Source organism: Variovorax sp. 770b2 (assembly GCF_900115685.1).
Classification (GTDB): Bacteria; Pseudomonadota; Gammaproteobacteria; order Burkholderiales; family Burkholderiaceae_C; genus Variovorax.
In genome coordinates this window covers 1,366,918-1,421,803 of the sequence record NZ_FOXJ01000001.1, presented here as the reverse complement: position 1 = coordinate 1,421,803, position 54,886 = coordinate 1,366,918, and the positions used below count along the sequence as shown (strand labels likewise).

55 protein-coding genes (2 of these 55 running past the window's edge) are annotated in these 54,886 nt (G+C 66.9%); 12 read left to right on the top strand and 43 right to left on the bottom strand.

Annotation, left to right across the window (positions count from 1 at the left end):
* The 8 genes from BM133_RS06560 to BM133_RS06525 all read right to left on the bottom strand — a co-directional run.
* Positions 1-771, bottom strand: partial view of an LD-carboxypeptidase gene (locus tag BM133_RS06560; protein ID WP_093432459.1) — the 5' portion only. It extends 183 nt beyond the left edge of the window; 771 of the gene's 954 nt are visible here — the first part of the coding sequence; it begins with the start codon at positions 769-771; the stop codon falls past the left edge of the window.
* Complete coding sequence (gene tadA / locus BM133_RS06555) at positions 768-1,871, bottom strand: tRNA adenosine(34) deaminase TadA (RefSeq protein WP_371286307.1); 1,104 nt, start codon at positions 1,869-1,871, stop codon at positions 768-770. The genes BM133_RS06560 and tadA overlap by 4 nt, the downstream gene beginning before the upstream one ends.
* A 1-nt stretch (position 1,872) precedes the next feature.
* The gene (locus BM133_RS06550) at positions 1,873-2,106 is read right to left on the bottom strand and encodes a hypothetical protein (protein WP_093432456.1); all 234 of its coding nucleotides are present in this window, start codon (positions 2,104-2,106) and stop codon (positions 1,873-1,875) included.
* Between the two features lies 1 nt (position 2,107).
* Entirely contained in the window at positions 2,108-2,752 is a 645-nt protein-coding gene (locus BM133_RS06545) for an FMN-binding negative transcriptional regulator (RefSeq protein WP_093432454.1), read from the bottom strand.
* Positions 2,753-2,796: 44 nt separating this feature from the next.
* The gene (locus tag BM133_RS06540; protein ID WP_093432453.1) at positions 2,797-3,495 is read right to left on the bottom strand and encodes an ankyrin repeat domain-containing protein; all 699 of its coding nucleotides are present in this window, start codon (positions 3,493-3,495) and stop codon (positions 2,797-2,799) included.
* Positions 3,495-3,989, bottom strand: a complete 495-nt coding sequence (locus tag BM133_RS06535) for a GlcG/HbpS family heme-binding protein (protein WP_093432451.1) — start codon at positions 3,987-3,989, stop codon at positions 3,495-3,497. The genes BM133_RS06540 and BM133_RS06535 overlap by 1 nt, the downstream gene beginning before the upstream one ends.
* 144 nt (positions 3,990-4,133) lie before the next feature.
* A complete protein-coding gene (locus BM133_RS06530; protein WP_093432450.1) occupies positions 4,134-4,772 on the bottom strand; it encodes a response regulator transcription factor in 639 nt (212 codons plus the stop codon).
* Positions 4,769-6,247 (bottom strand): sensor histidine kinase, encoded by a 1,479-nt coding sequence (locus BM133_RS06525; protein ID WP_093432448.1) that lies wholly within the window; start codon positions 6,245-6,247, stop codon positions 4,769-4,771. The genes BM133_RS06530 and BM133_RS06525 overlap by 4 nt, the downstream gene beginning before the upstream one ends.
* A 61-nt stretch (positions 6,248-6,308) precedes the next feature.
* Here BM133_RS06525 and BM133_RS06520 point away from each other — a divergent pair, with 61 nt between their 5' ends.
* Complete coding sequence (locus BM133_RS06520; RefSeq protein WP_093432447.1) at positions 6,309-7,388, top strand: DUF72 domain-containing protein; 1,080 nt, start codon at positions 6,309-6,311, stop codon at positions 7,386-7,388.
* A 54-nt stretch (positions 7,389-7,442) separates the two neighbouring features.
* The gene (locus tag BM133_RS06515) at positions 7,443-7,967 is read left to right on the top strand and encodes a DinB family protein (protein WP_093432445.1); all 525 of its coding nucleotides are present in this window, start codon (positions 7,443-7,445) and stop codon (positions 7,965-7,967) included.
* A gap of 3 nt (positions 7,968-7,970) precedes the next feature.
* Here BM133_RS06515 and BM133_RS06510 read toward each other — a convergent pair whose 3' ends face one another.
* The 7 genes from BM133_RS06510 to BM133_RS06480 form a co-directional block, all read right to left on the bottom strand.
* Positions 7,971-8,465 (bottom strand): RidA family protein, encoded by a 495-nt coding sequence (locus BM133_RS06510; RefSeq protein WP_093432444.1) that lies wholly within the window; start codon positions 8,463-8,465, stop codon positions 7,971-7,973.
* A 93-nt stretch (positions 8,466-8,558) separates the two neighbouring features.
* Positions 8,559-8,879: a non-heme iron oxygenase ferredoxin subunit gene (locus BM133_RS06505; protein ID WP_093432442.1), complete on the bottom strand. Its 321-nt coding sequence runs from the start codon at positions 8,877-8,879 to the stop codon at positions 8,559-8,561.
* Between the two features lie 19 nt (positions 8,880-8,898).
* On the bottom strand, positions 8,899-9,858 hold the full coding sequence (locus BM133_RS06500; RefSeq protein WP_093432441.1) for a Bug family tripartite tricarboxylate transporter substrate binding protein: 960 nt from the start codon (positions 9,856-9,858) through the stop codon (positions 8,899-8,901).
* The gene (locus BM133_RS06495; RefSeq protein WP_093432439.1) at positions 9,855-10,223 is read right to left on the bottom strand and encodes a chorismate mutase; all 369 of its coding nucleotides are present in this window, start codon (positions 10,221-10,223) and stop codon (positions 9,855-9,857) included. The genes BM133_RS06500 and BM133_RS06495 overlap by 4 nt, the downstream gene beginning before the upstream one ends.
* 3 nt (positions 10,224-10,226) lie before the next feature.
* On the bottom strand, positions 10,227-10,712 hold the full coding sequence (locus BM133_RS06490) for an aromatic-ring-hydroxylating dioxygenase subunit beta (RefSeq protein ID WP_093432438.1): 486 nt from the start codon (positions 10,710-10,712) through the stop codon (positions 10,227-10,229).
* Positions 10,709-11,968, bottom strand: coding sequence for an aromatic ring-hydroxylating dioxygenase subunit alpha (locus BM133_RS06485; protein ID WP_093432436.1), 1,260 nt, complete (start codon positions 11,966-11,968; stop codon positions 10,709-10,711). The genes BM133_RS06490 and BM133_RS06485 overlap by 4 nt, the downstream gene beginning before the upstream one ends.
* 27 nt (positions 11,969-11,995) lie before the next feature.
* The gene (locus tag BM133_RS06480) at positions 11,996-12,985 is read right to left on the bottom strand and encodes a 2Fe-2S iron-sulfur cluster-binding protein (protein WP_093432435.1); all 990 of its coding nucleotides are present in this window, start codon (positions 12,983-12,985) and stop codon (positions 11,996-11,998) included.
* A 128-nt stretch (positions 12,986-13,113) separates the two neighbouring features.
* On the opposite strand from BM133_RS06480, the gene BM133_RS06475 reads away from it, so the two are divergent.
* Positions 13,114-14,028, top strand: coding sequence for a LysR family transcriptional regulator (locus BM133_RS06475; protein WP_093432433.1), 915 nt, complete (start codon positions 13,114-13,116; stop codon positions 14,026-14,028).
* Positions 14,029-14,047: 19 nt separating this feature from the next.
* On the opposite strand, the gene BM133_RS06470 is transcribed toward BM133_RS06475, so the two are convergent.
* From BM133_RS06470 to BM133_RS06435, 8 genes are all read right to left on the bottom strand, one after another.
* Positions 14,048-14,581, bottom strand: coding sequence for a hypothetical protein (locus BM133_RS06470; protein WP_143100085.1), 534 nt, complete (start codon positions 14,579-14,581; stop codon positions 14,048-14,050).
* Between the two features lie 29 nt (positions 14,582-14,610).
* The gene (locus BM133_RS06465; protein WP_093432430.1) at positions 14,611-15,111 is read right to left on the bottom strand and encodes a pentapeptide repeat-containing protein; all 501 of its coding nucleotides are present in this window, start codon (positions 15,109-15,111) and stop codon (positions 14,611-14,613) included.
* Positions 15,112-15,192: 81 nt separating this feature from the next.
* Positions 15,193-15,693, bottom strand: a complete 501-nt coding sequence (locus BM133_RS06460) for a hypothetical protein (RefSeq protein WP_143100084.1) — start codon at positions 15,691-15,693, stop codon at positions 15,193-15,195.
* A gap of 2 nt (positions 15,694-15,695) precedes the next feature.
* Complete coding sequence (locus tag BM133_RS06455; RefSeq protein WP_093432427.1) at positions 15,696-20,645, bottom strand: RHS repeat-associated core domain-containing protein; 4,950 nt, start codon at positions 20,643-20,645, stop codon at positions 15,696-15,698.
* Between the two features lie 53 nt (positions 20,646-20,698).
* On the bottom strand, positions 20,699-23,788 hold the full coding sequence (locus tag BM133_RS06450) for a type VI secretion system Vgr family protein (RefSeq protein ID WP_093432425.1): 3,090 nt from the start codon (positions 23,786-23,788) through the stop codon (positions 20,699-20,701).
* A 192-nt stretch (positions 23,789-23,980) separates the two neighbouring features.
* Positions 23,981-24,514, bottom strand: a complete 534-nt coding sequence (locus BM133_RS06445) for an endonuclease V (RefSeq protein ID WP_218158346.1) — start codon at positions 24,512-24,514, stop codon at positions 23,981-23,983.
* Positions 24,511-25,116, bottom strand: coding sequence for a 2'-5' RNA ligase family protein (locus BM133_RS06440; protein ID WP_093432424.1), 606 nt, complete (start codon positions 25,114-25,116; stop codon positions 24,511-24,513). The genes BM133_RS06445 and BM133_RS06440 overlap by 4 nt, the downstream gene beginning before the upstream one ends.
* Positions 25,117-25,226: 110 nt before the next feature.
* Positions 25,227-25,523 carry a hypothetical protein gene (locus BM133_RS06435; protein ID WP_256219068.1) on the bottom strand — a complete coding sequence of 99 codons (297 nt, stop codon included), beginning with the start codon at positions 25,521-25,523 and terminating at the stop codon, positions 25,227-25,229.
* A 291-nt stretch (positions 25,524-25,814) separates the two neighbouring features.
* Here BM133_RS06435 and BM133_RS06430 point away from each other — a divergent pair, with 291 nt between their 5' ends.
* Both BM133_RS06430 and BM133_RS06425 read left to right on the top strand, forming a co-directional pair.
* Positions 25,815-26,423 (top strand): TetR/AcrR family transcriptional regulator, encoded by a 609-nt coding sequence (locus tag BM133_RS06430; protein ID WP_093432422.1) that lies wholly within the window; start codon positions 25,815-25,817, stop codon positions 26,421-26,423.
* A gap of 73 nt (positions 26,424-26,496) precedes the next feature.
* Positions 26,497-27,534 (top strand): MBL fold metallo-hydrolase, encoded by a 1,038-nt coding sequence (locus BM133_RS06425; RefSeq protein ID WP_093435092.1) that lies wholly within the window; start codon positions 26,497-26,499, stop codon positions 27,532-27,534.
* Between the two features lie 50 nt (positions 27,535-27,584).
* Here BM133_RS06425 and BM133_RS06420 read toward each other — a convergent pair whose 3' ends face one another.
* The 6 genes from BM133_RS06420 to guaB all read right to left on the bottom strand — a co-directional run bounded on the left by BM133_RS06420 (position 27,585) and on the right by guaB (position 33,123).
* Positions 27,585-28,430, bottom strand: a complete 846-nt coding sequence (locus BM133_RS06420) for a nucleotidyl transferase AbiEii/AbiGii toxin family protein (protein ID WP_093432420.1) — start codon at positions 28,428-28,430, stop codon at positions 27,585-27,587.
* Entirely contained in the window at positions 28,427-29,050 is a 624-nt protein-coding gene (locus BM133_RS06415) for a type IV toxin-antitoxin system AbiEi family antitoxin domain-containing protein (RefSeq protein ID WP_093432419.1), read from the bottom strand. The genes BM133_RS06420 and BM133_RS06415 overlap by 4 nt, the downstream gene beginning before the upstream one ends.
* Before the next feature lie 127 nt (positions 29,051-29,177).
* The gene (gene guaA / locus BM133_RS06410; RefSeq protein ID WP_093432417.1) at positions 29,178-30,794 is read right to left on the bottom strand and encodes a glutamine-hydrolyzing GMP synthase; all 1,617 of its coding nucleotides are present in this window, start codon (positions 30,792-30,794) and stop codon (positions 29,178-29,180) included.
* Positions 30,795-30,805: 11 nt separating this feature from the next.
* Positions 30,806-31,225, bottom strand: coding sequence for a type II toxin-antitoxin system VapC family toxin (locus tag BM133_RS06405; RefSeq protein WP_093432416.1), 420 nt, complete (start codon positions 31,223-31,225; stop codon positions 30,806-30,808).
* 11 nt (positions 31,226-31,236) lie between these two features.
* Positions 31,237-31,485, bottom strand: coding sequence for a type II toxin-antitoxin system Phd/YefM family antitoxin (locus BM133_RS06400; RefSeq protein WP_093432414.1), 249 nt, complete (start codon positions 31,483-31,485; stop codon positions 31,237-31,239).
* 168 nt (positions 31,486-31,653) lie between these two features.
* Entirely contained in the window at positions 31,654-33,123 is a 1,470-nt protein-coding gene (guaB, locus tag BM133_RS06395; protein ID WP_093432413.1) for an IMP dehydrogenase, read from the bottom strand.
* Positions 33,124-33,251: 128 nt separating this feature from the next.
* Between guaB and BM133_RS06390 the strand changes: the two genes are divergently transcribed.
* Positions 33,252-33,782 (top strand): DUF4124 domain-containing protein, encoded by a 531-nt coding sequence (locus tag BM133_RS06390; protein ID WP_093432411.1) that lies wholly within the window; start codon positions 33,252-33,254, stop codon positions 33,780-33,782.
* Positions 33,783-33,792: 10 nt separating this feature from the next.
* Here BM133_RS06390 and BM133_RS06385 read toward each other — a convergent pair whose 3' ends face one another.
* Entirely contained in the window at positions 33,793-34,128 is a 336-nt protein-coding gene (locus BM133_RS06385) for an RnfH family protein (RefSeq protein ID WP_093432410.1), read from the bottom strand.
* Positions 34,129-34,575 carry a type II toxin-antitoxin system RatA family toxin gene (locus BM133_RS06380; protein WP_093432408.1) on the bottom strand — a complete coding sequence of 149 codons (447 nt, stop codon included), beginning with the start codon at positions 34,573-34,575 and terminating at the stop codon, positions 34,129-34,131.
* 62 nt (positions 34,576-34,637) lie between these two features.
* Between BM133_RS06380 and smpB the strand changes: the two genes are divergently transcribed.
* From smpB to BM133_RS06350, 6 genes are all read left to right on the top strand, one after another.
* Entirely contained in the window at positions 34,638-35,114 is a 477-nt protein-coding gene (gene smpB / locus BM133_RS06375) for an SsrA-binding protein SmpB (RefSeq protein WP_093432407.1), read from the top strand.
* Between the two features lie 93 nt (positions 35,115-35,207).
* Positions 35,208-35,606 carry a COG4315 family predicted lipoprotein gene (locus BM133_RS06370; RefSeq protein WP_093432405.1) on the top strand — a complete coding sequence of 133 codons (399 nt, stop codon included), beginning with the start codon at positions 35,208-35,210 and terminating at the stop codon, positions 35,604-35,606.
* Between the two features lie 30 nt (positions 35,607-35,636).
* Positions 35,637-36,152, top strand: a complete 516-nt coding sequence (locus tag BM133_RS06365) for an RNA polymerase sigma factor (protein WP_093432404.1) — start codon at positions 35,637-35,639, stop codon at positions 36,150-36,152.
* Between the two features lie 16 nt (positions 36,153-36,168).
* A complete protein-coding gene (locus tag BM133_RS06360) occupies positions 36,169-36,999 on the top strand; it encodes an anti-sigma factor family protein (RefSeq protein WP_093432403.1) in 831 nt (276 codons plus the stop codon).
* A 73-nt stretch (positions 37,000-37,072) separates the two neighbouring features.
* On the top strand, positions 37,073-37,465 hold the full coding sequence (locus BM133_RS06355; protein ID WP_093432402.1) for a COG4315 family predicted lipoprotein: 393 nt from the start codon (positions 37,073-37,075) through the stop codon (positions 37,463-37,465).
* Between the two features lie 86 nt (positions 37,466-37,551).
* Positions 37,552-38,994 (top strand): hypothetical protein, encoded by a 1,443-nt coding sequence (locus BM133_RS06350; protein ID WP_093432401.1) that lies wholly within the window; start codon positions 37,552-37,554, stop codon positions 38,992-38,994.
* Between the two features lie 12 nt (positions 38,995-39,006).
* Here BM133_RS06350 and BM133_RS06345 read toward each other — a convergent pair whose 3' ends face one another.
* The 12 genes from BM133_RS06345 to BM133_RS06290 form a co-directional block, all read right to left on the bottom strand.
* Entirely contained in the window at positions 39,007-39,936 is a 930-nt protein-coding gene (locus BM133_RS06345) for a DMT family transporter (protein ID WP_093432399.1), read from the bottom strand.
* Positions 39,937-39,951: 15 nt separating this feature from the next.
* The gene (typA, locus tag BM133_RS06340) at positions 39,952-41,790 is read right to left on the bottom strand and encodes a translational GTPase TypA (protein WP_093432398.1); all 1,839 of its coding nucleotides are present in this window, start codon (positions 41,788-41,790) and stop codon (positions 39,952-39,954) included.
* Entirely contained in the window at positions 41,787-42,755 is a 969-nt protein-coding gene (truB, locus tag BM133_RS06335; protein ID WP_093432396.1) for a tRNA pseudouridine(55) synthase TruB, read from the bottom strand. Before truB ends, typA begins: the two co-directional genes overlap by 4 nt.
* A gap of 2 nt (positions 42,756-42,757) precedes the next feature.
* Positions 42,758-43,129, bottom strand: a complete 372-nt coding sequence (gene rbfA / locus BM133_RS06330; protein ID WP_012747853.1) for a 30S ribosome-binding factor RbfA — start codon at positions 43,127-43,129, stop codon at positions 42,758-42,760.
* Positions 43,130-43,150: 21 nt separating this feature from the next.
* Entirely contained in the window at positions 43,151-46,111 is a 2,961-nt protein-coding gene (gene infB / locus BM133_RS06325) for a translation initiation factor IF-2 (protein WP_093432395.1), read from the bottom strand.
* A gap of 24 nt (positions 46,112-46,135) precedes the next feature.
* Positions 46,136-47,629 carry a transcription termination factor NusA gene (gene nusA, locus BM133_RS06320; protein ID WP_042576810.1) on the bottom strand — a complete coding sequence of 498 codons (1,494 nt, stop codon included), beginning with the start codon at positions 47,627-47,629 and terminating at the stop codon, positions 46,136-46,138.
* Positions 47,630-47,645: 16 nt separating this feature from the next.
* Positions 47,646-48,284 (bottom strand): ribosome maturation factor RimP, encoded by a 639-nt coding sequence (gene rimP / locus BM133_RS06315; protein ID WP_093432393.1) that lies wholly within the window; start codon positions 48,282-48,284, stop codon positions 47,646-47,648.
* A 187-nt stretch (positions 48,285-48,471) separates the two neighbouring features.
* A complete protein-coding gene (locus BM133_RS06310; RefSeq protein WP_093432392.1) occupies positions 48,472-49,668 on the bottom strand; it encodes a YbfB/YjiJ family MFS transporter in 1,197 nt (398 codons plus the stop codon).
* 19 nt (positions 49,669-49,687) lie between these two features.
* Positions 49,688-51,319 (bottom strand): ABC transporter ATP-binding protein, encoded by a 1,632-nt coding sequence (locus tag BM133_RS06305; RefSeq protein ID WP_093432390.1) that lies wholly within the window; start codon positions 51,317-51,319, stop codon positions 49,688-49,690.
* Between the two features lie 5 nt (positions 51,320-51,324).
* Positions 51,325-52,374: an ABC transporter permease gene (locus tag BM133_RS06300; protein WP_177224733.1), complete on the bottom strand. Its 1,050-nt coding sequence runs from the start codon at positions 52,372-52,374 to the stop codon at positions 51,325-51,327.
* Entirely contained in the window at positions 52,358-53,398 is a 1,041-nt protein-coding gene (locus BM133_RS06295) for a microcin C ABC transporter permease YejB (RefSeq protein WP_093432387.1), read from the bottom strand. The genes BM133_RS06300 and BM133_RS06295 overlap by 17 nt, the downstream gene beginning before the upstream one ends.
* A gap of 18 nt (positions 53,399-53,416) precedes the next feature.
* Positions 53,417-54,886: the 3' portion of an extracellular solute-binding protein gene (locus tag BM133_RS06290; protein WP_093432386.1), read on the bottom strand. It continues 342 nt past the right edge of the window; the window shows 1,470 of its 1,812 coding nt (coding positions 343-1,812); its start codon lies off the right edge, out of view; it ends in the stop codon at positions 53,417-53,419.

Here is a 54,886-nt window from a genome sequence, read left to right as displayed (position 1 = left end):
GACCACCGTGTCCAGGCCGAAACCGCGGTCGTAGCCCGGCACCTTGCGAATGCCCGTGAACTGGCCGAACACGATCGCCTTCTGCCTGGCAAGCACGCCGGCCATCTTCAGCTGGTCGAGCATGCGTTCGATGCGGTAGGGATGCTCGTTGGTGTCCTCGATGAAGAGGATGCCCTTGTCGACCGCCGGAAAGTACGGCGTGCCGAGCAGGCTGGCGAGCACGCAGAGGTTGCCGCCCCAGAGCACGGCGTCCTCCACGGGCTTGACCTTCAGTTCGGCATCGCGCGCCGGCATGCGCCAGCCGGTGCCTTCGCCCTGCCCGCTCAACAGGTCGTCGAAGCAGGCTTCCATGATGTCGTCGGCGCCGGCTTCGGCACCGAAGTCCTCGCCGACCGCGGGGCCCGACCAGGTGACGCCGCCGGTCTTGGCGAGCAGTGCGTTCTGCAGCGCGGTGAAGTCGCTGCAGCCCACGAACTCGGTGCCGTGATGAATCGCCTTGGCCACGGCCTTGTACGGAATCTGATCGAGGATGCGCGTGAGCCCGTAGCCGCCGCGCGCGATGAGCGCGATGTTGGCGCCGCTCGCAGCGGCCCGCGAAATGGCGGCCAGCCGCGTGGCATCGTCGCCCGCGAAACGCTGGTGCACGGAGAGTGCATCGGCGTCGATCTCGACTTCGTGGCCCAGGGCCTGGAGCCTTTTCACGCCGCGCCGGAAGGCGGCCTTGTCGCGGATCGCGCTGGAGGGAGAGTAGATGTAGATGTGTTTGGTCACGAGGCCGAGTATCCCATTGCGTTGCGCGCCGACCGGGCAAGCGCCGTGGCCTGCGCTGGCGTCGGACCCGATGACCAAGCGAGGGGTCCGAGCGCGCGCAGTGCGGCTTCATACCCGCGGTCGGGGTAAGGCGCACGCCATGCGTCCTTGATGCGCTCGCCGCCATCGGGGGTCACGATCGCGGCTGCGAATCGACCGGCAGCCGCGGCCTGCAGCAACGATGCAAGCTCCGTGGCCGCGGCACTGTGCACCAGCACCACAGGCTGCGGCTGCACGCGGTCCAGCCATTCGAGCAGCACGTCGCGGTGCCATTCGAGCCGGTGCGCGGCTTCGCGCTTGGGCTTGTCGCTCTTGCCGAAGCCGATGAGGTCGGGCACCAGCGTGCGCACCCCCTGCGCACCGACGAGATGACGGAAGAAGTAGCCCCATTCGCCGGGGCCGTGCAGGCAGAGGCAGGAGGCCAGATGGCCGTCTTCGCCCGGTGCGCCCTCTTCGTCCACGTAATGCAGACGCCAGCCGTGCAGGCCCGGCAGGTCCTGCACGTGGTGCGGCGCAAAGGCATAGTCGCCGAGCGCGGCGAAGCGCTCGAGCGGCGTGCGCAGCGCGTCGTCGCGCAACGGCTCGGCCTGCTCGCGCGCCACGCTGCGCCGCTGCTGGAAGAAGCCTTGCAGCACACCAGCGCATTCCTCTGCGAGCACCCCGCCCTGCACCTGCGTGCGGTGGTTCAGCCGCGGCTCTGCGAAGAGATCGAGCACCGAGCCCGCCGCCCCGGTCTTCGGATCGGCCGCCCCGAACACCACCCGCGCCAGCCGCGAATGCAGCATCGCACCGGCACACATCGCACAGGGTTCGAGCGTGACGAACAGCTCGCAGCCATCGAGCCGGTAGTTGCCCAGCGCGGCGGCACCGGCGCGCAGCGCGTTGATCTCGGCATGCGCGCTCGGGTCGTGCTGCGCCACGGGCGTGTTGCGGCCGGTCGCGATGAGCTGGCCGTCCTTCACCAGCACCGCACCCACCGGCACTTCGCCCGCCTCGGCCGCGAGGCGCGCTTCGGCCAGCGCAAGGGCCATCCAGTGCGCGTCGTCCGTCTGCGAGGGCAACTCAGTTCTCATCCGGCATCTTGCGCGCCTGCGCCGCGGCGTCGAGCGCGTCCTTCACCTGCTGCTGGACCTGCTGGCTCTGCGTGCGCACATCGGCGGGTGCTTCGCCCGGTGCAGGCGCAGCGGCGCCGGGCACCGAAGGCAGCGGCGCCGCGGCCGTCGTCAGCTGCTTCTTCGCGATCAGCCCGACGATCACGAGCGCCAGCACGAGGCCGAGCAATCCGAACACGCGCATCTCAGTTTCCTTCTGCCACCGGCACTTCGGCGTTCATGCCAAGCCGGTCCATCCACACGGCCAGCGCCTGCTCGTCCGGCGTGCCGGCGCCGTACATGGCGCGCATGGCCGCATGCGATTCCTTGCGGTGCTGGTTGATCTTGACCTTGCATTGCAGCGCCGTCACGCGCAACTCGAAGCCGACGATGCCGTTCAGCATCTTGAGCTGAAACTCCTCGCCCAGATCGCGCCACTGCTGCGCATAGGCGGGCTCGTGCTCGCCGATGAGCTTCTTGAGCAGCACGTCCTTCTCGGTGGGCTCCTCGATGAGCCGGGCCTCGACCGTGCAATGCACCGCGAGGTAGTTCCACGTCGGCACGCGCGCGAGATCGGGATAGACCTGGGGCGACAGGTACGAGTGCGGCCCGAGAAAGGTCGCGACCGCCTGCGGCCGCGCCTGCAGGTAGCGCCAGTGCGGATTCGGCTTGGCGCAATGCCCCCACAACACCAGCTGATCGCCCTCGCCCGCTTCCGCCACCAGCGGCAGGTGCGTGACGAACGGCAGGCCGTCGTTGTCGTTCGAGATCAGGCTCGCGAACGGGTGCGAGCGCATCAACTCCAGCGCGATGGCCGGGTCCTTGGCATTGAACTGCGGGGGCATGTACATGGGGTGTTTTCCTCGTGGCGAACCCCGATTGTCCCCGAGCCGGCCTATCTTGCGCGCGGCGCTTCCAGGAGCCTGGCCATCGCGCCGTAGCCGCGCGCCTTCGCCAGCTGCAGCGGCGTGTGGCCCTGCCGGTCGGTGAGCTTCACGCTCGCACCCGCATCGAGCAGCGCGGCCAGCGTGCGCTGGTGGCGCGGTCCGCCGTCGCCGAGCACGATCGACTCGATCACCGCCGTCCAGTGCAGGTTGTTCACGTGGTCGAGCGGCGCGCCGGCCGAGATCAGGCGCCGCACCACTTCGTCGTGGCCCAGGTGCGCGGCGGCAATGAGCGCGGTGCCGTCGTAGCGGCTCGTCGTCTGCCCGGCCTTGGCGCCCAGCGAGAGCAGCAGCGTGAGCGTGGTCACGTCGTCGGCGACCGAGGCGATGGTCACCGCGTCATAGCGGTCGTCTTCGAGCAGGTCGAGGTTCGCGCCCGCCTTGGCGAGCAGCTTGATGGCCTCGCGCTGCCGCGCGTAGGTGGCCACATGGAGCGGCGTGCGGCCCTTCGCATCGCGCGCATCCAGGTTCGCGTCCGAGGCGACCAGCGCCTTCAGCTTCGGCAGATCGCCATGCCATGCCGCCTTGTGCAGCCCTTCATAGGCCAGCACCTCGGCCGCGAGCGGCGGCACCTGGGCCGACACGCCGGCCGATGCGCCCAAGCCGAGCGCACCTGCCAAGACGAAGGACCGGATCCCGCGCTTCATCATCAACCCAGCAGGCCCTTGACCTTCTCGATCGCCGCGTTCGCGCACTGGTCGTCCAGGTGACCGCCGGGCGCACCGCCCACGCCCACCGCACCGATCACTTCGTTGCCCGACTTCACCGGCACGCCGCCGCCCAGCAGCAGGAAGCCCGGCAGGTACACGAGGTTCGCGGCGCCGGGGTTCTTCTGGGCACCTTCCATCATGGCCTGCGTCGCGCTCTTGGCCGATGCCGAGGTCCAGGCCTTGCGTTCGCTCGATGCCAGCGTGTGCGGGCCGGCATTGTCGGCGCGCTGCACGGCGCGCACGGTGCCGGCTCGATCGACCACGGTCGCGGCCACGTTGTAGCCGTTGGCAGCGCAGGCGGCCACGGCTTCGGCCGCGATCTGGTTGGCGAGCGCGAGCGAGATGTTTTTTTCGGTGCGCACGGCGGAAGCCGGCGACTGGGCTTGAACGGCCGATGCGGCGAGCAGGACGGCGAGGCAAAGGGTGGAACGCATTTGTTGTTTCTCCAGTGGATGCAGGGTGACTGCGCCGGCCACTGTCTCTTGTTGCCGGCGGCTGCGCCACTGTAGAAAAAGCCGCGCGCCGCGACCATTCGTACGGCTACGCCCAACGCTCCGTAGAACTACGGAGCGCGCCCCTCACGCGTGCGGAGTCACCAGCACCGCATACCGCCGGATCAGCTGCGCGAGCGAATCGCAATCGAGCTTGGCGAACAGGTTGGCGCGATGCGTCTCCACGGTGCGCGGCGACAGTGCCAGCGTGCGCGCGATCTCCTTGTTGGTGAGCCCCTGCACGATGAACGCCAGCACCTCGCGCTCGCGCTCCGACAACTGCACCACCCGCTCGCGCGCGGCGTTGTCGGCCTGCGAGCGCTCGCGCGAACGCACGTGCTGGCGCACCGCCTGCTGCAGCGCTTCGAGCAGTTGCTCGTCGTCCACGGGCTTCTCCAGGAACTCGGCCGCGCCGGCCTTGAAGGCGCGGCGGCACATCTCGACCGTGCCGTGGCCGGTCAGCATGATCACCGGCTGGTCCACGCCCTGCGCCATCAGTCGGTCGAGCACCGTGAGCCCGCTGATGCCGGGCATGCGCACGTCCAGCACGATGGCGCCGACGCTCGCGCGGTCGAAGCCGTCGATGAAGGCCTGCGGATCGGCCCAGCCCTGCACGCGCAGGCCGACCGTGCCGATCAACAGCGAGAGGCTGTCGCGCACCGCCTGGTCGTCGTCGATCAGGTGGATCAGCGGGGACTGCGGTGGATGCGTGACGGGGGTGTTCATGCCGATGGCGCCACCAGCGGCAGCAGCAAGGTGAAGCGCGCGCCGCGCGGCGCCGCATGGGCCGCGCTCAGGCTGCCGCCCATGCCGCTCGCGAGCGTCTCGCTGAGGCTTAGGCCCAAGCCGAGGCCGCCTTCGCGCGTGCTGAAGAACGGTTCGAAGAGCCGCGGCATCGCCTCGGGCGAGATGCCGCGGCCGTTGTCGGTCACGGTCAGCACGCCCTCCTGGCCATTGCGCCCGACCGATATCACGAGGCGGCGCTCGGCGGCGGGCACGAGGTCCAGCGCCTGCAAGGCGTTCATCAGCAGGTTGTGCACGATCTGCTCCAGCGCCACCGCCTCGGCCTGCACGCGCACCGGCGCCTGCGCGCCCGCGTCGAACTGCGCCGCGACGCCGCGCTGCGCGAACTCGGGCGCCAGCAGGTGCATCGCGCTGCGCACCACCTCCTGCAGCACCAGCGGCTTCACATCGCCGCCGGCCTCGGGCCGCTCGATCACGCGGCGCAAACGGCCGACCACGCCGGCCGCGCGGCGGGCCTGTTCCACGGCCTGCCCCATCGCATCGCGCGCGGTGGCGAGATCGGGCGGATCGTCGTCGAGCAACCGGCGCGCGGCCTGTGCGTTGGCCAGCACGGCAGTGAGCGGCTGATTGAGTTCATGCGCCAGGCCTGCCGACAGCTCGCCCAATGCGTTGAGGCGCGCGACCTGGCCGAGCCGCAGCAATTCTTCGGCTCGCCGGCGTGCGATGCGCTGGCGCTGTGCCATCCAGAGGCCGGCCAGCAGCAGCGCCATCGCCACGGCCCATCCGGCGATGCTGCGCCATGGCAATTCACCCCAGCCGACCTGGCGCTCGGCCACCAGATCGAATGGCTGGCTCGGCGAAGCGAGTGCCTTGGTGAGACCGAAGCGCCAGCCGCCCTCGCCCAGCTGGCCGGGTTGCAGCACCAACTGCTGCCCATCGCGCTGCAGGCTCACGCGCACCGGGCTGCGCTGCGGATTCATCGGCCAGTCGCGCCACGGCACGGAGCCGGCCAGGTCGATTTCGAGCGCGTAGCTGAAGGGGGTGGCGCCCATCACGAGCTGGTAGCGGCCGTGCGCGAGGTCGAGCGATGCGAGTTCGGCGCGCTGCTGGCTGCGCGAGCGCGCCTCGGCGGCGACCAATGCGCCCGCCTGCTTTTCGTCGGGCCAGGGCTCGTCGCGCGCGCGGCGCTGCACCTTCAGGATCGACGAGTACACGGATGGCAAGCGCTGCTCCGGCTGCCCCGCATCGGCACCGGGCTCCAGCAGCGCGAGCGTGGCCAGCACCGCGTCGTACTGCACCACCTGCTGGCTCATGAGCCGGTGCGCGATGCGCGCGTCGGTCTCGAAGTCCTGGTGCAACTGTTCGAGCTCCGCGCGCGCCAGCCACACCGCGCCCGCCGCCGTGAGGACCAGCCATGCCAGCCACCAACCACCCTGCGAGCGCAACCACTGTTTCATGGCGCGGATTGTGCCCGCCGCTGTGGGGCGCCCCGATGTTGGCCGAGAATGCGGCCCCAGCATGAGCGAAGTACAGGACTCCCTTTTCCCCGATCTTCCGCGCCCGCAGGAGGCGCCAGCGGCCCCGCCGCCTCTCGAGGTTGAACCGCCCGCGAAGAAGAAGCCGCGCGGCGCCACCGTGGCCCCGATGCCCGCCGATCCGGCGCTCGTCGAGCTGGCCTCGGCGCTCTCGCCGAACCTGCGCCTGGGCACGTCGTCATGGAGCTACCCCGGGTGGGCCAACCTCGTGTGGGACGGCGAATACGCCGAGACCGTGCTCTCGAAGAACGGCCTCTCGGCCCTCGCACAGCACCCGCTCTTTCGCACCGTGAGCCTGGACCGCAACTTCTACCGCGCGCTCACCGCGAGCCAGTACGCGCGCTACGCGGCCATGGTGCCCGCCGACTTCCGCTTCGTGGTGAAGGCGCCCAGCCTCGTGGCCGATGCCACCGTGCGCGACGAAAGCGGCCGCGGCACGCAGGTCAACCCCGTGTTCCTCAACAGCGAGATCGCGATCCAGGAATTCGTGCAGCCCGCGCTCGACGGCCTGGGCGACCGCATCGGCGCGCTGGTGTTCCAGCTCAGCCCGATCCCTTCGCAACTGCTCGCCGACCAGCCCGCCCTGCTCACGCGCATCGGCGAAATGCTCGAAGCGCTGCCCGGCCTGAAGCAGACCGCGCCCGACGCCGTCATCGCCGTCGAGGTGCGCGACCCGCAACTGCTGTGCCCCGGCTTCGCCGACATGCTGCGCAGCGTGGGCGCGACCTTCTGCATGGGCCTGCACGCGAAGATGCCGCCGATCGAAGACCAGCTGCCGATGCTGCGCGCGCTCTGGCCCGGCCCGCTCGTGTGCCGCTGGAACCTGCACCGCCGGCACGGCCGCTTCGGCTACGAGGATGCCGAAAAACTCTACGGCCCGTTCGACAAGATCGTCGATCCCGACCCGGAGACGCGCGCGGCCCTGGCCAAGGTGATCGCCGGCACCACGCGCGCGGGCCAGAACGCCTTCGTCACCGTGAGCAACAACGCCGAGGGCTGCGCACCGCTGACGATCGCCTCGCTCGCGCGGGACATCGTCGAACTGCAACTGCGTTCGGGGTAGACAGGAAATCCTATTCACGTAGCATGACCGCGACGCCCCACAGGAACACCGGTCATGAGCTCCCTCTCATTGCTTCGCACCCTCTTCGGCTACCGCGCCTGGGCCAACGACGAGCTGCTCGAAAAGCTGGAAGGCTTCGATCCGGAACGCCACCAGGACGCGCGGCACGACGCCATCCGCCTGATGAATCAATGCCACGTGGTGGACCAGATCTTTGCGGCGCACCTCACCGGCAGGCCGCACGGTTTCGCAGCCGACAACACGCCCGACACGCCCACGCTGCAAGCGCTTCGCAGCTCGGTTGCCGCACTCGACCGCTGGTACCTCGGCTATGTGGAAACCGTGACACCGGAACAGCTTTCCGAATCCGTGCCCTTCTCCTTCACCGACGGCGACAAGGGCTTCATGACGCGCGAGGAAATGCTGGCCCACGTCGTCACCCATGGCGGCTACCACCGCGGCGAGATCGGTCGGCTCATGCGTCAGCATGCCGTCGGCCTGCCGTGGGACACCTTTGCGGTGTACCTGCACAGCACGGACCCGTCCCGCCGGCAACAAGGCCAGCTGCAGGCCGCTTAAGGCTCAGGCCTTGTCGCCCTTGGCCGCGACCGTCATCTCCAGCTCGACGCTCGCGTTCTTCGGCAGCTGATACACACCGACCGCCGTGCGCACATGCACGCCGGCCTCGCCGAAGACACGGTGCAGCAGATCGGACGCCGCATCGGCCACTTCGCTCTGCTGCGTGAAATCCGCTGTGCACTGGATGAAGACGCCCACGCGCAGCACCTTCTCCACGCCGTCGAGCGAACCGAGCTCGCGGCGCAGCAGCGTGAGGCAGCGCAGCGCGCAGATCTGCGCGGCCTCGCGCGCCTTCTCCAGCGACACCGCGTCGCCCACGCGGCCGGTGACCACCACCGTGCTGCCCACGCGCGGCACCTGCCCGCTGGTGTAGAGCGTGCGGCCGTCGCGCACGATGGGCACGTAGTGCCCGCCCGCAAGCATCTCGCCCGCGAAGCTGTGGCCCAGCTCGGTGGCAATCTGGTCGGCAATCTGGTCTCGGCTTTGCGCTGTCGTCATATGTGTTCCATGAAACGGAGGGCCATTGTCGCCAACCGCGCGCGGGGAAAACAGATACAGATCGCGTGGACCGGCGGCGGAACAGATCGCGGACTAAGCCTCGAACGCCAGAAACACCCGCCCGCCCTCGATCTTCACCGGATAGCTGCGCAGGTCTTCCGTGAGCGGCGCGCACATCGCCTTGCCCGTGCGCACGTCGAAGCGCCCCTGGTGCAGCGGGCATTCGATCTCGTGGCCTTCGAGAAACCCGTCGCACAGCCGCGCATGCCCGTGCGTGCAGATGTTGTCGGTCGCGTGGATGCCGTCCTCGGTGCCGTACAGGGCAATGTCCCGGCCCTGCACCTCGATGCCCACCACGTCGTCGGCGGGAACGTCATCGACTGCCGCGGCGTCGATCCATGTCATCGTGCTCATGTCTTTTTTCCTTCGCTTGTCAGTTGTCGGGCTTGAGGCCGGCGCGCTGGATCACCGGCTTCCAGCGGACCAGTTCCTCGCCCATGAACTTCGCCAGCGCCTCGGGCGTGCTGCCCACGGGGTCGAAGTACGCGGTCTGCAGGCGCTTGACCGTCTCGGGGTCTTTCAGCACCGCGGCAATCTCGCGGCTCATGCGCTGCACCACCTCGGGCGGCGTGCCCTTGGGCGCCATGTAGGCGAACCACGGCACGGCCTGGATGTCGGGCAGGCCCGATTCGCGCAGCGTGGGCAGCTCGGGCAGCAGGGCCGAGCGTTCGGCCGACGTCACGGCCAGCGCCTTCAGGCGGCCGGCCTTGGCCTGCGGCATCACGGTAACGGGCGGCAGGCACGCGTACTGCACATCGCCCTGGATGATCGCGGTGACCGCCTGCCCCGACGACGCATACGGAATGTGCACCGCGAACGAATTCGTCTTGAGCTTGATGAGCTCCACGCCCAGGTGCGAGATCGATCCGTTGCCCGTCGAGGCGAAGTTGAACTTGCCCGGGTTCTGCTTCATGGCCGCGAGCCAGCCCTTCACCGAATCGACGTTCATCGCATTGGAGACCGCGCACACGTTAGGCGTGGTCGCCGCGAGCGACACCGGCACGAGGTCCTTGAACGGGTCGTACGGCAGGTTCCTGTAGAGCACCGTGTTGTAGACCAGCGGCGCATTCACCGAAAGCAGGAAGGTGTAGCCATCGGGCGGCGACTTGCTCGCCTGGTCGGTGCCGGTGTTGCCGCCCGCGCCGGGCTTGTTGTCGACGATGAGCGGCTGGCCGATGCGTGCAGCAAGCTTGTCGTTGACGATGCGCGCGAGGATGTCGGGCGACGAGCCGGCCGCGAACGGCACGACGATGCGCACGGGGCGCTGCGGCCAGTCCTGTGCATGCGCGCCAGCCGCCAATGCCACCAGGGCGAAAGCGATGGCGCGCTTCACGGCTTCGCCTCCACATCGACCATGCCTTGGTGGTCCTTCTGCTCGCGCGCGATGAAGCCCGCGATGAGCGCGCGGTACGCTGCCTCGACCACCTCGGGATACGCGCCCTCCTTCTCGGCCAGCGCCCTCACCTTGTCGATCACCTCCTGCTGGCGCTGCGGCGCCGACACCTGGAAGGCATCGCGCTTGAAGCGCGCCGCGTCCTTCACATAGCGGCCGCGCTCGGCCAGCAGCGCGACGATCTGGCGGTCGAGCCGGTCGATGTTCTCGCGCACCTCGGCGAGGTTGCCGCACAGCGGCTGGTAGGCCGGATCGATGAAGCGGCGCAACGGCGCGCCGTGTGTCTCGGGTTCTTTTTCTTGCATGGCTCAGAGGGGGTAGATGATGGAGTTCGGGATCATTTCGCTGTCGAACACGCACAGGCGCGAGGCGAATTTCAGGCCTTCGGGCGTGGGCACGACCTTGTCGATGTAGCGGCCGACGTTGAAGACGGTCGAAGGGCCGTCGAGCTTCGTGCGAAACACCGCGTAGTTGGCTTCGCTGTGGATCGCGCCGTCGTCATCGACCTTGTGCACCACCGGCAACCCGACCACATGGCGCTGGTAATACGGGTCATGGAACAGCGTCTCCTGGATGCCGTACACGCGGTCTTCCAGCATGCCCCGGCTCTCGAACGACAGCGTCGCGAGCGGCAGGTTGCGCTCGTGGTTCTCGCGCGGCTGCAGACGGTAGCTGCACTCCTCGATGAAGAACGCGGGCCACAAATCCCATTGGCCCGAATCGACTGCATGCGCATAGGCCGCATAGAGGCCTGCCAGTTCGAGATAAGCGTCGGCATCGAGCTTCTTGGTCATGCCGCCTCCATCACTTCGCGCCAGTAGCGGTACATGCCGCGGATCAGCGTCTCGGTCACCATGTGGTCGGTGTTTTCCACCTCGCGCCCGCCCAGCTCGGCGAGCGTGCGGTGATAAGGCTTCTGCTCGAAGCCCTGCTGCGAGAACTCGATCACCTCGCCGTCGTCGGCCGAGACGAAGCCGGCCGGGCCGAACAGGTTGGCCTGCCGCAGACGCCGCTGCGTCATCTCCCCGGTGTCATCCTCGAAGCCGAAATGCGTCCACACGAAATCGAAGGCATCGTGCCCCACCGGCTGGATGTGCCGCGTCGACACGCTGTTGACCTGCTGCTGCAGGATGAGGCTCGGAAAGAGCGTCATCATCACGGCCGTCGGGCCGCCCCACCAGGGCTCGGGCACGATATCGAGGAAGCGCGGGTCCTTCAGCTGCATGCGCTCCTTGAAGCTGGAGACCTGCGTCACCTGCGCGGCCTTGCCTGCGTTGCCGCGCGTGGAAATCATCGCGGCGTGGCGGCTGCGGGCGTCCATCTTAAGCTCCGACTTGTTGTCCGCGCGCCAGAGCCCGAAGGTCACGAACCAGGTGTGCAGGAGGCCCGGGTGGTACGGGTCCTTGATGTTCTCCTGCATCAGCTTCCAGTTGCCCGGAATGCGCTGGCGGCTGTAGCCGAGGATGGTGAGCTTGCGCCCGTCGAACAGGCGATCGAAGTAGTGAAGGATGTCGGGGCCGAGAAACTCCTCGAACGATTCGACCTCATGGTCGAACGACGCGAACACCACACCGCCGCGTGAGGCCACCTTGAGCTTGTTCAGGCCGTTGTCCTCGGTCTTGAAATCGGCGGGCATGCCGCCGTGGACCTTGCCGTCCTGCTTCACGCCGCGTCGAAACGGCACGCCCTGCAGGTCGCCCTTGAGGGTGTAGTTCCACTGGTGGTAGGGGCAGACGAACTCCTTCTTGTTGCCATGGCGCTCGCGGCAGAACTGCATGCCGCGGTGCGCGCAGACGTTCTCGAACACGTGGATCGCGCCCTCCTCGTCGCGCGACATCACGACCGAGCGCTCGCCGATCGCTGTGCGCTTGAAGTCGCCCGAATTCGGGATCTCGGCCTCGAGGCCGACGTAGCACCAGTGCTTCTCGTAGAAGAAGCGCTGCAGCTCCTTCTTGTGCAGCGCCTCGTCGGTGTAGGCCATGAAGGGAATGCGGCTGGTCTTCTCGCTCTCCCAATGCAGTTCGATGGGGAACACGGGTTGCGTGGTCATCGCGGGTCTCCTTTTTCTGTCGGTTCTTCAGGTGCCTTGAAGGTAGAAGGCATCGGCATGCGTCTGCTCGGGCGCCAGGCCGCGTGCGCGCACCAGTTGCGTCACCGCCTCGACCATCGGCGGCGAGCCGCAGAGGTAAGCGCGCCAGCCGTCCAGGCTGCCGGGCCAGTCGGCGCGGATGGCATCGGTGATGAGGCCCAGGCGCTGGCCCTCGCGCGCCGGGCCGGTGACGACGACCACGTGCACCTTCAGGCCCGGGTGCTGCGCCTGCAGTTCGCGCAATTCGGCGAGGCCATACACGTCCGCATCGGAACGCACGCCCAGGTAGAGATGGATCGGCTGCATCAGCCCGCCCGCGATGGCGCCGCGCACGATCGAAAGAATCGGGGCGAGGCCGGTACCGCCCGCCGCGCAGAGCATCGGTCCGCGATGCTTCGTGCGCAGATAGGCCGTGCCGAGCGGCCCGCTCACGCGCACCGGATCGCCGACGCGCAACTGCTCGAAGATGTGCGCCGTCACGCGACCGCCCGGCACGCGGCGCACATGGAATTCGAGCTCCGCATCGCGGCTCAACCCGGCCATCGAATAGGGCCGCGCGAGATCGGGCGCGAACTGCAGTTGCGCATATTGCCCCGGCGAAAACTCCAGCGGCTTGTTCGGCCTGAGCCGCAGGCGCCGGATGTCGTGCGTGAGCACGTCGATGCCCGTGACCGTCGCCTTCAGGATGCGCGCCGGATGCACCACCACCTCGTCGGGCTCGGGGATCTCGATGGCGCAGCTTTCGGTCAGCGTGCTCTGGCAGGCCAGCACGTAGCGCTCGCCCTGGCCGTCGGGACGGATCGCGTCCTGTCCGCCATCGAGCACTTGCCCCGACACCACCTTGCAGCGGCAGGTGCCGCAGCGCCCCGACATGCAGCTGTACGACACCGGCACATGGTGCTCGCGCAGCACCTCCAGAAGGTTCGCGCCGGGGCGGACCTCGAGAGTGCGGGCAAGGGGGTGAATGTGCAGGTCCATCGGGGGGCTCTCTTTGCGCCAGCGTCGTGGCTGGCTTGTCTCTGGGAGCGGATGATGCGCGGCCGCTGCAGATTGACCAATAGAATCTCGTGAATCAACCCCATCACGGATATGAATAAAGGTCCGGCATGCACCTGAAGGACATCGACCTCAACCTGCTCCTGGTGTTCGACCGCATGCTGGCCGAGAAGCGCGTCTCGGCAGTGGCCGAATCGCTCGGGCTCTCGCAGCCCGCCATCAGCAACGCGCTGGCCCGGTTGCGCAAGCTCCTGGGCGACGAGCTGTTCCTGCGCACCGCGCGGGGCATGGAGCCCACGCCCTTCGCGCTGCAGCTGGCCGAACCGGTCGCCTACGCGATGGGCGCGCTGCACACCGCGCTCAACCAGCAGGTGGTGTTCGACCCCGCCACCAGCACGCGCAGCTTCACGCTCGCGATGACCGACATCGGCGAGATCTACTTCACGCCCCGCCTGATGGAGGCGCTGTCGGTCGCCGCGCCGGGCGTGACGATCAGCACGCTGCGCAACAACACCGCGACCCACCTGCGCGACGAGCTGGAGGCCGGGCATGTGGACATCGCCATCGGCCTCCTGCCGCAGCTGAAGGCAGGCGTGTTCCAGCGCCGGCTCTTTTTGCAGCGCTACGTGTGCCTGTTCTCGGGCACGCATCCGCTCGCGCGCAAGCGCAGCGTGTCGCTGAAAGACTTCAGCGCCGCCGACCACGTGCTGGTGCAGGCCGCCGGCACGGGCCACGGCAAGGCCGACGACGTGATGGCCGCGCAGGGCATTCACCGGCGCATTCGCCTGAAGGTGCCGCACTTCGTGGCGATCGGCCACATCCTGCGTTCGAGCGGAATGATCGCGACCGTGCCCGAGCGGCTCGCCCAGAGCATCGCCGAGCCCTTCGGCCTCGTGTGGCGCCCTCACCCGGTGGCGCTGCCGCAGATCGCGATCAACCTGTTCTGGCACGCGAAGGTGCACCGCGATCCGGGCAACCAGTGGCTGCGCGGGTTGCTGTTCGACAGCTTCGCGGACAAGGACTGACGACGGTCGCCCCGACCTGTCAGGCCGCAGCGCGCGCGCTCATCCGCGCACTCATCCGCGCCACGGCCACGCCGGACATGCCGGCCACGGCGTCCGCTCCCTCCGCCCCATCCGCCGGGTGCCGCGAGGCGTACCCCGTCATCTGCGCCAGCTGCTTTTGCCGCTCGGCGATGGCGAGCTCTTTCGCGCGCGGTCCGTAGCGGCCGACCGAGAAGGCCTTGCTCACGCTCTTCTCGGGACTCACGCGCGTCATCGCGATCCACATCGCGTTCTTGCCGCCCGTGCCTTCGCGGAAATACACGCCCGCCACGCCGCTCTTGTTGTCGCGCCGCACGCGCACGGCGATCTCGCGCTTGAGCGCCGGCGGGTGCGCCTGCACCAGCCGGTCGCGCCAGGCCTGGGCCTGCGCCAACGCGCCGCCGCGACCGCCGCAGGGGTTGAAGTAGAAGGCCTTGACCATGCGCACCTTGTCGCGGCGGATGTCGACGCTCCAGTGGTCGCCATAGCCGTAGATGCCGTACATCGGGTTCGGGTTGGGAATGCCTCTTGGCATGGCGGTTCGCTCCGGAAACTGCTCGGCCGTCACACCGTATTGATCTGCGCGTTGCGCAGTTCCATCTGCTCGAAATGGCTGCCCGTGAAATCGACCATTTCGCCGCGCAGCCCGTCGGCCCGGATCCGGTTGCCGTCGCAGTTCAGGATGTCGACCCGCGTCCAGCGTCCATCGTCGAAACCCAGGTCGTTCCAGGTGCACCGGTTGAAGGTGCAACCGCTCAGTTGCGCGGCGCTGAACTGCGAGTTGCCGAAGGTGCAGCCGGTGAAAGTGCAGCCCGTGATGGCAATGCCCTGGAAGTCGCACGCGGTGAAGGTGCAGGCGCTGAACTGGCAGGCCGTCCAGCCCGCGTTCTGGAACGTCGTGGCGGTGAAGCTGGTGCCTGTGAAAGCGGTGGCGGCGAACTGGGCGAGATTCAGGTCGAGGCCGGCGTAGGCGAAGGTGTCCGCCTGGCCGACGAGACCGGCGGGGGCGCCGCCCGCGCCTTTGCGCCAGAGGTTGTGGCTGAGGATGATGAGTTGGGAGGTCACGGGGTGGCTCGTCGATAACTCGAATTCATTGGATGGAAATACCGGAGATGCCCCGACCCATCCGGTCAATAAAAATATCCGTCACTCATTGGAGAAAACAACCAATTTCCCGGAAGGAAGATTTCCATTCCAGCCGCACGGAAATCCGTCGAGAAAATAGGTAGCCTGTATTTTTTTCCAGATCTCCGGGAAATGATCGTTCGCATAACAATGGAGCAGAATTCGCATATCCCTGTGCATGAGTTCCACGAGGAGGCACGCGCCTTCATCGGTCCATTTCGAATCGGCTCCGTGGAAATTTTTCTCGCTCAGACCGAAGTAATAGTTTTTCTGCAGGTTGTAGTCGATCCATCGTTTCCATTCGAATTCCTCCGGAAAAACAGAAGCCGAATCGCTGACGGTTTGCCATTCATCGAATTTGTCGAATGAATCATCCGTCGCGTACTCGATTCCCAGGGACGCATCGGCAACCACTAGGTTTTCATTTCTATCGCCTGAATATGCGCGATTGAAATAATCCTCGCGTTCGAGAAAAGCAATCAATGGCTGGGCTTTGGCCAGCAATTCATTCCAGTTATCCATGGTCATTGTCCCCTTAGGTAATCCTTGATGCTGTTCTTCCAGTCGGCCGTGACGCCTGGAACCTTGCCGGGATGCTGGTTTCCGTACATCGTCAGGCCGCCGGTTGCGAGCTGCGCCTTGAGGGCAGTCTGAACGATCTTCAATTTCATGCACCCGGGCTCTCCCTTTCCTTTGAAACGGACCGCCCCGGCCATGGCCACTTCGGCTGCAGCACTGTACCCGGCGTGATATCCCTTGTGCGTTGTTTTTCCGAATCCTGGGGAATTGATTTGACTTATCGATGAATTCTCAGGAAGTGCAATGAGATTGCTGGCGTCATTCACATCGAAATTCGGGCAGAGTTTTTTTGCTGCTTTCACGGACGATGCGCTTTTCGGAATGATGTGATGCACCTGGTAGCCTGCAGGCAGAGGGCGACCGTATTTTTCTTCCCAATTCGTCTGCCATATCGACTTCAATCCTATCGCATCCGTCCATTGAATTGGATTGGGCGCGTAGACATGGAGATTATTGCCGCCATATAGCGCAATGGGGTCCTTGCTCACGAACCGCCCGCTGTGCGGATCGTAATACCGGTGCCGGTTGTAATGCAGCCCGGTTTCCTCGTCGAAATACTGCCCCTGGAACCGGATCGGATTCCTGACGCCGGCGCCCTCGGCGCCCCCCGCTGCCTTGGCGATCACCTCCCGCGCCTCGCCCCACGCCCGGTACTGCGCGGACCACGCGATGCGGCCTTCGTCGTCCGTCAGTTCCTGCGGCGTTCCGAGGTGGTCGCATTGGTAGAAGCACAGGTCTTCCTTGGCGAAGGGCTGCGCCACCGGTTCGCTCGTCCAGAGCGGATCGCGCGCGACGTCGTAGTCGCCCTCCTCGGCCACCAGCGCCGCGTAGTCGGGCGTGGCGTGCAGCGCGATGGCCTCGCGTTTGCGGGCCTGCGCGAGCGGCCTGAAGCTGCCGGGCTCGTAGAGGTAGTGCACGGTGCGGGTCTGCGGCAATTGCTGCGGCTTCGCGGCGTCGGGCGCGTCGACCACGCTCTCGAAGGCGAGCACGTCGCCGTCCCAGCCGTACACGGTGTGGCCCCTGGGGCCGTGCTTGGCCACGCGGCGGCCGAGCGCGTCGTAGCGGAAGGTGGTGGTGCCCTGGTGGCTTTTGGCTGCGGTCATGCGGCCGAAGCCGTCCCACTCGAAGCTGCTGCGCTCGCCGTTGCGCACGCGCTCGACGAGGTTGCCCAGCGCGTCGTAGCGGTAACTGGTGCCCGCGTAGTCCTTGAGCAGGTTGTCCAGCAGCTTGTGCGTGGCGACGTGGCTCGCGCGCGATTCGAAAGGCTCATCGTGCAGGCCCGTGCCGCGCGTTGCCGTGGCCGGCTGGCCGGGCGCATCGGGTGAGCCGGGCGTGGCGATGTTGCCCGCGGGATCGAAGGCGAAGACTTCCCTGCCCAGTGCGCCGTTGGCCTGCAGCAGGCGCCCCACCGGGTCGTAGCGGTAGTCGATGCGGCCGCGCCGGCTGTCGCCGATGCCGGTGAGCTGGCCGGCCTTGTCGTAGGCGTAGGTGCGGCGGATCAGCGCGCCGCCGATGCCGGTGCCGCCGGCGGCAGCGGCCGTCGGCGTCGCCTGGGAAATCCGCTGCTCCAGCAGCCGCCCCATGGGGTCGTAGCTCTGGCTCTGCGCCAGCCCATTGGCCTGCTCGCGCGCGACTTCGCGGTGCAGGTCGTCGCGCTCGAAGGAAAGGATGTCCTGCCCGTCCAGCATCAGCCCGTGGACATGGCCCGAGCCGTAGGTCAAGAGGCGCACCTCGTGGCCGTCGGGCCGCGTGCTCACGGTGCGGTTGCCCAGTTCGTCGTACTGGTGGCGCCACACGGCGGTCATCGGCTTGCCCGACGCGCTCGCCTCGTAGTGAAGGTGTTCGCGCACCGCGTTGCCCACCGCGTCGTAGAACCACTGCAGCCGCGCATCGCGGTTGTTCGCCTGCACCATGCGCCCCGAGGCGTCGTAGCCGAAGGTCTCGCTCAGCGTGCCCGCGCTGCGCTCCAGGAGGCGGCCCATTGCATCGAAGCGCATGTCGATGGACTGCAGCGGCTGCTCGATCTTCTCCAGCACGCCGTTGAATTCGGCATACGCGTAGCCGGTCTTCTGGCCGTCGAAGGCGACCTCGGCGAGCAGGCGGCCGACGGGGTCGTAGGCGAAGGTGTAGCTGCTGCGGTTTTCGTTGTCCAGCTGCACCAGGCGCCCGAGCTTGTCCCAGCGGTAGCCGAGCTGGTGGCCCGCGGCGTCGGTGCGCCGCGCGATCAGGCCGGCGTCGCTGTAGCCGTAGCGGGTCGTGCGGCCGAGCACGTCGGTGTGGGCCAGGAGGCGCCCCTCGGCATCGTGGGCGAAGCGTTCGGTGCTCTGGTCGGGGTTGACGATGCTGTCGAGTTGCCCATGCGCATAGCGATAGTGCGTGGCCTGGCCGGCGGCATCGGTGCTTTGAATCAACCGGCCGCGCGCGTCGTAGGCCCAGGTGGTGGTCTTGCCCGAGCAGTCGGTGCGCGAGAGCAGCTGGCCCACGGCGTCGTAGGCCATGCGGGTGGTGCCGCCCTTGGCATCGGTGATGCGCACTGGCAGTCCGGCCTTGTCGTAGTCGTACGTGGTCTTGTGGCCCAGCGGATCGGTCTCCTCGACGAGGTTGCCCTGCACGTCGCAGGTCCGCAGCCAGAGCTGGCCCTCGGGGTCGCGGATCTTCACGAGATTGCCGCTGTCGTCCCAGTCCAGGTGGATCTCGCTGCCGTCGGGACGCGCCTGGCTCACGAGCCGGCCCTCGGCGTCGTAGCTGAAGTGCTCGACGCCGCCGCTGGGCTGGATGTGGCGCACGATGTTGCGCGCCTCGTCGCGAAAGAACCATTCCTCGCGCAGGTCGGGGTGGACCATGCGGTAGGTGTAGCCCAGCTCGTCGTAGTAGTAGCGCGTCTCGTGGCCCAGCGCATCGGTCACGGTCGCAAGGCGGATGTGCTCGGCCCAGCGCACGCGGGTGTCGAAGCTGCCGTCGTCCATCCACTCGCGCACGGCGCGGGCATCGAGGCCGGTGCCGTCGTAGGCGAGGTTCACGCCGCGGCCGGTGCGGTCTTCGTAGCGGGTCAGGAGGTGCCGGTCGTACCTGTAGTGCCAGGCGGTGGAGGTGCGCTGCGGCGCCTCGTCGACGAGCTCGTTCACCGCGGTGAGCGCAGTGAGCGCGATCGGCGCGGTGGGCGCGATCGGTGCGATCGGCCCGTTCTCGTCCTGCGCCTCGACAAGGTCGCCGTGCGCGTCGTAGGCATAGGCCGCCAGTTGCCGCACGAGCCGCCCTTCCTTGATCTCCCAGACGCCAGCAAAGCGCCCCTGCGCATCGATGCGCGTGCCCGCATGCGCGATGACCTTGTCGCCCTGCTTGACCATGACGTCGCTGAGCACCGTGTGATCGGGCCGCAGCGGATGCGCATGGTCGTAGCGCAATGCCACGCTCGCGCCGGCGCGCATCTGCATGAGCGCGAGCCGGAAGAACCCGCGCTCGCCGCCGAGCGCCGGAATGCGCTCGTAGGTCTGCATCCAGTCGCGGCCCTGGTTGAGGGTCAGCAGGTCGGGCGAGAGGCGCACGAGCGCGAGGTCTTCGATGGCGTCGTGGTGCGTCTGCCCCACGGCGAGCGCGGGGTAGCGCTTCGTGCGGCCGTCTTCCGCGTGATGAAGCAGCGCGCCCTCGCTGCCGTCGTCCAGCAGCTCGATGTCCAGCTGCGTCGTGTAGGGCGTGATCCACCGCGCGCCGAGCACGCCCTGGTCGTAGGCACCCAGGTCCGAGCGGTAGGTGCGGCTCCAGGTGATCGGCAGGGCACCGGGCAATTCGAAGTCGGTGTGCGTGAGCGTCTCGGCGCCCAGGCTCAGGGAGATGGAGCGCGCCGTCGCGGAGCCCGGGCACTTGCAGGGACGGCCATCGGCGGCGCCGCGCTTCTGGCGCCTGCGCGGCTCCAGCGTGCCGGGGCCGCGCTTGTCCTTGACGTTGTTGACCTTGCGCGGATGCACCGTGCCGCCGCGCTTGCGCTTGAGCTTGGGCGCAACCTCCAGGATCTTCACCAGCAGCCAGCCGATGCTGAACATGGTGCCGGGGTCCACGAGATCGAGCATCTTCCTGGCGGCCAGCTTGCCCAGGTCGCGCATGGCCTTGGCGAGCGACTGGATGTGCGTCCTGAATTCCGGCGAGATGTAGGTGGCCACGCTGGAGGCGCCGCCCACCGCGAGGTTGGCGGCCTCCTTGTTGCCCGCCACGAAGATGTTCTTGGCCGCGCGCAGCAGGTGGACCGATTTCCTCGGGTCCCACCACGAGGTCTTCTCCGCGGCCGCGAGCGCGACGTTGGCCGAGCGCACGCTGGTGTTGGGGTTGAACAGGTGCCCGTCGAGCGCCGAGAGCAGCGCATCGGCCAGCGCGTTGGCCAGCGTCTCGGCGAACTTGCCGCACTCCACCAGCATGTCGTGCAGCTTGGCCTGCGCGCTCTTGATGAACTCGTCCAGCTCGCCCGTGATGGAGGCCGCCAGGTGCCCCGCGATGAGGATGAGGAAATCTTCCGCAAGGTTCTTCACGCCCTGCTTGAGCTTCTGCTTGGCCAGCTGCAAGGGCGCGCGCAAGGCCACGCGCGCGGGCCCCGTGCCGGGCATCGGGACGACGCCGATGGCGTCGACGCCCAGGTTCACCCACGAGATGATCGACACCTCCTTGCCGGCCTGCTTCAGGTCGTTGATCTCGATGATGTCGTAGACCACATCGGAGAACGCGATGAGGTTGGAGACACCCGGAATGGCGTTGCCCACGGTCTTCAGGCGGTCGAGGGTAACGATGTCGTTGGTGTTGTCGCGCAGCCATTTGTCGAAGGCGTTGAAGCCCTCGGCGACCTCGGCGGCGTTGATCTGCTCGAGGGGTTCGATCGCGTATTCGTCTGATTCGGCGGATTCGGCCATGTCGTGGGGGTCCCTGGATATCGGTTGTCGTTGTCAGGAGGCTCGCGACGCGCTCAGCCCACGAAGCCGGGGATCTTCAGACCCGCGATCCGGGGCAGTGCCGTGGTGGTCGTCGCTGCAGTCGTTGCAGCGCGCGGCAGCAGATTGGCTGCGGCATCGGCCAGCTTGGGAGGCAGCAGGGAAGCCGCGGCCTGCGTCGCCGCACCCGTGAGCGAACTCACCGGGTTGCCCAGCAAGCTCGCGGCCCCGCCCGCCATGCCCACCACATCGCCCTTGCCCACCGCCTGCAGGGTGCGCGCGGCCTGGAGGCCCGACTGCACGGTCTGCGCGAGGCTGGCGAGGCCGCCTGCGTCCGCTGCGACGCCGCTTTTTCCGAGCACGCCGGCGACCTGTCCCATCGCGGCCTGGGCCGTCCCGGCGAGACCTGCTGCACCTTCGCCCGCGCCACCCGCCGCATCGCTCCTGGGCTTGCCGAAGAAGCTGCCCTCTTCCCACGTCTGGCTCGGGTCGTTCCCGAACGTGACGCTCGCAGGCCCCGGGAACAGTCCCGCGACGCTGGCGAATCCGTTCGCATCGAGCTTGCCGGTCTTCACGGTGCCCAGCGCATCGACGACCTCGTAGTCGCCGCCCTTCACGCCGCGCTGGGTGGCCACGTACTTGTTGAAGAGTTCGAGCGTGCCGTTGCCCGGCGCGGGCGGCGCGGGGAACGAGGCGGGCTGCGTATCGGGACCGATCAGCGAATGCGATGCCGCATGCGCGACCCACGCGCCGCTGGTGCCGCTGCGGATGCCCTCGGCCGTCCAGTGCGTGTAGCTGCCCGCGCCGACGATGGTGACCTTCTGCCTGGCGGTGATCACGATCTCGTCGGCGGTCTGCGTGATCTTCAGTTTCGCGAGCAGGTTGAGGTTGTCCTTGAGCGCCTGGATGTCGATGTCGCCGTTGGCCGCGACCAGCTTCATGCCCAGCTTGTAGGCGAACACGCGCACCGACTCGATGGCACTCGCGAGCAGCCGCTTGCCCACCGAGAAGCTCATGTGCTGTGCGCTGGTCAGCGCCACGTGCTCTTCGCTGTGCAGGTGCGTCGACTTGACCGAGGTCGCCGCGATGCCGGCCGGGCTCGCGAGCACCAGGTGCGGCTCCGTCAACTCGGGGAATTCGCCCTGCTGCGGATTGCCGCCCGAGCCCTTGACCGCATCGCTCTGGGCCTTCAGGGCCTTGCCGACTTCGTCCTGGTCGCCGCCCTTGTCCTGCGCCTGGTGCTGCTGCGCGAGGTCGGCCAGGCTCTCCTGCTGGTCGCCGGCGTTCTCCAGCCGCGCCACGGTCTCGCCCATGTCGGTGATGTGCGCCTGCGCATTGGGGCGCGGCTCGGTGCTGATGAGCAGGCCGCTCTTGGCGCGGACCGCGCCGTGGCCGTCGGTGCGCAGCTCGAAGCCGTGGCCGCGCTCGTCCTTGCGGCCCGCGTTGTCCTCGATGCGCGCAATGTGGCCGAGGCTCAGCTGGCTCGCGTCGTAGTCGCTTCGGAGCTGCGCCTGGATCTTGCCCTGCGTGTCGTCCAGCAGCAGGTGGTTGCTCTTGCCGCCGGGCTCGTTGCCCGAGCCCTCGGCGAGCTCGCGGCTGCGCAGGCCCATGAGCGCCTTCTGCCCGGGCAGCGCCCACGGCGGCATGCGCCGCGCGTTGTAGACCACGCCCATCACCACCGGATGGTCGGGGTTGCCGTCCAGGCACTGCACCACCACTTCGGAGCCCACGCGGGGGAACGACACCATGCCGGTCTCGCCGCCGGCCCAGGTGCTCAGCACGCGCACCCAGGCCGAGCTCTTCTCGTCGTTCCGGCCTTCGCGGTCCCAGTGGAACTGGACCCGGATGCGGCCGTACTCGTCGGTGTGGATGCTGCCCTCGCTGGCCGGCCCGACCACGGTGGCGGTCTGCGGCGCGAGCACGCGCTGCTCGACGCTGTGAAAGCCCCGGCCGGGCATCCACGCGACGAAGCGGCGGCTGCAGGTGAAGCTGTTGCGGTACTCGGCGCGCGAGCCCTTCGGCTTGCCTTCCGCCGTCGCGGGCTCCTGCAGGTAGTTGTTGGTCGCGCGGTGCTCGACCGAGAGGATGAGGAATTCGCTTTCGGAGCCATCGCCCTCGGTGCGCCCGAAGTGATCGACCAGCCGGAACCAGCGCCCGGGCAGCGCGAAGCGGTTGTTGCCCTCCGCCTCGAAGCGCTTGGCCTTGGCCTCGATCTCGCCGATGCGCCGCCGCGCCACGGCCTCGCCTTCGAGCGAGGTCTTGAAGTGGCGTGCGCCGCCGTACTCGTGCACCTCCAGCTGCGGCACCTCGCCCTGCAGGTTGTTGCTGGGCATCTCGGCGTGCTGCGGGCGCGGGCTCTTGAAGTCGTAGGCGCTGACGGCCGTTTGCGCCGAAACCAGTTCGCGCACCGCGCTCCACTGGCCGATGGCGTCTTCTTCCTGTGCGCCGCCTTCGTCCTGGAAGCGGATGCCGGGAGACGACCCATCCACCGCCTTGGCGAGCGTGCTGTCGTCGCACACATGCAGCGTGTGGCCCTCGGCCGAATGCTCGTACCAGTAGCTGTAGCCCGCGGCCTCCCAGCGGCGGTGCAGGTAGTTGTGGTCGGTTTCGCCGCCGGCCCCGCCGCCCTGCACGGCCATCGTGTGGGGCTGCTCCTCGGTGCGAACGAACCACTCCCACTTGGGCAGCACGCCGTAGTCGTTGAAGATGGCCTCGGTCTGCGCGCGCAGCGTCTGGCGATGGAAGAGACGGTTGTTCGCGCGCAGCCGCAGGTACTGGAGCCACGGGCCGAGCCGGGCTTCGTAGAAGGCCAGGTTGCCGTCGGTGCGCACGAGCCTGAACCCGAAGACGATGCCGGTGAAATGGCGCAGCGTGCCGTCGGGCCGCACGAGCTCGACGCAGAGCATCTTGCCCTGCAGGTCCTTCAGCGCCAGCCCCGCATTGCTGCTGAGAATCCCGACCGCGAAATCGAAATCGCGCGACAGGCCTTCCGATGCATGCAGGGTGTTGACCACGAGGTCGGCCGCGGCCGGCTCTCCGCCTTGCGGAAACGAAAGCCGCAGCAGCCGGTCGTGCTGGCGGTCTGCGACAAGCGCCGCGAGATGGCGGCCGGGCGGGCTGCTCATCGGATGCCGCGCCCGTGCAGGAACGATCTCGCCACGATGTGGTTCACGCTGACTCTCCCTCCGGCTGCTTTGAAAAATGCTGGCCTGCGGAGCTTCGGCGTTGAATGTGTCGTCCGCTTGACAACAGCTCGGCGATTGCGGGGAAGACAGCCTGCGTGAGGGAAGCAATCGCACGCGCGGCGCGGAGTTTTTCTATTCGCCCTGTCCGGTGCGACCGGGCATTTCCGAACGGCGCGCGAGCTGGTCGACCGCGCGCAGCAAGGTCGGCACGCGGTGCTCGCCGTGCATTCGCCTCACTTCGGCCGCCGCGGCGGCGAGGTCGATGCCGATGGCCGTCACGAAGAGCGGCGACGAACTCTGGCCGCGCAGCACCTCGACCACATCGCTTGCGCTGCGGTAGGCGGTCTTGGCGACGCCGACCACGGGCACCTTGCGATCCAGCGCGTCGTGCAGGTGCGCGCCCAGGCCCGGGTGCCCCGGCTCCAGCGACACGTAGCCATCGACGACGACAATGTCCGCCAGCGGCCCTTCGCGCAGCACGCCGAGCAGGCACGGCAACTCGCGGCGATAGAACGCGCCGGGCTCGTACCCGGCCACCTCGCGAAAGCCCGCGATGGCCTGCGTCTCTTCATGCGCTGCCGTCCATCCGCGAAACCAGAGGCCCGCGGCCACGGCGGTGTCGGCGCGGTAGTCGACGTCCAGGCAGGCGATCAGCGGCTCGCTCATGCGGGCCACCGCCCGAGCACTTCGTGCACGCCCTCCCCGACGCGGCTGTCGATGAGCGCGAAGGAGCCCGCGGTCCAGCGGACCGGATCGATCGTGTGCTTCTCGATCTTGCGCCGCGTGTACGCAAGGGTCATGTGCGGCGTGAAGCTGCGCTCGGGCCTGAGGCCCGCGTCGGCCAGCGCTTCGCCCAGGCGCTGCCTGAAGTCCGCGAGCGCACCGGTGCCCTCTTCACCGCACAGCACGAAGGCCTTGCTGTTCGCGTAGGTCATGGCGTGGTCGAAGACGACGTCGAACGCGGGTGGCGCGACGGCGGCGGCCGCCTCCAGCGCGGCCTGCACCTTCTTGAGCGGTACCGTGCCGTAGCCACCGAGATCGTGCAGCGTGACGTGAAGGCGATGCGGCTCGCTCAGCGTTGCCTTGAGCGAATGGTGCTCGTCCAGTTGCGCACCGAGCGCCGCAATCGATGCGGCGTCCCGGGCGTTCGGAAAGATCGCAAGGAAGAGCGTGTGCGGCAGCGGCTCCTTGCGGCGCGCCTTGGCTCGGGGTCGCGGCAGGGGCCGCGGCGGGGGATCGATTCCGGGGAGAAGAAGCTGTTCTGACATGCGTCGATCATCGCGCATGGTTCCGCCTCTTCGCGAGGCCGCCAGCGAGCACCTCGCCCGTGCATCGCGCGCGGTTCGACCGGCGCGATGGCGGGGTTGCGCGCGAACTTCTAGGCTTCGAGCCGCGAGGCCACAGCGTCCAGGTTCACCGAGATGTTGTCCTGGTTCACGGTGATGTTGACCAGCGCGACATTGCCATACACCTCCACCTTGATGGAGAGGTGCGTGGGGATGGTGGTCTTGAAGACGGTCAGGTCCCATATCCCTTCGGGCACGTTCTGCGCACTGCCCAGGGGCGCGGTGCCGTTGTTGCCCCACCGGACGGTGCCGATGGTCACGGCGGTCGTGTTGTCTTTGTCGGCTCCGCCGACGATATGGACGGTCACGCTGGTCATGTCGTTCTCCATGGTGTTGGGTCGTGGTGTGAATCCCTGCGTCGACCTGCCAGGTCGCCGGGGAGAAATCACTGTAGGGACGCACCTGCCGGAAATCCATTACGCGCCATTACAGCGCCTCGCCGGTCGCTCCCGGTGAGTTCCGCCTGCGACGGCATCGACATGACTGACTTGACAAATTAGATCGAACTTGTAAAGTAAGGTTTTTCGTCCTCACTAATCGGCATCCGGCATTCGCGTCGGTCTCACCGGAAAAAGCACCATGAACATCCGCCCTCCCCATCCCGCCGGAGCCATCCGCTGATGGCTGCCGCCGCACCAGCCGCCGCCCCCGACCGGCGCGTGGCCATCATGGAAGCCGCGCTCGGCGTCTTCCTGCGCTACGGCTTCAGGAAGACGTCGATGGACGACCTCGCGCGCGCCGCCGGCATTTCCCGCCAGGGCCTCTACCTGCACTTCGCGTCCAAGGACGAACTCTTCAAGGAAGCCGTCACCTGGTTCGCGCAGCAGGGCATCGCGGCCATGCGGGCCGCGCTGGCGCGCAAGGACCTGCCGATCGAGGAGCGGCTGGTCGGCGCCTTCGCGGCGCTGCATGCGCAGAACGACGGCTCGCAGATGTCGCTGGAACACATGAACGAAATCGTCGCAACCGCACGCGAACTCGTCGGACCGGTGCTGGAGGAGTTCGACAAGGTCGTCCCCAAGGAGCTCGCGCGGGCCATCCAGTCGAGCGAGCCCGCCGTCCCGTGGCGCGCTGCGGGCCTGACGGCCAAGTCGCTTGCACAGCACCTGTACGCGGCCTCGCACGGCCTCAAGCACTACGCCCGCACGCCGGCCGAGTACCAGGCCGGCATACGCACCGCGGTGCGCCTGGTGTGCGGCAGTCCATCGGCCGCCGCGCCTCGCGCGTGAGCTTCTTCGGATGAAGCGCACGCCCCGCACCTCCCGCACCGCCTTTCACGTTTTCATGATCGGAGTCATCGCCATGTCCACCTTCTCCTTGTGTGCCTGCAGCCCGCGTCTCGCGGCCAACCCCCAGTCGCCGCAACAACGCGACGGCCTCTACCGCAACGTCGTGCCGCGCGTGCCGCTGGGGTTCCTCAAGACGGTCGCGATCGGCTGGCAGTTCCTCACCGGCAAGAGCGACACGACCGTGCCGCACGTGCCGATCCCGGTGCGGCCCTTGACGGCCGCGGCGCTCCTCGCGGCGCCGGACGGCAGCCTGTACCGCCTGGGCCACTCGACCTTGCTGCTCAAGCTGGACGGCGAGTTCTGGCTCACCGACCCGGTCTTCTCCGAGCGCGCGTCACCGGTGCAGTGGGCCGGTCCGAAGCGATTCCATGCGCCACCGATCGACATCGACGACCTGCCGCCGATCAAGGGCGTGATCCTCTCGCACGACCACTTCGATCACCTGGACCGCGCCGCCATCGCCCGGCTTGCGCCGAAGGTCGAGGTGTTCATCACGCCGCTGGGCGTGGGCGAACGGTTGATCGCGTGGGGCGTCGATCCGGCGCGCGTGCGGCAGCTCGACTGGTGGGGCGAAACGAACGTCGGCAACGTCCGGTTGGCGGCGGTGCCCGCGCAGCACTTCTCGGGCCGGACCCTGCTCGACGAGGATCGCACGCTGTGGGCGTCGTGGGTGATCGTGGCGGGCGAACTGCGGATCTTTTTCAGCGGCGACACCGGCTACCACGCGGACTTCAAGACCATCGGCGAGCGCTACGGCCCCTTCGACATGACGATGATCGAGACCGGCGCCTACGACAAGCAATGGGTCGACGTCCACATGCAGCCGGAAGAGACGCTGCAGGCCCACCTCGACCTGCGGGGGCGCTGGCTGCTGCCGGTGCACAACGGCACGTTCGACCTGGCGCTGCACGCCTGGGACGAGCCCTTCGAACGCATTCAGGCGCTGGCGCAGGCACGTGATGTGAAGCTTGCGACACCGGTGATGGGCGAGCGCCTTTCACTGACCGCGCCGCATGCGGGCGACGCGTGGTGGGTGCGCGCCAAGGACTGAGCCTGCTTTCACTCGATCGTTGCGGGCGCTTGCTCGAGCGCACGATGCCTCTACAAGCTGTTCGTTCGATGCAGTCGATCACTCAGGAAGTGGACGATCTCTTGGAGCGGCAACGGAGCCAGCTGATTTTTCTTCAAGAACGCTGTCCACTGTTTTTGCTTGCCTGCGTCTTCTGCGAAGGAGCTTCCCAATCCGATCGGCAAAGACGTTGGCAAGGGCGTTTTCCTTCTGGCGAAGGTGGCCTCGATGGCGCGTCGCAGTTCCGCGCCGTCGAGTTCGTCTTCTCGAAGAAGAATCCACAGGTCGAAGTAGTCCTTCATCCGGCTGTTGGTCATGCCGAGCACGCACAGTGCATGGAATTTCTCGGCCACCACCGTGTACTTCGGATAGGCACGCAACGCTGGCGCCGGCAGGTCACTCAACAGGACCGGGTAGCTCACCGACACCGGCGCCGGTGTCACGACATCGCCGAAGCCCACGTCGATCTGAAGCGAAATGCGTGCACCGTCGAGTACCGCTCGCAGATCCACCCTGACGCCGCCATAGCCCGCCTCCTTGCGGATCTCCGTGCCCTTGATGGTGGAAAGATCGAACGCCATACCGTCCTCCACCTGGATTGCCGAGATCTCGCGAAAGGCTGTGACCACGGAATCGACGTCGTCGGGTCCGAATCCAAGAAGGTCCATGTCCCGCGTCGCGCGATGCGGCACTTCGTACCAGAGCGAGAAGAGCAAAGCGCCCTTCAGCAGAAAACTGCCCGCATGCCGCGAGAGCGACAGGCGATAGAGAAGCCGCTCCAGACCATAGTGCGTCAGGGTCAGGTTGAAATCTTGCCGGGTGGCATCGGCCTTCTGCTTCAGCCGTGCACGAATCGACGCTGCCACGTTGCGGCTCATGCAGTGAGGCTTTCCATGTAGGGGCGCATGATGTTCGCAACACGGTCAACGGTTGCGTAGTGCCAGAGCTTGTCCATGGACAACTTGTTCTGGCGCCAGCCGTCCTGCAACGCCTCGAGGGCCACGTCGAGGCCGATCTTGTTGCGAAACTTGAAGCAATCAGCCACCGTCTTTTCGGCATCGAACACAGGCACCGCAACACCATCGAACTGCACCTGCCGGACGCCCTCGGTCAGGGCCGCGCCAGACATCCGCACGATGCGCAATGCGGGCTGATCCAAGCGCGGGCTGGGCATGTTCGGCGGAATGGCCAGCCACACTTCAAACGGGGCCTGGGTTCCGATCTCGTGCACCCGCAATGCGGAGAGCAGGCAGACGACGCCTCGACCGACCCGCAACGACACCTCCGCCAGTGACCGGTGTTCGCTGGCGGAGCGGCCTGGCAGGCAGTAAATGCCTCGGGCCACCCGCTCCAGCCGGCCTGCGGCGACCAGTCGGCTCAGTATTACTGTTGGCAGTTGCTGATCGGCGACGTCGCGTGCGCGCAGCAGGGGGCGTGACTTGGCAAGTGCAAGAACAGCCTGCTCCTGAGTCGTGATTTGGGTGAGCGACGCCTTCATTGTCGAGTTGCAATATAAATGAAAAAGCGAAAAACCTCATCACTATTGCAACAGACTCTGTACTTGCTGATCGAGGCGCGTCGCAGCCGCTCCCTACCCCTTCATTTCACAGGGGCGAAGCTCCGGATCACTCCCACTCGATCGTCGCCGGCGGCTTGCTCGACACGTCGTAGGTCACGCGGTTGATGCCGCGCACTTCGTTGATGATGCGGCCCGACACTTTCTTCAGCAGCGCATACGGCAGTTCGGCCCAGTCGGCGGTCATGAAGTCGCTGGTCTGCACGGCGCGCAGCGCGACCACGTAGTCGTAGGTGCGGCCGTCGCCCATCACGCCCACGCTCTTGACGGGCAGGAACACAGTGAAGGCCTGGCTCGTGAGGTCGTACCAGCTCTTGCCGGTCTCGTCCTTGAAGTTGCGCAGCTCCTCGATGAAGATCGCGTCGGCGCGGCGCAGCAGGTCGGCGTATTCCTTCTTCACTTCGCCCAGGATGCGCACGCCCAGGCCCGGGCCGGGGAACGGATGGCGGTACACCATCTCGGGCGGCAGGCCGAGCGCCACGCCGAGTTCGCGCACTTCGTCCTTGAACAAGTCGCGCAGCGGCTCCAGCAGCTTGAGGCCCAGCTGCTCGGGCAGGCCGCCCACGTTGTGGTGGCTCTTGATGGTGACGGCCTTCTTGCTCTTGGCGCCGCCCGACTCGATGACGTCCGGATAGATGGTGCCTTGCGCGAGGAAGGTCGCGCCCTTGTGCCCACCGTCACCGGCCTTGAGCTTGGCGGCTTCCTGCTTGAACACGGTGACGAACTCGCCGCCGATGATCTTGCGCTTGGCTTCGGGCTCGCTCACGCCCGCGAGCTTGCCCAGGAACAGGTCGCTGGCATCGACGCGAATCACCTTCGCGTGCAGCTTGCCTTCGAACATCTCCATGACCATGTCGCCTTCGTTCAGGCGCAAGAGGCCGTGGTCGACGAACACGCAGGTCAGCTGGTCGCCGATGGCGCGGTGGATGAGCGCGGCCGCCACGCTCGAATCGACGCCGCCCGAGAGGCCGAGGATGACTTCTTCATCGCCCACCTGCTCGCGGATCTTCTGCACGGCTTCGGCGATGTGGTCGCGCATGACCCAGTCGGGCCTGGCCTCGCAGATGCCGAGCACGAAGCGCTCGATGATCGCCTTGCCCTGTACCGTGTGCGTGACTTCGGGGTGGAACTGCAGGCCGTAGTAGCGGCGCGCCTCGTCGGCCATGCCGGCGATGGGGCAGCTGTCGGTGCTGGCCATGAGCTTGAAGCCCGGGGGCAGCTCGGTGACCTTGTCGCCGTGGCTCATCCACACATTGAGCATGCCGTGGCCTTCGGGCGTGGTGAAGTCCGAGATGTCCTTCAGGAGCGCCGTGTGGCCATGCGCGCGCACGGCCGCGAAACCGAACTCGCGCTTGTGGCCGCCTTCGACCTTGCCGCCCAGCTGGTGCGCCATGGTCTGCATGCCGTAGCAGATGCCCAGCACGGGCACGCCGAGGTCGAACACGGCCTGCGGGGCCTTGTCGGTGGTCTCTTCGTACACGCTCGCATGGCTGCCCGAAAGGATCACGCCCTTCAGGTGGCCGTCGGCCGCGTATTCGCGCACCCATTCGTCGGTGACGTCGCAGGGATGCACTTCGCTCAGCACATGCGCCTCGCGCACGCGGCGTGCGATGAGTTGCGTGACTTGCGAGCCGAAGTCGAGGATGAGGATCTTGTCGTGTTGCATGGCGAGAGGACTCAGAGCGTTGAAATGTCGAACAGCTTCACGCCCGCCTTGGGCGCTGCCTGGATGAGGTGCTCGTCGAAGGTGGCGAGCGGGAGATCGAGCGATTTGGCGAGCCAGAGATAGCCCGCGTCGTAGATCGAGATGCCGGCGTCGATGGCCACCGCGAGCACGGCCTTGTGCTGGGCGGGCGCGAGTTCGTGCAGTTCGACGCGGTGGCGGATGGCATCGAGCACGCTCCACAGCCCTTCGACCGCGGAGGTCGGGATGCGGCCGCTGCGAACCCCATTGGCCAGGATGTTGGCGCACTCCCATTGCCAGGCGTTGGGCGCCTGCGGCTCGACCTCGTCGCGGCGGATGGCGGCGTAGAGCTTGCGGGTGTGTTCGCTGGCCTGGTCGGGCAAAAGCCAGGCGGCGGTGATGGAGGCGTCCATGACGAAGGCTGTCACGATCGGCGCCCTTCGTCGAGCAAGGCTCGAAGTGACAGGCCGGGCTGGATGGTGGCGTGCAGCGCGTCGATCTGGCCGAGTTCGCGCGCGATCTGCTCGTCGGTGATGACCGGCTTGCGCCGCACCGGCAGCATGCGCACGACTTCCTTGCCGTGGCGGGTGATGCGAACCTCCTCGCCCTTTTCGACCAGGTCGATCAGGGCAGAGAAGTTGTTCTTGGCTTCAGCGATGCCGATGGATTGCATTTGGGCCAGAAAAATTGAATCTGGCCCGAATTTTAAACCGAGTCTGGCCTGATTTTCAAGGTCTGGCCAGATTGTGCTTCAGGCCGGCGCCGGGCCGCCCCAAGGCGGCCTGCGGCCCCCTTGGGGGGGCAGCGCTCCCACACGCAGTGGGGGCGCGTGGGGGCCACATTACTCAGCCCGGTAGTTCGGCGCTTCCTTGGTGATCTGCACGTCGTGCACGTGGCTCTCGCGGATGCCGGCCGTGGTGATCTCGACGAACTCGGCCTTGTTCTGCATGTCCGCGATGGTGGCGCAGCCGCAGTAGCCCATGCTGGCGCGCACGCCGCCGGCCATCTGGTAGACGATGGAGACGATCGAGCCCTTGTAGGGCACGCGGCCTTCGATGCCTTCGGGCACGAGCTTGTCGGTGTTGGGGTTGCCGGTGGTCGATTCCTGGAAGTACCGGTCGGCACTGCCCTGCTGCATCGCGCCAATGGAACCCATGCCGCGGTAGCTCTTGTAGCTGCGGCCCTGGTACAGCACGATTTCGCCGGGTGCCTCTTCGGTGCCGGCGAACATGCTGCCCATCATCACGGTGCTGGCGCCTGCGGCGATGGCCTTGGCGATGTCGCCCGAATAGCGCACGCCGCCGTCGGAGATCAGCGGAACGCCCGAGCCCTGCAGCGCGGTGGCGACGCTGTCGACCGCCATGATCTGCGGCACGCCCACGCCCGCCACGATGCGGGTGGTGCAGATGGAGCCCGGGCCGATGCCGACCTTGACCGCATCGGCGCCCACATCGGCCAGCGCGCGTGCGGCGTCGCCGGTGGCGATGTTGCCGCCGATGACATCGACCTGCGGATAGTTGCGCTTGACCCAGCGCACGCGCTCGATCACGCCGGCGCTGTGGCCGTGCGCGGTGTCGACCACGATGGCGTCGACACCGGCCTTCACCAGCGCTTCGACGCGCTCCTCGGTGCCGTCGCCCACGCCGACCGCGGCGCCCACGCGCAGGCGCCCGCTCGCGTCGCGTGCGGCGTTGGGGAAGCTGGTCTGCTTGGTGATGTCCTTGACGGTGATCAGGCCCTTGAGCTCCCAGTCGCTGTTGATGACCAGGAGGCGCTCGAGCTTGTACTTGTTGAGCAGCGCCTTGGCATCGGCGAGCGTCGTGCCATCGGGCACGGTGATGAGCTTGTCGCGCTGCGTCATGATTTCGCTGACGGGCACGTCGTAGCGGGTTTCAAAGCGCAGGTCGCGCCCCGTCACGATGCCGACGACCTTGCCGCCGTCGATGACCGGGAAGCCGGAGATGCCCAGCTGGTCGGACAGCGCCATCACCTGGCGCACCGAGTGCGTCGGCGTGATCACCACCGGGTCGCGCAGCACGCCCGATTCATAGCGCTTCACGCGGGCCACTTCGGCGGCCTGCTGTTGCGCGGTGAGGTTCTTGTGCACGATCCCCATGCCGCCCTCCTGCGCGATGGCGATCGCGAGGCGGGCTTCAGTCACGGTGTCCATGGCCGCCGAGACGAGCGGCAGGTTCAGCGTGATGTTGCGGGAGAGTTTGGTGGCGAGGGAGGTGTCCTTGGGCAGGACCTGGGAGAACGCTGGCACCAACAACACGTCGTCGAAGGTGAGCGCTTTGCCGAGAAGGCGCATGGGTGAAGCTCCAAAAGACGGATTGTAACGAGGCTCCCGAGGCGTTCGCCGGCCCGGGCTTTTGCGGACCGTTGCAAAAGCACCGAATGAGGATGTTGCAAGAAGTAAGGCGCGGCTAAACTTCGGGCATGAAATTCATGCACTGGCTGCTGGTGGGATGTGTCGTGGCGCTGCCGCTCTCTGCGAGCGCGCAATGGCAATGGATCGACAAGGACGGCAAGAAGGTCTTCAGCGACCAGGCGCCGCCGCCCGATGTTCCCGAGAAGAACATCCTGCGCCGTTCGGGCACGCCGCCACCGCGGCCTTCCGCCGGCATCTCCTCGCCGGATGCGCCGGCCGCCGAGGGCACCGAAGCCGCTGCGGCCAAGCCGCGCGAAAGCGCCGCCGCGCCCAAGCCGAGCGGCGTCGACAAGGAGCTCGAGGAAAAGACCAAGAAGGCCGAGGCCGAAGAAAAGGCCAAGCGCGCCGCCGAAGAGGCGAAGGTCGCCAAGGCCAAGGTCGACAGCTGCTCCCGCGCCCGCGAAGGCAAGTCCACGCTGGACAGCGGCATCCGCATTGCCAAGGTGAATGCCAAGGGCGAGCGCGAGATCATGGACGACGGTGCCCGCGCCGCCGAGCAGAAGCGCATTCAGTCGGTCATCGACAGCGACTGCAAGTAAGCCGACAGCCTCAGTAGCCGGCCTTGCCGCCCTTGCGGCGGTTGGCGAAGAGGCCGGTGCCCTTGGCGCCCTGGCGCTTGAATCGTTCGCGGCGCGCCACCTTCGGGTCCACCGTGAGCGGGCGGCACAGCTCGATGCGATCGCCGTCCTTCAGCGCCTGGCCCCACTCGACCACCCGGCCCCAGACGCCCGGCGTCATGGCATGCCGCCAATCGAGGTCGGGAAAGCGTTGCGACAACCCGCTCGCCCGCACCGCTTCGCTCAAGGCGATGCCGTCTTCCAGCTGCAGGACCTGCTCGAACACCTCGCGCGCCGCGGGCGAGCAGCTCAGCGTGACCTGGATCATTCAGGGACTGCCGTAGACCTGTTCGGCGCGCTTGACGAAGGCTTCGACCAGGCTCGATGCGATGGTGTCGAACACCGGCCCGACGAGCGCCTGCAGGGCGAAGTTGCTGAAGCCGTAGCTCATGTGCAGCTCGACGCGACTGGCGCGTTCGCCCGCTTCGCCCACGGGTACGAACTTCCAGTTGCCGTCGAGGTTGGAGAACGGCCCGTCGACCAGTTTGAGTTGCACCTCGCGCCCCGGCACGTGGGTGTTGCGGGTGGTGAAGCTCTGGTGAAAGCCGCCGAAGGCGAGGCCGACTTCGGCGGTCATGCCGGCTTCGTCCTCTTCGATGATCCGGGCCTTGTCGCACCACGGAAGGAACTGCGGATACTTCGCCACATCGGTGACGAGCGCGTACATCTCTTCGGCGCTGTACCAGATGAGGACGGACTTGTTGACTGTTTTCATAGAATCGGTGCAGCGTGCGCGACGGATTGTATTGAAGCCATGCGCCCCCACCTTCCCGAGCCATGGCCACAAAGAAACAAGATACCTCCTCCCGCATCGCCGACAACAAGAAGGCCGCGTACAACTATTTCTTCGAAGAACGCTTCGAGGCCGGCATGGTGCTCGAAGGCTGGGAAGTCAAGTCGCTGCGCGAAGGCAAGGTGCAACTGACCGACGGCTACGTGGTGATCCGAGACGGCGAACTCTACGTCGTGGGCCTGCAGATCAACCCACTCAAGAGCGCTTCGACGCACGTCAGTCCTGATTCCATCCGCACCAAGAAGCTGCTGCTGCACAAGGAAGAGATCCGCCGGCTGGTCGGCAAGGTCGAGCAAAAGGGCTACACGCTGGTGCCGCTCAACCTGCACTGGAAGGCGGGCAAGGTCAAATGCGACATCGCCCTGGCCAAGGGCAAGGCCGAGCACGACAAGCGCGACACCATCAAGGACCGCGAAGGCAAGCGCGAGGTCGAGCGCGCGATGAAGAGCCGCAGCCGCTGATCGTTCTTTTTTTGCGCGCATGGAATAAAACGCGCTCTGCAGGCGTTTGTGCGGTGTCATCGGTCATCGATGCCATCAACCCAGGAGTCTTCCATGTCGCCATTTCGTGCTTCCCGCGCTTCTCGAATTTCCTCCGTCGGCATCGCCGCCGCGCTGCTCGGCAGCCTGCTCGCCCTCCCCGCGTTCGCCCAGCCCAAGCCCGCCGACGGCGCGCTGGTCGGTGCGACCGGCATGACCCTCTACACCTTCGACAAGGACACCGCCGGCAACGGCAAATCGGTCTGCAACGGCGGCTGCGCCACCAACTGGCCGCCCTTCATGGCCGCCGACGGCGACAAGGCCGCGGGCGACTTCACCATCGTCACGCGCGACGACGGCAAGAAGCAATGGGCCGCCAAGGGCTGGCCGCTGTATTACTGGGTGAAGGACGCCAAGCCGGGTGACAAGACCGGCGACGGCGTCAACGGCACCTGGAAGACAGCCAAGCCCTGATCATCCGGACGCGCATCCCGCCATCCACCCATGGACGCCCGCCTGCTGGTCGACCACATCCCGAGCCTGCGCCGCTACGCGCGCGCGCTCACGGGCAACACGTGGGCGGCCGACGACCTGGTGCAGGACACCCTTGAGCGGGCCTGCAGCAAGTGGCGCCTCTGGGTGGTGGGGAGCGACCTGCGCGCATGGCTCTTCACGGTCATGCACAACATCTTCGCAAGCCAGGTGCGGCGCACGCCGCCGCCGCACAGCGTGGTGCCGCTCGATGATGCCACCCACGAGCTGCATGGCGGCATCGATCCGGGCCGCGACCAGGGCGCGAGCCTCGATTTGCAGCGCTGTCTCATGCAACTGCCCGAGGCGCAGCGCGCCGTGCTGCTGCTGGTGACGCTCGAAGACCTGTCCTATGCCGAGGTGGCGAAGGTGCTCGGCATTCCCGCCGGCACCGTGATGTCGCGCCTCTCGCGCGCCCGCGTGCGGCTGCAGGAACTGCTGGACGGCGCCGCCGCCCCGAACCGCCCCGGCCTGCGCCGCCTCAAGTGAACCCCGCCGCCGCACCATGAACCGCCCCGCCCCGCCCTCCACCGACGCCACCGACGACGAACTGCACGCGCTGGTCGATGGCCAGCTCGCCCCGGATCGCCGGCCTGCGGTCGAGGAAGCCCTGGCGCGCGACCCGGCCATGGCAGCGAAGGTCGCGGCCTGGCACACGCAGCGCGACGCCCTGCGCCGCCTGCATGGCGAGCTGCTGGACGAACCCATCCCGGCGCCGCTGATGAGCGCGCTCGAGCGCAACGTGCCCCGGCAGGCGCAGCGCAGCAGCTGGATGCGCTGGGGCGGCATCGCGGCCGGCGTGCTCGTCGCCTTTGCGGCGGGCTGGCTCGGCAATGCGCAATGGTCGGCATCGCGCACCCCATCGACCCAACTGGCCAAGGCGCCCGCGATGCGCGAATTCGTGCACGACGCGTCGATCGCCCACGTCGTCTACGCCCCCGAGAAAAGGCACCCTGTCGAAGTGGCCGCCTCCGAGCAGCAGCACCTCGTGCAGTGGCTCTCCAAGCGCCTGGACAGGCCGCTCAAGGTGCCCGACCTGAGCACCCTGGGCTACACGCTCGTCGGCGGCCGCCTGCTGCCCGGGGAAACCGGTGCGCGCGCCCAGTTCATGTTCGAAGACGCGGCGGGCGAGCGCGTCACGCTCTACATCGGCACCCTGGACGCCCGGGCCCCGGATTCGCCCGCCGCGCGCGAAACCGCCTTCCGGTTCACCTCCGAGGGCCCGGTGCCGAGCTTCTACTGGGTCGACCAGGGCTTCGGCTATGCCGTTGCTGGCAAGCTACCGCGTGATGTTTTGCTGAAACTCGCGACCCTTGCCTACCGCGATTTGTCGTGAGCCCGGCATAAACTGCCGGGTCGCGCAACCACCTGCCTTGTTTTCGCGATTTTTCAACTGAAGGAGAAACTGCATGAAATTGCTCAGCGCCTCGATCCTCGCGGCGGCCCTGCTCGCCGGCTGCGGCGGCATGTCCAACAAGACCGCCAGCGCCCCCGACACGCCGACCCGCACCGCCGATGGCGTGCTGGTCGGACCCAACGGCATGACGCTCTACACCTTCACCAAGGACACGGCCGGCGCCGGCACCTCCGTCTGCAACGCCCAGTGCGCGACCAACTGGCCGCCGCTCCCCGTGGCCGAAACCGCCAAGCCCATTGGCGGCTACACCATCATCATTCGCGAAGACGGCAAGCGCCAATGGGCCTACAAGGGCTGGCCGCTGTACTACTGGGCCAAGGACGTGAAGGCCGGCGACAAGACCGGCGACGGCGTGGGTGGCAACTGGAAGATCGCGCGCCCCTGATCGGCACGGTGGTCATCTGATCGCAAAGGCTCCGGCGCACGCCGGGGCCTTTTTTGTTGGTGCACGCACCACGGCAGAATCGCCGCATGAATCCTGCAGCTGCGAATCCGGATGCGTTCCTCGCCCTTCTCTCCTACGGCCTGATCACCGACGCGCAGCACGACGCCGTGCTCGCCCATCTCGAAACGGCCACGCTCCCGCCGATTCCCGGCCCCGCGCACGCGCTGGCCTGGATGTGCGTGAAGGGCCTGGTCACCCAGGAAGAAATCGACGCCGCCGTCGAACGGCTCGAGGAGGCCTCGCCGCCGGTCGCCACCGCCGACGATGCAGCCGAACTCGCATACGAGGCCGAGGAGTTCGTGGAGCTTGGCGACCGCGGCATCACGCATGAAGCCGTGAACGCGCTCTTCAGCGACGGCCTCGTCGATGCCCAGACGCGGGACATGGCGCTCGAGGAAATGCCGTTGGTCGGCAGCGTGCCCGCCGCACCGGCCGCCACGCTGGCCTGGATGGTGATCGACGGCCCGCTCGAAAAAGAACGGTTCGAGGCCACGCGCGCCGAAGTCGCGGCCGAGCCGGCCTTCGCCATGGCGGCAGACCGGGCGCGCATCGTGGCCGAGGCGCAGCAAGAGATTGCGGCCGACGAAAAGACGTCAGGCGCGTGGCAGGCCGATGCGCAAGGCAAGCGCCGCCGGGGCGCCTGGCTCTCCCGGCTGGCCACGCTGGCGGTCGTGGGCGGCCTCGGCTGGTACTTCTTCGCGCCAGACGGCGTGCCGGCCTGCAACGCCGACGCCACGCGCAAGACGCTGCAGGGCCTGATGCTCCGCGTGTCGATCGATGCGCGCACCCAGGGCCTGCGCGAAGTCGGCATCCCGACCCTGAGCGGGCTGCGCGAAATCGGCTACCGCAAGGACGAGCGCACCCGCGGCTGCATGGCGACGATGATTCTGGAAGACGGGACCAAGTCGATCGCGTACACGATCGGCCCGGCCTCCGCCAAAAACGACAGCGATAGCGACAAGATGACGGTGCGCGGCGCCGACCCGGTCATCGTGGAGGCCCGCTTCGGCAATCTGGATGCCAAGGGCAAGCCGCTCTACAACGCCGAGCCCATCGGGCGCCCGGCAGCGGAGAAGGCCTTCCGTGACGGCGTGGCCGCGTTGCAGTCGAACTCGCCTGCCGCGGCAATGCTCCAGCGCCAGCTCGAGCGCCAGCGTTCCACCACCGGCCTCGTGGTCACCGACGCCGACCGCGAGCGCGAGATCGCCGACTTCGAGCCCGCCGGCCCCTGCCGTGTGCATGACGACGGCGTGAGCCGGGTCTGTCCGTTGGTCGTCGAATACAACGACAGCCTGCTGGTCACCATCGGCCGCGCGCAGTCGCTGCCGCTGCGCGGCGAATTCACTTTCGTGCAGGACAACGGCAACTGGCGCATGAGCGACGACTTCGCAAGGCGCTTTATCCGGGCAGTGACGGAAGCCCGGCTGATCGGCTTGGGCGTGACGGACGCCGCCGCGGTGCCCGAGTAGATCCTTGGGCGACTAGTGCGCGCCCGGCAATGCGGTGTCGGCCGCCGTGGTGCGGCGCCCGCGCAGCGCCAGCAGTTCGTTGAACACCAGCGCGCCGATGACCAGCGCACCGCCGGTCAGCACGCTGGCGGCGGGCTCTTCACCCGCGCCGATCCACGCCAGCGCGATGCCGAAGATCACTTCGAGCAAGGCCAGCAACGCGACCTCGGGCGCCTTCAATACCTGTGCGCACAGCACCGACAGCACACACGGAATCGCAAGCTGGAACACGCCCAGGAAAGCCAGCAAACCGAGATCGTGCGCACTCGCCTGGAACGGCAAGGCAAAGGGCAAGGTGAACAAGGCGGTGAGCACGGCGCCGATCAGCACCGCGGGCACCAGGTCGATGTCGTGCCCCTTGGCATGCGCATGCTGCACGACGGTCCAGTTGGTGGCCCCGGCGATCGGCACGCACAGCGCAACGAGCGTTCCGAGCAGCGAGCCGCCCAAACCGCCCGAGTCGCCCTGCATCAGCTGCGTGCCGTACATCCAGCCGATGCCCATCCCGGCCACCACGATCGCTCCCCACGTGCGTGCAGGCAGCCGATGACCGATGAAGACACGCGCGGCCAGCGCGGTGAGCAGCGGCCCGAGCGACATCGTGACCAGCACGCTCGCTGTCGAGGCCATCGTGAGCGCCACCATGAAGGCCGTGAACATCACGGCCCAGCAGACGCCCGAGATCCAGAGCTCGCGCCCGCCGCTGCGCAGTTGCGAGAACACGGCGCGCCCCCGCCAAAGCGGCAAGATCACCAGCAGCGCCAGCGTCGTGAAGAGGCTGCGCCAGAAGGTGATCTCGAAACTGTGCGCCTGCGCCAGGTGCCGTGTGACGACGCCCGCCGTGCCCCACATCAGGGTCACGACGACCATCAGCCACACAGCCCCGCCGTGCGTCAGGCGCATGGCACCCTCGGAGGGTCAGCCCATCGATGTGTCGCGGCCGGCCCGCTTGCGGTCGCTTTCCTTCAGGAAACGCTTGCGCAGGCGCACGCTCTTGGGCGTGATTTCGACCAGTTCGTCGTCCTCGATGAACTCGACGCCGTATTCCAGCGTGAGGTCGATCGGGGGGGTGATCTTGATCGCGTCTTCCTTGCCGCTCACGCGGAAGTTGGTCAGCTGCTTGGTGCGCGTGGCGTTCACCACCAGGTCGTTGTCGCGGCTGTGGATGCCGACGATCATGCCTTCGTACACCGGGTCGTTCGCCTTCACGAACATGCGGCCGCGGTCGTCCAGCTTGCCCAGGGCGTAGGTGAAGATTTCACCGTCGTCCATCGAGATCAGCACGCCGTTCTTGCGGCTTCCGATGTCACCCTTGTGCGCTTCGTAGCTGTCGAAGATGTTGCTGATGAGGCCCGAGCCGCGCGTCAGGTTCAGGAATTCGTTCGTGAAACCGATCAGGCCGCGTGCCGGAATGCGGTACTCGAGGCGCACGCGACCGCGGCCGTCCGGTTCCATGTTGACCAGTTCGCCCTTGCGTTCGCCCAGTGCCTGCATCACGCCGCCCTGGTGGGTTTCTTCGATGTCGGCCGTGACCAATTCGATGGGCTCGTGCTTTTCGCCGTTCACGGTGCGGAACACCACGCGCGGCTTCGATACGGCCATTTCATAGCCTTCGCGGCGCATGTTTTCCAACAGGATGGTCAGGTGCAGTTCGCCACGGCCCATGACTTCGAAGATACCTTCTTCGCCGGTCTCGCTCACGCGCAGCGCCACGTTGTGCTGCAGTTCCTTTTGCAGGCGGTCCCAGATCTGGCGGCTGGTAACGAACTTGCCTTCGCGGCCGGCCAGTGGGCTGGTGTTCACGCAGAAATTCATGGTCAGGGTCGGTTCGTCGACCTTGAGCATGGGCAGCGGCGCGGGCTTGTCCTTGTCGGTCACGGTGACGCCGATGCCGATGTCGGTGATGCCGTTGATCAGCACGATTTCGCCGGGGCCGGCTTCGGTCGATTGCACGCGGTCCAGGCCCTGGAAGGTCAGCACCTGGTTGACGCGGCCCTTGACGGTCTTGCCGTCCGGGCCTTCCATGACCAGCACGTCGGTCATGGGCCTGAGCGTGCCCTGGCTGATGCGGCCCACGCCGATGCGGCCGACGAAAGTCGAGAAGTCGAGTGCGGAAATCTGCAGTTGCAGCGGTGCGTTCGGGTCACCCTTTTGCGACGGCACGTGGTTCAGGATGGTGTTGAACAGGGCCGACATGTCGGGGCCCCACTGCTCGCCGGCTGCACCTTCTTCGAGCGACGACCAGCCGTTGATGCCCGAGGCGTACACCACGGGGAAGTCGAGCTGTTCGTCGGTTGCGCCGAGCTTGTCGAACAGGTCGAAGGCGGCGTTGACGACCTTGTCGGGGTTCGCACCCGGCTTGTCGACCTTGTTCACGACCAGGATGGGCTTCAGGCCCAGGGCCAGCGCCTTCTTGGTCACGAAGCGCGTCTGCGGCATCGGGCCTTCCTGCGCGTCGATCAGCAGCACCACGCCGTCGACCATCGACAGCGCGCGCTCCACTTCACCGCCGAAGTCCGCGTGGCCCGGGGTGTCGACGATGTTGATGTGCGTGCCTTCCCAGGTCACGGCGCAGTTCTTGGCCAGGATCGTGATGCCACGTTCCTTTTCGATGGCGTTGTTGTCCATCACCGTGTCGACGACCTTCTCGTGCTCGGCGAAGGTGCCCGACTGGCGCAGCAGCTGGTCGACCATGGTGGTCTTGCCATGGTCCACGTGGGCAATGATGGCGATATTGCGGATTTGCTTGGTACTCATGGTGTCGCTTCTGTCTGTTGTGCGTTCAAAAGAATTTGCTGAATTTCGATGGGGTTCAGCAAGCGCCCCGGGATCAGTTCGTTGGCGGCGATGTGCGCCGTGCCCAGGAAAGCGAGCGGCGTATCGCCAAAAACCGCCACGTGGTCGGCGTCGGGCCACGCGCCACGGCGGCGCAGGCCGGACAGAAAGCGCCCCGCATCTTCGCTGCCGAGCGTGACGATCACGTGGCCCTCGACCAGGGATTGCGCGGGCAACAACTGGGCCAGCCGCTCTTCCTCGTCCATGGCTTCGAGCGCTTCGAGTGTGATGCACTGCGCCACGCCAAAACCGCCGGTGGCCGTGCGACGCAGCGACGTGAGGTGCGCGCCGCAGCCCAGCGCCTCGCCGATGTCTTCGCCCAGCGTGCGGATGTAGGTGCCCTTGCTCACGGAAGCCACGATCCGGATGGCGTTGCCCGCGGATTCGGAGGCAGCCTGCGTGACCTTCAATGCGTGGATCACCACGTCGCGCGGTGCGCGCTCGATCTCGATGCCCTCGCGGGCGTATTCGTAGAGCGCCTTGCCGTCCTTCTTGAGGGCGCTGTGCATCGGCGGAATCTGGCGGATCGGGCCGCTGAACTGCGTCTCGGCGCGGGCCAGGTCTTCAGCGGTGACGTTCACCGGACGCTCGGCAATCACCTCGCCTTCGGCATCGCCGGTCGAGGTCTTGATGCCAAGGCGTGCCGTGGCTTCGTAGGTCTTGTCGGCATCCAGGTGCAGCTGGCTGAACTTGGTGGCCGCGCCGAAGCACAGCGGCAAGACGCCGGTGGCCAGCGGATCGAGCGTGCCGGTGTGGCCCGCTTTTTCGGCACGCAGCAACCACTTGGCCTTCTGCAAGGCCTGGTTGCTGGAGAGTCCCAGCGGTTTGTCGAGCAACAACACCCCATGCACAGGGCGCCGCTGCACCCTTGTGCGTGGCGCATTCATCGCTAGTCGTCTTTCGAGCGCGAAGCGACGGCCTGTGCAATGAGCGCATTCATGTCGGCCGCACGCTCGGTGGTGCGGTCGAACAGGAAGTGCAGCGTCGGCACGGTGTGGATATGCAGGCGCTTGAACAGGCCGTTGCGCAGGAACCCCGCAGCCTGGTTCAACGCTTCGGTGGTCTCGGTCACGTCGCCCGTGAGCATGCTGAAGTAGATCTTCGCGTGCGCATAGTCGGGCGTGACCTCGACCGCCTGGATCGTGACCATGCCCACGCGCGGGTCCTTCAACTCGCGCGCGATCAGCTCCGTCAGATCGCGCTGGATCTGGTCGGCAACCTTGAACGCGCGGTTGGGGGCGGCAGCTTTTCTTTTCGGCATGGACTCGGTCGCATCGAACGCTTACAGCGTCCGGGCGATTTCCTTGATTTCAAAGAATTCGAGCTGATCGCCTTCTTTGATGTCGTTGTAGTTCTTGAGCTTGATACCGCACTCAAAACCTTCGCGGACTTCGCGGACATCGTCCTTCATGCGCTTGATCGAGTCGACTTCGCCGGTGTAGATCACCACGTTGTCGCGCAGCAGGCGGAAATGCGCACTGCGGTTGACCGAGCCCGAGGTGATGTACGAACCTGCGACCGTGCCGATCTTCGACGCCACGAACACCGTGCGGATCTCGGCCGAGCCGATGATCTCTTCGCGGCGCTCCGGTGCCAGCATGCCCGACATCGCAACCTTGATCTCGTCCACAGCGTCGTAAATGATGCTGTAGTAGTTCAGTTGCACGCCGTTATTCTCGGCCAGCTTGCGCGCACCGGAATCGGCGCGAACGTTGAAACCGATCACGATGGCCTTGGAGGCGATGGCCAGGTTGATGTCGCTCTCGCTGATGCCGCCGACGCCGGCGTACACCATCTGGACCTTGACTTCCTCGGTCGCCAGCTTGAGCAGCGACTGGGCCAGCGCTTCCTGCGAGCCCTGCACGTCGGCCTTGATGATGATCCGCAGCGTCTGCACTTCGCCGGCCGAGAGGTCGGTGAACATGTTCTGCAGGTTCGCGGCCTGGGCCTTCGCCAGCTTCGTGTTGCGGAACTTGCCGGCACGGTAGGTGGCGATTTCGCGCGCACGGCGCTCGTCGGCCATCACCATGAACTCGTCGCCCGCCTGTGGCACTTCGGTCAGGCCCTGGATCTCGACCGGGATCGACGGACCCGCGGTCTTGATGGCCTTGCCGTCTTCGTCCAGCATGGCGCGCACGCGGCCATAGGTGGAACCGGCCAGCACCACGTCGCCGGTCTTCAGCGTGCCGGACTGCACCAGCACGGTGGCGACCGGGCCGCGGCCCTTGTCCAGCTGCGCTTCGATGACCAGGCCCTTGGCGGCGGCATCCACCGGCGCCTTGAGTTCCAGCACTTCGGCCTGCAGCAACACTTGTTCGAGCAGGTCGTCGATGCCCTGGCCGGTCTTGGCCGACACCGGCACGAACGGCACGTCGCCGCCGTATTCTTCAGGCACGACCTCTTCGGCCACCAGTTCCTGCTTCACGCGGTCCAGGTTGGCGTCGGGCTTGTCCACCTTGTTGATCGCAACCACGATCGGCACACCCGCCGCCTTCGCGTGCTTGATGGCTTCCTTGGTCTGGGGCATGACGCCGTCGTCGGCCGCCACCACCAGGATCACGATGTCGGTGGCCTGCGCACCGCGGGCACGCATGGCGGTGAACGCCTCGTGACCCGGGGTGTCGAGGAACGACACCATGCCGCGCGCCGTTTCGACGTGGTAGGCACCGATGTGCTGCGTGATGCCGCCGGCTTCGCCCGCTGCGACCTTGGCGCGGCGGATGTAGTCCAGCAGCGAGGTCTTGCCGTGGTCGACGTGACCCATGACGGTCACGACCGGTGCGCGCGGCAGGGCTTCGGCGGTTTGCGCCGACACGTCCTCGTCGGTGAAGGCTTCCGGATCGTCCAGCGCAGCAACTACCGCGTTGTGACCCATTTCCTCCACCAGGATCATGGCGGTATCTTGGTCCAGCGACTGGTTGATGGTCGCCATCTGGCCCAGCTTCATCAATTGCTTGATGACTTCGCCGGCCTTGACGGCCATCTTGTGCGCGAGCTCGGCCACCGTGATGGTTTCGGGCACGTGCACTTCCAGGATGCGCGCCTCGACCGGTGCGGCCGGTGCGTGCTCCTCGTGACCGCCGCGGTCGTTGCCGCGACGGCCGCGCGGGCCTCCGCGCCAGTTGCCGCGGCCGACACCACCGCTGGCATCGCCGCGGGTCTTGATTTCCTTCTTCTTGGCAGGATCGCCCGCCCAGCTCGAGGAGAGCTTGGCCGACTTGACTTCCTTGCCGGCGCCGGCTGCTGCGCCCGGGGCTGCAGCAGCACCCGGAGCGGCCGGTGCACCGGGACGCGCTGCGGGCGTGGCCGGCTTGTGCAGCGTGCCCTTGACCGCGGCCTTTTCGGGTTGCGGCTTCTCGGGCGCCTTGTGCGGCACCAGCACGCGGGCCGGTGCATTCATCATGGCGCGGATGGCTTCGGCCTCGGCGAGGGCCTTGCGGCGACGCTCGTCCAGGTCCTTGGCGCGGGCGGCCTCCTCGTCGGCACGGGCCTTCGATTCGGCGGCGGCCTTGGCCTTCGCGTCTTCCTTGGCTTGCGTGGCGGCGGTCTGGGCGGCCAGCTTGGTGTCGGCGGCCTGCTGTTCGGCAGCGGCGGCCGCGGCGACTGCAGCAGGCGCCTCGACTGGCTTGGCGGCTTCCTTCGCAGGCGTTGCGGCGGCAGCGGCAGCAGCCTTCTTTTCAGCGGCGATGCGTGCGGCTTCCTGCTCGGCCTGTTCGGCGCGCTCGGCCTTCTCGGCCTGCTCGCGTTCGCGGGCTTCGGCTTCTTCACGCAGGCGCCGCTTCTCGACCAGCTCTTCTTCCTGGCGGCGGATCAGCTCGGCCTGGCGACGCGCTTCTTCCTCGCGGCGGGCCAGTTCGGCTTCGTCCACGTGGGGCGCAGCCGGTGCGGCTGCCGGCGCTTCGGCGGCTTGCTGGGCGTGTTCAGGCGTGGCCGGGTGGCCTTCATCGCGCTGGATGAAGGTGCGCTTCTTGCGCACTTCGACCTGGATGGTGCGGGCGCGGCCGGTGGCGTCGGCCTGCTTGATCTCGCTGGTCGACTTCTTGGTCAGCGTGATCTTCTTGCGCTCGGGCTCGACGGTGCCATGGCTGGCTTTGAGGTGGCCGAGCAGGCGCTGCTTGTCAGCCTCGGTGAGCGCATCGGTGGCGGCCGCTTTGGGCACGCCTGCGCTCTTGAGCTGGTCAAGCAAGGTTTCGGGAGTCTTCTTGAGCTCGTTCGCGAACTCGGCGACAGTGGTACTGGACATATTGGTTTCGTGCCTCCATGACCATCACTCTTGGCCGGCGAACCAATGTTCGCGGGCTTTCAAGATGAGGGCTTTGGCGTCATCGGCGCTGTGGCCGGTGATCTCGGTGAGTTCATCGACCGCGAGGTCGGCGAGGTCGTCGCGGGTGTTCACACCCGCTTCGGCCAACTTGGGAATCAGCTCGGGGTCCAGGCCTTCGAGGTCGCGCAGATTCTGCGACACCGACGACTGGGTCTCCACGCCCTCTTCCTTGGCGATTTCCATGGTCAGCAGCGCATCCTTGGCACGCGAGCGCAGCTCATTGATGGTGTCTTCGTCGAACGCTTCGATCTCGAGCATTTCGGAGATCGGCACATACGCGACTTCTTCCAGGCTGTTGAAGCCTTCGGAGATCAGGATGTCGGCGATTTCCTCATCGACGTCGAGCTTTTCCATGAAGAGCTTGCGGCTGGCATCCGTTTCGGTCGCCTGCTTCTGGGCCGACTCGTTGGCATCCATGATGTTGATCTTCCAGCCGGTGAGGTCGGAAGCCAGGCGCACGTTCTGGCCGCCGCGGCCGATGGCGATGGCGAGGTTTTCCTCGTCGACCACCACGTCCATGGCGTGCTTTTCTTCGTCCACCACGATCGAGGACACGTTGGCCGGGGCCAGGGCGCCGATCACGAACTGGGCCGGGTCTTCGCTCCACAGCACGATGTCCACGCGCTCGCCGGCGAGTTCGTTCGTGACGGCGTTGACGCGGGTGCCGCGCACGCCGACGCAGGTGCCGATCGGATCGACGCGCTTGTCGTGCGAGAGCACGGCGATCTTGGCGCGCGAACCCGGGTCGCGGGCGCAGCTCTTGATTTCGAGGAGGCCCTGCTCGATCTCGGGCACTTCCTGGCGGAACAGCTCGATCATGAATTCAGGCGCCGAGCGCGACAGGATGATCGGCGCGCCGCGCAGCGTCAGGTCGACTTCCATGATCATGGCCCGCACGCGGTCGCCATTGCGCAGGTTCTCCTTGGCGATCATCTCGCTGCGGCGCAGGCGCCCTTCGACGCGGCCGGCCTCCACGATGATGTCGCCCTTGTCCAGGCGCTTGACGGTGCCCACGAAGATCTTGTCGCCGCGCGACATGAAATCGTTGAGCAGCATCTCGCGCTCGGCGTCGCGGATCTTCTGCAGGATCACCTGCTTGGCGGCCATGGCGCCGATGCGGCCGATCGGCACCGAGTCCACCGCTTCTTCGATGTACTCGCCGACTTCGATGTCCGACATTTCTTCCTTGGCTTCGAACAGGAGGATTTCCTGGTCGGGCAGTTGCAGGCCGGCCTCGTCGGGAACGACGTGCCAGCGGCGGAAGGTCTCGTAGTCGCCGCTGTCGCGATCGACTGCGACGCGGATGTCCACGTCGCCCTGATGGAGCTTCTTGGTGGCTTGCGCCAGTGCGGATTCGACCGCGCCGAAGACGACGTCGCGCTCGACGTTCTTCTCGCGCGAGATCGCATCCACCAACATCAACATTTCGCGATTCATGCCACCACTCCTCTGTTCAGTCCGGAACATTCGTTCCGTCGTCAATATCCGAAAAACCCGGTTGGGTTTTGGCCTTGCGGCCCTTGAAATCCACAATGGGCGCGAGCCGCGCATCGCGCAGCTCGTCCAGCACGAAGCCCAGCGCCCGCAACGGTGCAGGCAGGCGCTTCTTGCTCACTTTTTGACCCGGCTTGGGTTCGGGCGCATCGCTCCAGACGATTTGCCACCCCCGGGCGCCATCGGCGCCCTCGACACGCTCCAGCGTGCCGCGAAACTTCTTGCGCGTGGCCGACACCTGGCCCGCCGCCGCGGCACCCATGGGCGCCTTGAGCGTGAGGTCGATCACATGACCTTCGAAACGCCCGAAATCCTGCTCGTTGCGCAACGGCCTGTCGATACCGGGCGAGGACACCTCGAGCCGCTTGTAATCGACACCATCGACCTCGAGCGCGAACTGCAGTTGCCGCGTCACCTTCTCGCAATCTTCGACCGTCACGAAAGGTTCCGGCACGCCGGCAGCCACAGCTTCGGAAGTGGGGGCCGTCCAGGGCAAATCAATCGTCACGCGCAGCAATCCCCCGGCCGAGCGCTCGATCTCGACCAGGTCGTAGCCGAGACCGGCCACGGTTTGTTCCACTATTTGCTGCAATGCCACGTGTTCGAAAGTGCCTTTTAAATACTCAATTCGCCGAATTCGCGATATCCGCCATTGCGAGTGCAGCAAATGCGGCGAATGATCAAGAATGCATAGACCAAAAAAAACGGGCGGTTGGTACCCGCCCGTTTGGTCGTGAGCCTCGAATTATATGCTATTCGTGTGATAAATGAAGGGGCATTGCGGCTCAGACTGCCATTGAGCGACGAGATTTCGACCAGACCACCGCAAACAACACCGCGCCGAGCGCCAGTGCCGCCGCCGCGACCAGCAATGGCTGCTCGAAAGATCCGGTGCGCTGCGCCAGGGGCGCCGCGAACAGCGGTCCGATGATCTGCCCCACCCCATAGGACGCCGTGGCATAACCGATCAGCCCCGCCGCCGCATTGCCACGCAGCCGGCGCGCCTCCCGCATGGCGAAAAGCGTGATGGCGGTGAACGGCATGCCCAGCAGCAGGCTGCCCAGCGCGAAACCAACGATCGTCGGCCACGCCACGGAGAGCACCACGCCCAGCGCCTGCAATGCGTAGGCGGTCGCCAGCAGCAGCCTGTTGTCCCAGTGGACGGGCGCGCGGGCGCCGATCAACGCGCCCGGAATGATGGCCGCACCGAACAGCGGCCAGAAGAAATCGGGCCAGGACGATCCCGGCAGCGCCTGTCGCGCGATCACTGGAAGGAAGGTGGCCGTGATGATGTAGCCGAAGCCTGCCAGCCCATAGAGCGCGACCAGCCAGATCGCATCGCTGCGATCCGCGCCGGATGCCGTCACGCGGCTTGCGGCCACGGGGGCTTTCGTACTGCCGCCTTGCGCGGCCTCGCCGTCATCGAACACCCGCCAGATCGCCGCGATGAGCACCACGGCCAACAGGCCCAAACCGATCCATCCCACCTCGGAACCCCAGCGCCCCAGCGCCCCGCCGAGCAGCCCGGTCATGGCGATACCGATGCCAGGCCCGGTGTAGATCACCCCGGCCAGCGTCGGCGAATTCGTTTCGGCCAGCCGCCGCAGGCCCCAGCCCGAGGCGAAGACGAAGACCCAGGCGCTCATCACGCCGGCCGCCGCACGCAGGATGCCCCAGCCCGCAAAGCTGTGAAGCAGCCCCATTCCGATCAGCAAAGCCGCGGTCGCGGCCAGCCCGCCGCGGACCATGCTCGACGCCTTGATCCCGATGGCCGCGCAGCTCACCGCCCCGAGGAAATAACCCAGGTAATTGAGCGACGCCAGCACGCCGCCCCCGGCCAATTCCAGCTTTCCTTCGCCCAGCATGATGGGCAGCATGGGCGTGAAGGCAAAGCGCCCGAGGCCCATCGCCACAGCCAGCGTGACCATGCAGGCCAGCGCCGCGCGCCAGGCGCCGCGGCGGTCCTGTCCGTTTACCGACATTTCTTCGTCTCTTTTCGTTCTATTCCAGCAGCGCGGCGGCCACCAGCTTTTGCGTATAGGGATGCGCCGGCGCATCGAGCACGCGCTCGACCGACCCGGTTTCCAGGATGGCTCCGTCCTTCATCACGATGACCTGGTGCGCCATGGCGCGGATCACCTCGACGTCGTGAGTGATCAAGAGGTAGCTCAGCCCGCGCTCCCGCTGCAGGCGCTGCAGCAGGCCCAGCACCTGCTTCTGGATCGTCACGTCGAGCGCGCTGGTCGGCTCGTCGAGCACCAGCAGTTGCGGATCGACGATCAGGGCGCGCGCGATCGCCAGCCGCTGCCGCTGGCCGCCCGAGAATTCGTGCGGATAGCGGTCGAGCAGCGCGGGAAACTGCGCCTCGGTCAGCCCCACGTCCGCCAGCGCGGCGAGCGAACGGGCCCGGCGCGCCTTCGTATCGAGTTCCGGCGCGTGCACGCGCAGCCCCTCCCCCACGATCTGCTCGACCGTCATGCGCGGCGAGAGCGAGGAAAACGGGTCCTGGAACACCACCTGCATCGTGCGGCGAAGGGCCAGGTCCGAGGCCCGATCGACCGCCCAGCCCTTGCCGTCCACCTTCAGCTCGCCCTGGTGCTTCAGGAGCCCGAGCGCCGCGAGCGCCAGCGTCGACTTGCCAGAGCCCGATTCGCCGACCACGCCCAGCGTCTCGCCCGGCACGATGCGGAAATCGGCGCCCTGCACCGCGATGAATTCGCCCTTGCGGAACCAGCCGGCAAAGCCGGGCCTGGCCACGGGATAACTCACGCGCAAAGCCTTGGCCTCGAGCACCGGTGCAGCGTCGGCGCGCGCGGCCACCGCCGCCACGTCGCGCTCCGGGTGGCTGTCGATCAGCTTGCGGGTGTAGGCATGCTGCGGCGCGTCGAACACGGTCGCCACGGCGCCGTGCTCGACGATGTGGCCGTTCTCCATGACGGCCACGCGGTCGGCGAAGCGGCGCACGAGGTTCAGGTCATGGGTGATCAGCAGCACGGCCATGCCGTACTTGCGCTGCAGCTCGGCCAGCAGCTCCAGGATCTGCGCCCGCACCGTCACGTCCAGCGCGGTGGTCGGCTCGTCGGCCAACAGGAGGCGCGGCTTGCAGGCGAGCGCCATCGCGATCATGGCGCGCTGGCGCTGTCCGCCCGAGAGCTGGTGCGGGAACGACCTCGCCCGCCGCGCCGGCTCGGGAATGCCGGTGTCGGCCAGCAACTGGATCGCCGCTGCCTGTGCCGCGCGGGCAGAAAGCCCCTCGTGCAGCTCGAGCACTTCGGAGATCTGGTCGCCCACGCTGTAGAGCGCGTTGAGCGCGGTCATCGGCTCCTGGAAGATCATCGCGATCTCCTTGCCGCGGATGCCGCGCAGCTCGCGCTCAGGAATTGCCAGCAGGTCGCGCGCGCCCTGCGAAGGTTCGGGGCCGAAGAGCCTTGCGACGCCCGCGAGGTCGGCGTTCTGCACCAGGCGCAGCAGCGACAGCGCCGTGACGGTCTTGCCCGAACCCGATTCACCCACCAGCGCGAGCTTTTCGCCCGCGCCGATCTGGAAGTCGACGCCATGCACGACCTCCTTGCCGCTGAAGGAAATCCGCAGGCCCTTCACGTCGAGAAGCGGCTGTTTCGTTGTGGGATTCATGTCGCTCACTTGTCGGCCTTGCGCGGATCGAGCGCATCGCGCAGCGCGTCGCCCATGAAGGTCAGCAGCATCAGCGTGATGACCAGCACGCCGAAGGTGGAGAGCGAGATCCACCAGGCGTCGATGCTCGACTTGCCCTGGTTGAGCAATTCGCCCAGCGACGGGGTGCCCGGCGGCACCCCGAGGCCGAGAAAGTCGAGCGAGGTGAGCGCCAGGATCGCCGCGCTCATGCGGAACGGCAGGAAGGTGACGACGGGCACCATGCTGTTGGGCAGGATGTGGCGCCACATGATCTGCAGGTTGCTCACGCCCAGCGCGCGGGCGGCGCGCACATAGTCCATCTGGCGGTTGCGCAGGAACTCGGCGCGCACGTAGTCGGACAGGGCCATCCAGCCGAACAGGCTCAAGAGGATCAAGAGCAGCGTCACGCTCGGCTTGAAGATGGCGCTGAAGATGATCAAGAGGTAAAGCTCCGGCATCGAGCCCCAGATCTCGATGAAGCGCTGGAACGCCAGGTCGATCCTGCCGGCGAAGTAGCCTTGCACCGCGCCGGCCGCCACGCCCAGCACCGTGCCGATGACCGTGAGCGCGAGCGCGAACAGCACGCTCACGCGAAAGCCGTAGATCAGCTGGGCCAGCAGGTCGCGGCCGCGATCGTCGGTGCCGAGCCAGTTGTCGGCCGAGGGTGCCGCCGGACTCGGCGCCTTGGCGAAATAGTTCAGCGTCTTGGCGCCGTAGGTGTTGGGCGCGAAGACCGCCCAGTTGTCGCCCGCGGTGATCCGCTCGCGAATGAAGGGATCGAGGTAGTCGGCCGGCGTTTCGAAATCGCCGCCGAACGTCTTCTCGGAGTAGTCGCGCAGCACGGGGAAATAGGTTTGCCCCTGGTAGCGCACGACGAGCGGCTTGTCGGTGGACAGCACCTCGGCAAAGAGGCTCAGCACCACCATCAGCGTGAAGAGCACCAGGCTCCAGAAACCGAGCCGGTTGCGCTTGAAGCGCATCCAGGCGCGGCGGCCGGGCGAGATATGCGGGGCCGTCTCAGTCGAATTTGACACGCGGGTCCACCCAGACGTAGCAGAGATCGGAGATCAGCTTGGTCACCAGGCCGATCAGCGTAAAGATGTAGAGGGTGCCCAGCACCACGGGATAGTCGCGCCGGATCACGCTTTCGTAGCCCAGCAGGCCCAGTCCGTCGAGCGAGAACAGCGTCTCGATGAGCAGCGACCCGGCAAAGAAGGAGCCGATGAAAGCCGCCGGCAGCCCGGTGATGATCGGAATGAGCGCATTGCGGAATACGTGCTTCCAGAGCACCTGCCGCTCGCCCAGCCCCTTGGCGCGCGCGGTCAGCACGTACTGCTTGCGAATCTCCTCGAGGAACGAGTTCTTGGTCAGCATGGCCGTCACCGCGAAGCTGCCGAGCACCATGGCCGTGACCGGCAAGGTGATGTGCCAGAGGTAGTCGACGATGCGGGCACCCCAGCTGAGCTCATCCCAATTCGAGGAGGTCAGCCCGCGCAGCGGGAACCACTGCAGCTGCCCCCCGAAAATCACCAGCAGCGCCACGCCCAGCACGAAACCTGGAATGGCATAGCCGATCAGCACGATCAGCGTGGTGACGAGGTCGAAGCGTGAACCGGCGCGCACCGCCTTGGCCACGCCCAGCGGCACGGCCACGCCGTAGCTGATGAAGAAGGTCCAGAGGCCCAGGCTGATCGACACGGGCAGCTTCTCCAGGATGAGCGTCCACACGTCCTTGTTCTGGAAGAAGCTCTTGCCCAGGTCGAGACGCGCGAACTGCCCGAGCATCTGCCAGAGGCGTTCGTGCGGCGGCTTGTCGAAGCCGTACAGCGCCTTGATCTGCTCCAGGCGCTTGGGGTCCACCCCCTGGTTGCCCCGATAGGAACCGCCGCCGGACTCGAAGCCGCCGCCCCCGCCGCCGACGCCCGCGGTCTTGGCTTCGGCCAGGTACTGCTCCACCGGCCCGCCCGGCACGAACTGGACCACCGCGAAAGTGACCAGCAGCACGCCCAGCAGCGTGGGAATGAACAGCAGCAGCCGCTTGAGGACATAGGAGAGCATCGACGGGTTCCTTCTCTTCTATGGCTTGAGCGGCTTGGCCCACCAGGTGCCCATGATCCAGCCCTCGGCGGCGGCATACGGCGGCATCGGCGCCTTGAACGCCAGGCGCCAGTCGTCGTATACGACGCGATGCGAGCTCAGCGTCCACTGGGGAATCAGGTAGTGGCTGTGCATGATGACCCGGTCCAGCGCCCGGCAGGCCGGCAGCAGCTCGGCCTTGGTGTCGGCATCGACGACGTCCTTGAGCAAGGCATCGACCGCCGGCGTGGACACGCCCATGTAATTGCCCGAGCTCTCCGTCTTGGCGGCCTTGCTGCCGAAGATCTCGAGCAGTTGCTGGCCCGGGTTGTTGGTGCCGGGGAAGTTGATGGTGGTGATGTCGAATTCGAACCGATCGAGCCGCTCTTGGTAGAGCGCGAAATCGACGGACGAGAAATTGAGCGCAATGCCCAGCTTCTCCAGGTTGCGCACCCACGGCGACACCGTGCGCACGCCGCCTTCCCTGCTGTCCAGGTACTCCAGCGCCATGGCCTCGCCCTTGGCGTTGCGCAGCGCGCCGTCGCGGTACTCCCAGCCGGCTTCCTTGAGCAGCTCGCGCGCACGGCGCAGGTTGCTGCGCAGCGACTGGCCCGCGCCTTCGGTCGTGGGCGGCACGTACATCGGGCCGAAGCTGGCATCGGGAATCTTGCCGCGCCAGCGTTCGAGCAAGGCCTTTTCCTCTGCCGAAGGCAGGCCTTGCGCTTCGCAGTCGGTGTTGCCGAACAGGTCCTTCACGCGCGGATAGCCGCCGTAGAACATCTGGCGGTTCATCCACTCGTAGTCCAGCGCCAGCCCGAGCGCCTCGCGCACGCGCGGGTCCTTGAGCTTGTCGCGGCGGCTGTTGAGCACGTAGCTCTGGAAGCCCGCGGGCTTCCTGTGCTGGAACTCGTGCTTGATGAGCTCGCCGGTGTCAAAGCGCTTGCCGGTCACCCGCCGCGCCCAGTCGCCGGCCGAGTAAAAGCTCATCATGTCGAACTCGCCGGCCTTCAGCGCCTCCAGGCGGGCCGTGTTGTCCTTGTAGATCTTGACGGTGATGCGGTCGAAGTTGTAGCTGCCGCGGTTCACCGCAAGGTCGCGGCCCCAGTAGCCGGGGTCGCGCACGTAGGTGATGTCCTTGCCGAAGCGCACCGGCCCGATCTTGTAGGCGCCGCTGCCGATGGGGATGTCCATCACCACCTGGTCGAAGGGCTTGGCCTTGCCGTTCTCCACGCCCCACGCCCGGCTGAAGACCGGCAAGGCGCCGACGATCAGCGGCAACTCGCGGTTCGGCGTCTTGAAGCGAAAGCGGATGGTGCGCGCGTCGAGCACGTCAGCACCGTCGACCTCCTGAAGCAGCGTCTTGTAGCCCGGCGCCGCGAAGGGGCCGATCAGCGTGTCGTAGCTGTGCTTCACATCGGCCGCCTCGACCGGCTTGCCGTTGTGAAACTTCGCCTCGGGCCGCAGGCGGAA

Excerpts from the sequence above, each read along its gene's own strand:
- BM133_RS06550 (WP_093432456.1), bottom strand. The coding sequence starts at position 2,106 with ATGCGCGTGTTCGGATTGCTCGGCCTCGTGCTGGCGCTCGTGATCGTC.
- BM133_RS06545 (WP_093432454.1), bottom strand. The coding sequence starts at position 2,752 with ATGTACATGCCCCCGCAGTTCAATGCCAAGGACCCGGCCATCGCGCTG.
- BM133_RS06540 (WP_093432453.1), bottom strand. The coding sequence starts at position 3,495 with ATGATGAAGCGCGGGATCCGGTCCTTCGTCTTGGCAGGTGCGCTCGGC.
- BM133_RS06535 (WP_093432451.1), bottom strand. The coding sequence starts at position 3,989 with ATGCGTTCCACCCTTTGCCTCGCCGTCCTGCTCGCCGCATCGGCCGTT.
- BM133_RS06530 (WP_093432450.1), bottom strand. The coding sequence starts at position 4,772 with ATGAACACCCCCGTCACGCATCCACCGCAGTCCCCGCTGATCCACCTG.
- BM133_RS06525 (WP_093432448.1), bottom strand. The coding sequence starts at position 6,247 with ATGAAACAGTGGTTGCGCTCGCAGGGTGGTTGGTGGCTGGCATGGCTG.
- BM133_RS06520 (WP_093432447.1), top strand. The coding sequence starts at position 6,309 with ATGAGCGAAGTACAGGACTCCCTTTTCCCCGATCTTCCGCGCCCGCAG.
- BM133_RS06515 (WP_093432445.1), top strand. The coding sequence starts at position 7,443 with ATGAGCTCCCTCTCATTGCTTCGCACCCTCTTCGGCTACCGCGCCTGG.
- BM133_RS06510 (WP_093432444.1), bottom strand. The coding sequence starts at position 8,465 with ATGACGACAGCGCAAAGCCGAGACCAGATTGCCGACCAGATTGCCACC.
- BM133_RS06505 (WP_093432442.1), bottom strand. The coding sequence starts at position 8,879 with ATGAGCACGATGACATGGATCGACGCCGCGGCAGTCGATGACGTTCCC.
- BM133_RS06495 (WP_093432439.1), bottom strand. The coding sequence starts at position 10,223 with ATGCAAGAAAAAGAACCCGAGACACACGGCGCGCCGTTGCGCCGCTTC.
- BM133_RS06490 (WP_093432438.1), bottom strand. The coding sequence starts at position 10,712 with ATGACCAAGAAGCTCGATGCCGACGCTTATCTCGAACTGGCAGGCCTC.
- BM133_RS06485 (WP_093432436.1), bottom strand. The coding sequence starts at position 11,968 with ATGACCACGCAACCCGTGTTCCCCATCGAACTGCATTGGGAGAGCGAG.
- BM133_RS06480 (WP_093432435.1), bottom strand. The coding sequence starts at position 12,985 with ATGGACCTGCACATTCACCCCCTTGCCCGCACTCTCGAGGTCCGCCCC.
- BM133_RS06475 (WP_093432433.1), top strand. The coding sequence starts at position 13,114 with ATGCACCTGAAGGACATCGACCTCAACCTGCTCCTGGTGTTCGACCGC.
- BM133_RS06470 (WP_143100085.1), bottom strand. The coding sequence starts at position 14,581 with ATGCCAAGAGGCATTCCCAACCCGAACCCGATGTACGGCATCTACGGC.
- BM133_RS06460 (WP_143100084.1), bottom strand. The coding sequence starts at position 15,693 with ATGGATAACTGGAATGAATTGCTGGCCAAAGCCCAGCCATTGATTGCT.
- BM133_RS06455 (WP_093432427.1), bottom strand. The coding sequence starts at position 20,645 with ATGGCCGAATCCGCCGAATCAGACGAATACGCGATCGAACCCCTCGAG.
- BM133_RS06450 (WP_093432425.1), bottom strand. The coding sequence starts at position 23,788 with ATGAGCAGCCCGCCCGGCCGCCATCTCGCGGCGCTTGTCGCAGACCGC.
- BM133_RS06445 (WP_218158346.1), bottom strand. The coding sequence starts at position 24,514 with ATGAGCGAGCCGCTGATCGCCTGCCTGGACGTCGACTACCGCGCCGAC.
- BM133_RS06440 (WP_093432424.1), bottom strand. The coding sequence starts at position 25,116 with ATGTCAGAACAGCTTCTTCTCCCCGGAATCGATCCCCCGCCGCGGCCC.
- BM133_RS06435 (WP_256219068.1), bottom strand. The coding sequence starts at position 25,523 with ATGGAGAACGACATGACCAGCGTGACCGTCCATATCGTCGGCGGAGCC.
- BM133_RS06430 (WP_093432422.1), top strand. The coding sequence starts at position 25,815 with ATGGCTGCCGCCGCACCAGCCGCCGCCCCCGACCGGCGCGTGGCCATC.
- BM133_RS06425 (WP_093435092.1), top strand. The coding sequence starts at position 26,497 with ATGTCCACCTTCTCCTTGTGTGCCTGCAGCCCGCGTCTCGCGGCCAAC.
- BM133_RS06420 (WP_093432420.1), bottom strand. The coding sequence starts at position 28,430 with ATGAGCCGCAACGTGGCAGCGTCGATTCGTGCACGGCTGAAGCAGAAG.
- BM133_RS06415 (WP_093432419.1), bottom strand. The coding sequence starts at position 29,050 with ATGAAGGCGTCGCTCACCCAAATCACGACTCAGGAGCAGGCTGTTCTT.
- guaA (WP_093432417.1), bottom strand. The coding sequence starts at position 30,794 with ATGCAACACGACAAGATCCTCATCCTCGACTTCGGCTCGCAAGTCACG.
- BM133_RS06405 (WP_093432416.1), bottom strand. The coding sequence starts at position 31,225 with ATGGACGCCTCCATCACCGCCGCCTGGCTTTTGCCCGACCAGGCCAGC.
- BM133_RS06400 (WP_093432414.1), bottom strand. The coding sequence starts at position 31,485 with ATGCAATCCATCGGCATCGCTGAAGCCAAGAACAACTTCTCTGCCCTG.
- guaB (WP_093432413.1), bottom strand. The coding sequence starts at position 33,123 with ATGCGCCTTCTCGGCAAAGCGCTCACCTTCGACGACGTGTTGTTGGTG.
- BM133_RS06390 (WP_093432411.1), top strand. The coding sequence starts at position 33,252 with ATGAAATTCATGCACTGGCTGCTGGTGGGATGTGTCGTGGCGCTGCCG.
- BM133_RS06385 (WP_093432410.1), bottom strand. The coding sequence starts at position 34,128 with ATGATCCAGGTCACGCTGAGCTGCTCGCCCGCGGCGCGCGAGGTGTTC.
- BM133_RS06380 (WP_093432408.1), bottom strand. The coding sequence starts at position 34,575 with ATGAAAACAGTCAACAAGTCCGTCCTCATCTGGTACAGCGCCGAAGAG.
- smpB (WP_093432407.1), top strand. The coding sequence starts at position 34,638 with ATGGCCACAAAGAAACAAGATACCTCCTCCCGCATCGCCGACAACAAG.
- BM133_RS06370 (WP_093432405.1), top strand. The coding sequence starts at position 35,208 with ATGTCGCCATTTCGTGCTTCCCGCGCTTCTCGAATTTCCTCCGTCGGC.
- BM133_RS06365 (WP_093432404.1), top strand. The coding sequence starts at position 35,637 with ATGGACGCCCGCCTGCTGGTCGACCACATCCCGAGCCTGCGCCGCTAC.
- BM133_RS06360 (WP_093432403.1), top strand. The coding sequence starts at position 36,169 with ATGAACCGCCCCGCCCCGCCCTCCACCGACGCCACCGACGACGAACTG.
- BM133_RS06355 (WP_093432402.1), top strand. The coding sequence starts at position 37,073 with ATGAAATTGCTCAGCGCCTCGATCCTCGCGGCGGCCCTGCTCGCCGGC.
- BM133_RS06350 (WP_093432401.1), top strand. The coding sequence starts at position 37,552 with ATGAATCCTGCAGCTGCGAATCCGGATGCGTTCCTCGCCCTTCTCTCC.
- BM133_RS06345 (WP_093432399.1), bottom strand. The coding sequence starts at position 39,936 with ATGCGCCTGACGCACGGCGGGGCTGTGTGGCTGATGGTCGTCGTGACC.
- typA (WP_093432398.1), bottom strand. The coding sequence starts at position 41,790 with ATGAGTACCAAGCAAATCCGCAATATCGCCATCATTGCCCACGTGGAC.
- truB (WP_093432396.1), bottom strand. The coding sequence starts at position 42,755 with ATGAATGCGCCACGCACAAGGGTGCAGCGGCGCCCTGTGCATGGGGTG.
- rbfA (WP_012747853.1), bottom strand. The coding sequence starts at position 43,129 with ATGCCGAAAAGAAAAGCTGCCGCCCCCAACCGCGCGTTCAAGGTTGCC.
- infB (WP_093432395.1), bottom strand. The coding sequence starts at position 46,111 with ATGTCCAGTACCACTGTCGCCGAGTTCGCGAACGAGCTCAAGAAGACT.
- nusA (WP_042576810.1), bottom strand. The coding sequence starts at position 47,629 with ATGAATCGCGAAATGTTGATGTTGGTGGATGCGATCTCGCGCGAGAAG.
- BM133_RS06310 (WP_093432392.1), bottom strand. The coding sequence starts at position 49,668 with ATGTCGGTAAACGGACAGGACCGCCGCGGCGCCTGGCGCGCGGCGCTG.
- BM133_RS06305 (WP_093432390.1), bottom strand. The coding sequence starts at position 51,319 with ATGAATCCCACAACGAAACAGCCGCTTCTCGACGTGAAGGGCCTGCGG.
- BM133_RS06295 (WP_093432387.1), bottom strand. The coding sequence starts at position 53,398 with ATGCTCTCCTATGTCCTCAAGCGGCTGCTGCTGTTCATTCCCACGCTG.